Origin of the sequence: Mycobacterium sp. NPDC006124 (genome assembly GCF_040614235.1) — a bacterium.
Taxonomy (GTDB): Bacteria; Actinomycetota; Actinomycetes; order Mycobacteriales; family Mycobacteriaceae; genus Mycobacterium.
This window is the reverse complement of record NZ_JBEXUA010000020.1, coordinates 1-57,671: the sequence shown is the minus strand read 5'-3', so window position 1 is coordinate 57,671 and position 57,671 is coordinate 1. Positions and strand designations below refer to the sequence as shown.

Here is a 57,671-nt window from a genome sequence, read left to right as displayed (position 1 = left end):
GCGAAGCCCTCGCCCATGTCGGCGGCGATGCTGACGTCGTTGCTGCGCAACGGAACCTGCTTGAGCATCAATGCCAGCAGGAAACCGACCACCGCCACCGGCGCGGCATACAGGAACACCTGATCGAGGGCGTCGGCGTAGGCCGACGCGATCGGTGCGGCCATCTCCGGGGACAGTGCGTGCAGCGCGTCCGGTGACTGCGCGGCCGCGGCCGGCGCGCCGCTCTTGGCGACGGCGTCGGCGAGCGGGTCCTTCAGGAAGTTGTTGAACAGCGACCCGAACACCGCCGCGCCGAACGAACTGCCGATGGTCCGGAAGAACGTGACGCCGGAGGTCGCGACACCGAGGTCGGCGAAGTCGACGGTGTTCTGCACGATCAGGACGAGCACCTGCATGCACATGCCGATGCCCGCGCCGAGGATCACCAGATACAGCGACTGCACCAGGGTGGAGGTGTCCGGTCCCATCCGCGACAGGAGCACGAAGCCGACGGCCATCACCGCCGTCCCGGCGACCGGGAAGATCTTGTACTTTCCGGTGCGGCCGACGATCACGCCGCTGCTCATCGACATGGTCAGCAGGCCCAGCACCATCGGCAGGGTGTGCAGCCCGGACGTGGTCGCCGAGACACCGTCGACGAACTGCATGAAGGTGGGCAGGAACGTCAGCGCGCCCAGCATCGCGAAGCCGACCACGAACGACAGCGCGCAACACACCGCGAAGACCGGTTCGCGGAACAGCCGCATCGGCAGGATGGGTTCCTTCGCCCGCAGCTCGACGGCGATGAACGCGGCGATGGCCACCACCGACCCGACGAACAGGCCGATGATCATCATCGACCCCCAGGCGTACTCGCTGCCGCCCCAGCTGGTGGCCAGCGTCAACCCGGTGGCGCCGAGGCCGACCAGCACGATGCCGGCGTAGTCGATGACCGGCCGCGCCTTGCGGCCCAGGTTCGGGATGGCGATGACGGCGACGATCAGCACGACGACGGCGACGGGCACGTTGATCCAGAACGCCCAGCGCCAGCTCAGGTGGTCGGTGAAGAACCCGCCCAGCAGTGGGCCGATGACCGTCGTGACGCCGAACACCGCGCCGAGGGCGCCCTGGTACTTGCCGCGTTCGCGCAGCGGGATGACCTCGCCGATGACCGCGGTGGCGGTGACCATGATGGCGCCGCCGCCGATGCCCTGCAGGGCCCGCGCCGCGACCAGCATCGGCAGCGAGCCGGCCAGGCCACACAGCACCGACCCGGCCATGAAGAACAGCACTGCCGCGATGAAGACGGGCTTGCGGCCGAACAGGTCGCCCAGCTTGCCGACGATCGCCGTCACCACCGTCGAGGCCAGCAGGTAACTGGTCACCACCCAGGCCTGATGGCCGGCGCCGCCAAGGTCGGCCACCACGGTCGGCAGCGCAGTGGCCACGATCGTCTGGTCGAGCGCCGCCAGCAGCATGCCCAGCAGCACGGCCGTGAAGATCAGATTGCGTCGCGACGGGTCGATCTGAACCTCGTTCGACCGCGGCGGTTCGGTCACCGTGTCCGTCATGCATTGCCTCGCTCGGGTGTCTGTGAAGGTCGACGTTAGTTACGCGACCTAACAATGTACCCGCGGAGGCCCCGAAATAATCCCGTCAGCTGGCCGAGCCGTACTCCAGCGCCGACTCCGACGAGTCCACGTGGCCGTTGCTGATGATGGTCAGCCCGTCGGAGCGCACCTGGTAGCGGGCACCGTCGGCGGGGTTCACCGCGTCGAATCCGCCGTCGGTCGGGACCGCGTCGGCGATGCGCACGTTGGCGCCGTCGCGCAGGCGTTCGCCGTGGTAGTAGTAGCTGCCGGGCGACTCCTGGCAGATCACCGCCAGGGACGACGCCGTGCGGATGGCGGAGACCAGCGTGCCCGCGTCGCAGCGGGCGGCCTGACCGACGAAGCCCTTCGCGTCGACGTTGGACACCCCGGAGAGGCGCGCGGCGGTGGACGTCGTGGTGGTGGTCGTCGGCGTACCGGTCTCCGTCGTTGCGCCCGGCGCGGCGGCCAGCGGGCTCTGAGCCTGCGATCCGGTGTCACCCCCGGTGAAGACGATCGCCGCGGCCAGGCCCGCCGCCAGGCACAGCGTGGCCACCGCACCCGCCAGCAACAGTTTCTGGGTGCGTCCGAACCGCGACCGCGCCACCGGCGCCTGCACGGCCGCGGCCGGGTGCGGAACGTAGGCCGGAGGTCGCTCGGCGGTGAACTGCCGGGTGCTCGGGGGCGGGGAGAATCGGGGCACCGCAGCGTGCACCGCGGCGGCCGCCGCCCGGGCCAACTCGCCCGCGGTGGCGAACCGCTCACCGGGACTCTTGGCCATGCCCTTGGCGATGACGGCGTCGAATGCCGGGTTGACGCCCGGTCGCACCTCGCTGGGTCGCGGCGGCGGGGCGAACATGTGGGCGCTCATCACCTGCCGGATGTCGGCGGCGTCGAACGGTGCCCGACCCGTCAGGCACTCGAACAGCAGGCACGTCAGCGAGTACACGTCCGACGGGGGCCCGCCGGGCTTGCCGCTGAGCCGCTCGCTGGCCATGTAGGCACACGACCCGATGATGAGGCCCGTCCTGGTGACGGTGGCCTCGCCGCCGCCGTTGGCGATCCCGAAGTCGACCAGATAGGCGAAGTCGTCGGGCGTCAGCAGGACGTTCTCCGGCTTGATGTCGCGGTGCACCAGGCCGTTGGCGTGGGCGGCGTCCAAGGCGGCGGCCACCTGCGTGACGATCGCGACCGCACGCGCCGGCGGCAGCACTCCGTTGACCCGCAACTCGTCCTTGACGCTGCCGCCCTCTACCAGGCGCATGTCGATGTAGAGCACCCCGTCGATCTCACCGAAGTCGTGCACGGGGATGACGTGGGGTTCCTGCAGTCGGGCCGCGATGCGCGACTCCCGGCGAAACCGGTCCCGGTAGCTCGAATCCGCGGCGACGTCGGCCCGCAGGATCTTCAGGGCCACCATCCGCTCACGCACGGTGTCATAGGCGCGGTAGACCTCGCCCATGCCGCCCATGCCGATGAGCTCCCGCAGCTCGTAGGGGCCGAACCGCGTGCTCGGACGTGGTCCAGCACCCGGGGACACCATGACGATCCTTCCCTCACTGCACCTCGGGGCCTGCCTCGCACCCGCTCGTGGCGGTTGACCTGGCACGATGCCGAAGCGCAAGCAGCACAAGCCAATTGATTCGTGCCCAGGGTACAGGGTTCAACGGGCCGTCGGGATGGGGCGAGTGATGTGACGTACGCCCCCCTGCGCTGCTCGCCACCGGGCGGGAACCCCTCGACGTCGCCGGCCGGGACGCGCCGCTAATCGAGTGCTGCCCAGGCACTTCGAACATCAGCCCGACGGGGGGCCGCGGCACGGGTTACGCTGACGCGCACGGTTGAGCCCCGCAGCCAGACACCATGGTCCGTCCCCTGTCGATCGGCTCTTCTACGTGTTCACCAACGACGTCGTCACACCACTCGCTGCCCGTAGCCCCGTCACGGAGTGCCACGGCGTCCAGCTGCGCGCACAGCTGCGCAGCGTCGCCATCCTCGTCGAGGTGACGGGTCAGCTCAGCCCCGCCAATCGCCACCAGGTGTCGACCCACCTGCGCCGGTTCGCCCTGGTCGGCGATCCGCTGGTGGTGGACCTGCTGAACACCGGCGGCGTGGACGACGAGCTGGTCGGCGATCTGCGCGGCGTCGCCGACGTGACCCTCGTCGTCGACCCGGCGCGACGACACCGCCTCGCACGCCACGACTCCGTGCCGATCGTCGGCTCGGTCGGCGACGCGATGCGCATCATCGCCGGGCGACTCGCCGCCCGCCGCACACTCCCGGTGCGGTCGACGGCACCGTCGGCCCGCCCGTGCTAGAGGTGGCGGGGACGCGAACTGCGGGTTGACTCCTCATGACCGCCCCGTCGGGTGCTCACGCCAGCCGTACGATGGCGTGGGTCACGACAACGGAATGGACGTCTCGATGAGCACGGTGACCACAGCCTGGAACTCCGCCGACGTAAAACCGTTGAGCGACAGCGCGTTATCCCAACTCGACGGCTGGTGGCGGGCGGCGAACTACCTGTCGGTCGGCCAGATCTACCTCCTGGACAACCCCCTGCTGCGGACGGCCCTGACCCGCGACGACGTCAAACCCCGGTTGCTCGGCCACTGGGGCACCACGCCGGGTCTGAACTTCCTCTACGCCCACCTGAACCGGGCCATCAAGGAGCGTTCCCAGTCCACGATCTACGTCACCGGCCCCGGCCACGGCGGCCCCGGCCTGGTGGCCAACGCCTACCTCGACGGCACCTATTCGGAGACCTACTCCGACATCACCGCCGACGCGGAGGGTTTGCGGAGACTGTTCCGCCAGTTCTCCTTCCCCGGCGGCATCCCGTCCCACGTCGCCCCCGAGACGCCCGGCTCCATTCACGAGGGCGGCGAGCTTGGCTACGCGCTCTCGCACGCCTACGGCGCCGCGTTCGACAATCCCGACCTGCTGGTGGCCGCGGTGGTCGGTGACGGTGAGGCGGAGACCGGCCCGCTGGCGACGAGTTGGCACTCCAACAAGTTCGTCAACCGCACCCAGGACGGCGTGGTGCTGCCCATCTTGCACCTCAACGGCTACAAGATCGCCAATCCGACTGTGCTGGATCGTATTCCGCACGACGAGCTGCGCAGTCTGATGATCGGGTACGGCCACGAGCCGTACTTCTTCGAGGCGACCGAGGACACCGACCTGGCCCAGGCCCACCGGGACTTCGCCGAGCTGCTCGACACGGTGCTCAACCGGATCGCCGAACTCAAGGCACTCCCCGACGACGACGTCGAGCGGGTCCGCTGGCCGATGATCGTCTTCCGCACCCCCAAGGGCTGGACCGGGCCGGCCTACATCGACGGCAAGAAGACCACCGGATCGTGGCGGGCACACCAGGTTCCGCTGGCCAACGCCCGCGACACCCCCGAGCATCTCAAGGTGCTCGCCGACTGGCTGGCGTCCTACCGGGCCGACGAACTGTTCGACGCCGACGGCACACTCGATCCGACGATCGCCGAACTCGCCCCGACGGGTGAGTTGCGGATGAGCGCCAACCCGCACACCAACGGCGGTCTGCTGATGAGGGATCTGCGCCTGCCCGACTTTCGGGACTACGCCGTGGACGTGCCCGCCCCGGGGGCGACGATCGCCGAATCCACCCGGGTGCTGGGCGGCTGGCTGACCGACGTGGTGCGGCTCAACCCCGACAACTTCCGTATCTTCGGCCCCGACGAGACGGCGTCGAATCGCCTGCAGGGCGTCTACGACGCGACCGCCAAGCAGTGGAACGCCGAGTACGTCGGCCCCGAGGTCGACGAACACCTCGCCCGCGCCGGGCGGGTCATGGAGATGCTCTCGGAGCACCAGTGCCAGGGCTGGCTGGAGGGGTATCTGCTGACCGGGCGCCACGGCCTGTTCAACTGCTACGAGGCGTTCATCCACATCGTCGACTCGATGTTCAACCAGCACGCCAAGTGGCTCAAGGTGACCAACCACATTGCGTGGCGCCGGCCGATCGCCAGCCTGAACTACCTACTGTCCAGCCATGTGTGGCGCCAGGACCACAACGGCTTCAGTCACCAGGACCCCGGGTTCATCGACCACGTGGTCAACAAGCGCGCCGAGGTGGTCCGGGTGTACCTGCCGCCGGACGCCAACACGCTGCTGTCGACCTACGACCACTGCCTGCGGTCGCGCCAGTACGTCAACGTCGTCGTCGCCGGCAAGCAGCCGAGCCCGAACTTCCTCACCATGGAGGAGGCGGTCGCGCACTGCACCCGCGGCCTGGGCATCTGGGACTGGGCGGGCAACGAAACCCCCGGGGAGGAGCCGGACGTCGTCGTGGCCACCTGCGGTGACGTCCCGACACTCGAAGGACTGGCGGCCGTCGACCTGCTGCGAAAGAACATCCCCGACTTGACGATCCGCTTCGTCAACGTGGTGGACCTGATGCGGCTGCAGGACGAGAAGGAGCATCCGCACGGGTTGTCCAACCACGAATTTGACATGCTGTTCACCCGCGACAAGCCGGTGATCTTCGCCTATCACGGCTACCCGTGGCTGATCCACCGCCTGACCTACCGTCGCGCCAACAACGAGAACCTGCACGTGCGCGGTTACAAGGAGGAGGGCACCACCACCACGCCGTTCGACATGGTGATGCTCAACGACCTCGACCGCTACCACCTGGTGATCGACGTCATCGACCGCGTTCCGTCGCTGCAGTCCTCATACGCCACGCTGCGCCAGCAGATGGTGGACAAACGGCTCGCCGCCCGGGAGTACACCCGCACCCACGGCGACGACATCCCGGAGGTGCGGGACTGGGTGTGGCCGGCCGCGCACGGCGCGACGTTCGGCGCCGTGGGCGCCACCGAGTCGACCGGTGGCGACAACGAGTAGCCGGTCCTAGCGCATCGCGCGGCTGGCCGATCCCAACGTCTGGGCGGCCTCGACCACCCGTGCGGCCATGGCATTCTCGGCCGGCTTGCCCCACGACCTCGGGTCGTAGGCCTTCTTGTCGCCGTAGGCCCCGTCGACCTTGAGCACCTGGTCGTACTTGCCGATCATGTGGCCGGCGATGGATCGGGTGAACGCGTACTGGGTGTCGGTGTCGACGTTCATCTTGACCACGCCGCTGGCGACGGCGGACCTCACGTCCTCGGCGCTCGAGCCGGATCCGCCGTGGAAGACGAGGTCGAAGGGCTTGTCCCGCCCGGTCTCCCGACCGATCACGGCCTGGATCTCGGCCAGGATCTCCGGACGCAGGTGAACCGAGTCGGGGTGGTAGACGCCGTGGACGTTGCCGAAGGTCAACGCGGTCAGATAGCGGCCGCGCTCCCCCACGCCCAGCGCCGCCACGGTGGCGCGCGCGTCGTCCACCGTGGTGTAGAGCTTCTCGTTGATCTCGTGGGAGATGCCGTCCTCCTCACCGCCGATCACCCCGACCTCGATCTCGAGGATGGTATTGGCGGCCACCGACGCCTCCAGCAATTCGGTGGCGATGCGCAGATTATCGGCCAGCGGAACCGCCGATCCGTCCCACATGTGCGACTGGTAGAGCGGGTCGAGCCCGCGGCCCCGGCGCTCGGTCGAATCGGCGATCAGCGGCCGGACCCAGTCGTCGAGGTTCTCGGCCGGGCAGTGGTCGGTGTGCAGCGCCACCGTGACCGGATAGTGCCGCGCGACCTCGTGGGCGTAGAGGGCCAGTGCCTTCGACCCGGTGAACCGGTTCTGAACGGCGTTGCCGGACAGGTAGAGAGCCGTTCCCAGGGACACCTGAATGATGCCGTCGCTCTCGGCGTCGGCGAAACCCTGCAGTGCCGCGTTGAGCGTCTGGGAGCTGGTGACGTTGATCGCCGGATAGGCGAACCCGCCCTCCTTGGCCCGGTCGAGCATGGCGACGTACTGGTCGGGGCTGGCTATCGGCATGTCGTGACGTCCTGTCGACTGGGGGCTGGGTGCCTAGGTGTCTAGCTGTCTAGGTGCAACCGCACGAGTTGCGGTGGTGGAAGGTGGTCGGCACCCGAATGCGTTGCGGCGCATCGTCGCTGCCCCGAATGCGACGCAACAGCAGTTCGACCGCGGTGGCCCCGATCGCGTCGACGTCCTGGGCCGCCGCGGTGAGCCTGGGTTCGAAGAGGTCCGACCACTCGAAGTCGTCGAAGCAGACGAACGCCACGTCGGCCGGGATCGACAGACCCAGACTGCGGATCGCCTTCAGGGCGCCGATGGTCATCGAGTTGTTCAGCGACACCAGGGCGGTGGGCCGGTGGGCATCGGCGAGGAGTGCGTGCACCCTGGTCTCGGCGACGTCGGTGCTGGACTCGCCGTCGAGCACCAGATCGGGGTCGAGGTTGACGTCGTGGTCGGCCAACGCGGCGCGGTATCCGTCGAATCTCTCGACGGTGGAGGATATTCCGGTCAGCCCCCGGATCACGCCGATCCGCCGGTGCCCCAGGTCGAGCAGATGCCGGGTCAGGGACCGGGCCGATTCGAAGTTCTCCGGACCCACCTGGTCGCTGCCGACGTCGACCCCGCGGTCGATCAACACCATCGGCGTTCGCGTGCGGGCGATCATGGGAAGGGTCACGCGCTCCGACCCGGCCGCGGGCGCCACGATCATCCCGTCGACCTTGCGGTCCAACAACGAGTCGGTCAACCGCTTCTCGGAGTCGACGTCGTCGTGGGAGTCCCCGACGATCAGGACGTAGCCGGCATCGGAGAGCGCGCGCTCCACGGCGTGCACCAGGCTGCCGAAGTACGGGTTGGTCAACGCCGAGATGGACAGCCCGACGGTGTGCGTGCGACCGGCGGCCAAGGACCGTGCGACCACGTTGCGGCGGTACCCCGTCTTCTCGATGGCGGCCTCGACCCGCAACCGGGTGGCGCGGTCGACGTTGCGCGTTCCGTTGAGCACGTGGGAGACCGTCGACGCCGAGACGCCTGCGAGTCGGGCGACGTCGCCCATCGTGGTCACCGGAGACGCACGATCCGGTCGGCGCGACCAGCGGTCGACTCGATCAGCTGGGCGTTGCGCTCGTCGGGCCCCAACGCCCAGAACTCCGCGTCCTCGGGGGACTTTCCGTACGCTTCGTGCCTGCGGAGCAGCCGGGTGTGGCGAATCTCGGTGTCGGGGGCCAGGAACCAGACCTCGTCGATGTGCGCGCGCGCCTGCGGCCAGGCGTCGGCCTCCAACAGCAGGTAGTTGCCCTCGGTGACCACCAGGGGCACCGCGGCGGGAACCGGAATCGACGATCCGATCGACTCCTCGATCTCGCGCCGGAAGCGCGGCGCGTACACGACGGGGTCGCCGGCCCCCTGGGCGCGCAACGCGGTGATCAGCCGTGCGTAACCCCCGTCGTCGAACGTGTCGTGGGCGCCCTTGCGATCGCGCCGGCCGAGGTCGAGCAGCACCTCGTTGGCGAGGTGGAAACCGTCCATGGGGACCAGCACGGCCACCTCGGGACCCAGCGCGGTGACGAGTTGCTCGGCGACGGTCGACTTTCCGGCGCCGGGCGCCCCGGTGAGACCGAGGATGCGGCGCTCGCCGCCGACGACGAGCGCCTTGGCCCACGCGACCAGTTGGTCGAGGGTGGTGTCGTGGACGTCGTGCTCGATGGTCACCGTTCCGGCCTTCCAGGTCGTTCGCCGTCAATGTGGCCGGGGAGTTCGGACAGCCAGGCCCGCGGCCCGACCACCGAGCACCGCAGCGCCGCCACGCGGGCGGAGAGCGCGATGCGTTCGGCGAGTTCGTCTGCCGGCCGTGCCGAGAAGTAGGCGTACGCACCGTGAAACGCGTCTCCGGCCCCCGCCGTGTCGACGACCACGACCGGTTCCACCGGCACGGTCCCCGAATCGCCGTTCGACCACCACCGCACCGGGTCGCCGCCGTGAGTGGTGACCACCGCACGGCAACCGCACTCGACCAACGCGGCCGCGGTGGCCTCGGTGGTGTCCGTACCCGGCACTCGGAAGTCGTTGGAGCACACCATGTCCGTGGCGGGGGTGACGAGGTCGGCCATGACGGGCTTCCACCGGCCGGCGTCGACGACGACGGTAGTCGACCGCGCCTGGGCGTGCCGAACCGCGGCGCGGGCGATGAGCGGGTGATGGCCGTCGACGAGCACCACGTCGGCACCGGCCACCAGGCCGTCCAGCCCAGCCGGCGGCGGCGCCTCGGAGTCCACAGCGTCGAGCGAGACGATCGACCGGTCTCCGGTCGCCTCGACGACCGACACCGCGGACACGGGGACCGCCGGGGAGTCGCCCCGCGCCGAGTCGACGACCTCGACACCGTGGGCCGCGAGGTCGGCGCGAATGAGGTCGGCGACCGGATCGTCACCCAGAGCGGTGACCAACACGGCGTCGCCGCCGAGCCCGGCGAACGTGACGGCGGCATTGGCCGCGGGGCCACCGGCCGCAACGAACTGCGCTGCCGCGGTGACCTTCTCGTTCACCGCGGGAGGCGCAGCGATGCGGTGGATGACGTCGAGGGTCGCCAGACCCACGAAGATTCCCCGCGGGGCCGCCTCAGAGGCCGGCGCGTTCCTCATCGCTCGGCTCCTCTGCACCCGTCATGAGCGCGACCACCTCGGACATCGAGCGGCTCTTCGGGTCGACGACCCCGGCACGCTGCCCGAGGCGGTGGATGTGGATGCGGTCGGCGACCTCGAACACGTGCGGCATGTCGTGGCTGATCAGCACCACCGGAATCCCGCGATCGCGGATCGACCGGATCAGATCGATGACCTGCCCCGACTCCCGCACGCCGAGCGCCGCGGTCGGCTCGTCCATGATGATCACGCCACGGCCGAAGGCCGCGGCCCGCGCCACGGCGACACCTTGGCGTTGGCCACCGGACAACGTCTCCACGGCCTGGTTGACCGACTTGATGCCGATCTTCAAGTCGGCGAGGTGCTGGGAGGCGTCCTCGCGCATCTTGGGCATGTCGAGCCGTCGAAAGACGCTGCCGAACAGCCCCTTTCGCCGCACCTCGCGGCCAAGGTAGAGATTGGAGGCGATATCCAGGGCCGGCACCACCGCGAGATCCTGGTACACCGTCTCGATGCCGGCCGCCCTGGCGTCGCGCGTGCTCTTGAACGACACCGGCGTGCCGTTCATCAGGATCTCACCGGAGTCCGGCACCACGGCACCGGCGAGTGCCTTGATGAGGCTGGTCTTTCCGGCGCCGTTGTCGCCGATGACGGCGAGGACTTCGCCGGCGCGCAGCTCGAAGTCGGCACCGTTGATGGCCGTCACGTTGCCGTACTTCTTGACCAGGCCGCGGGCTTCCAGGGCCGGTGCGCCAGTCACTGAGATCTCCGGCGTGCGAATTGATCCACTGCCACTGCCACGATCACGAGGACTCCCGTCGCGATGTTCTGGTACAGGTTGTCGACGCCGGCCTGCGTGAGGCCGTTGCGGAGCACGCCGACGATCAGCGTGCCGACCAGGGTGCCGCCCACCCCGCCGCGCCCGCCGAAGAGGCTGGTGCCGCCGATGACCACCGCGGTGATCGTCTCGAGGTTGGCGTTCTGGTAGGCGTTCGGGTCGGCGTTGGGGATGCGGCCCAGCGCCGCCCACGCGGCGATGGCCGCGATCACGCCGGTGGTGACGTAGACCGAGAACAGCACCCGGCCGGACTTGATGCCCGAGAGGTTGGAGGCCTGCGAGTTGCCTCCGACGGCGTATACGTGCTTGCCCCAGGCGGTTTGGGACAACGCGTACCACATCACCAGGTAGACCAGCAGCATCGCGACCACGCCGTAGGTGGTCGAGAAGGTCCCGAGGCGAAAGGACGTGCCCAGGAATGTCAGCGGGCCTGGTTCAACCCGATAGGTCTCCGAGCCCGCGAGCAGGCGGGTGGCCGCCTGGATCGCGGTGAACGTGCCCAGCGTGACGATGAACGGAGGCAGTCGCAACGCCGTGACGAGCCCGCCGTTGACCGCTCCGAACACCACGCACACCAGAAGGGTCGACCCCAGCGCGACCACGGGACCGTTGGCGCCGGCGCTTTGGGCCATCACGATGGTGCCGAAGACGGCGACCGCTCCGATGGAGAGGTCGATGCCGGAGGTCAGGATGATGAGCGTCTGGCCGACGGCGAGAATGCCGACGACGACCGACTGTTGCAGGATCAGCGACACGTTCTGCGGGTTGAGGAACGAGTCGGAGACGGCGCTGAAGATGACGATGGCGATGACCAGGGCCACCAGCGGTCCGAGAAGCGGTTCACGCAGGAGGTGTCCGGCGCTGAACCGGCTCGCCACCGATGGCTTGGCCGTCGCGGGAGCGGCGGTGGTCATGAGCCGGCTTTGCCCCAGCAGTTCTGCTCGCCCCAGGCGGTGTCCTTGGATTCCAGACCGGCGACGGGCTTGTCGGTGATGAGCTGCGAGCCGGTGTCGTTGAACCCGCTGGGCTTGGTGCCGTCCTTGGCGAACTTCACCACGGCCTGGACGCCGAGCTCGGCCATCTTGGCCGGGAACTGCATGACGGTGGCGCCGATCTTGCCGGCCTTGACGTCTGCGACGCCGGTGCAGCTGCCGTCGATGGAGCCGATGGTGATCTGGCTGGTTCGGTTCGCAGCCTGAATCGCCTGGTAGGCACCGGCGGCCGCGGGTTCGTTGATGGTGTAGAGCGCGTTGATGCCCGGGGCGCGCTGCAGGATGTTCTCCATGGCGGTCTGCGCCTTGGTCTGATCGCCGTTGGTGTTCTCCTGGCCGACGATCTCCGGCGAGCCGTTCGCGATGCCGAAGCCCTCGAGGAAGCCGTCGTGACGGAAGGTGTCCACGGTGCCGCCGGGGGTGCCGTCGAGCATGACGACCTGAGGCGGCGCATTCCCGATCGCGGCCTTGACCCACTTGCCCTGGCTGACGCCGGCGGCCTTGTTGTCGGTCGCGAACGTCGCGTCGACGGCGTCCTCGGGATCGGTGGCGGTGTCGAGCGCGATCACCACGACGCCGGCGTCGCGGGCCTTCTTGATCGCGTCGAGCACCCCGGTCGAGGAGTTCGGGGTGATGAGGATGCCCTTGACGCCCTGGCCGACCATGTTCTCGATGGCGGCGACCTGACCTTCGTTGTCGCCGTCGAACGCACCCGCCAGCGCGATCAACTTGGCGCCGTCCTTGTCGGCCTGGGCTTGGGCGGCCTCGCGCAGTTTGACGAAGTAGGGGTTGGAGTCGGTCTTGGTGATCAGGCCGACCTTCACGCCGTCGGAGCCAGATCCGCCGCAGCCGCTCAGGCCGAGGATCATCGTGCCGGCGACGAGTGCCGCCCCGACCGTGTTGAGGCTGCGCTTTCCGAACATATGGACTCCCTTGTCCCCGATGCGACGGCCGGTCCCGCCACGCGTTGCCCGGGAGCCTATGCCGTAGGCAAGCGCTTGCGCACGCGCTTTCGCGAAATGGTCGTCGGCTACTGCCCGGGCTGGTGAAAGCGACCGATGATCGGGATGCGGTCGATGATGCGGTCGCGCAGTCGGGGCTGCTGCGGCGGTGGCGGAACGTAGACCGGGGCCGGGGGCACGTACGCGGGCGGCGGCGCGACCGGCGGCGGCACGTACTCCGGGACCGGCGCCGGCGGCAGGGCGACGACCATCGTCCTGGCGACCGAGTTCGCCATCTCGGCCAATCCGACCCGCGCGCGAACCGGCGGTGGCGGTGCGGTGACGGTCTCGGGTCGTTCTGCGGCACTTGACGTTTGGGCTGCCTGAGCCGGATCGTCGCGACTCAGGTTCAGCCCGATCGCCAGCGACGACGACACGACCAAGGTCACCACTGCGGCGGCGAGCACGGCGGCCAGCACGCCCGTTCGCGACCTGAGCCACGACCACGCTCCACCGACCCGGGGTTCCGACATGTCCAGGGTTCGGCCGGCCACCAGGGCCGCGCCCCGGGCCAGGGCGAGGTCGGCTTCGGTGGCGCTGAAGACGGGCGCGTCGGTGACGGCCTCGACGGCGGAGACGATCACCTCCACGTCGTCGGAGCCGATGACGAAGACCGCCTGTAACTCCCGGTCGAGGGCGGCGACGACGCTGCTCGTGAGCTCGATGGCGTCGGCCCGGTCCGCGGGGCGTCGCACGTGCTCGACGGTGATCTCTCCCGCGTCGACCACGGCCACGAAGGCCGAATCCGGTTCGACGATGCACACCGCCACGTCGTCGTAGTCGGCGAGATCTGCCACGCCGGCGGCCAGAGCGGCGACCGCCGCGGCGTCCGAGACGCGGACGACGTCGAGGTGGTCCCGCGCCGCCAAGGCGTCGACGACGGCGACCGCGGCGCCCTCGGCACCGGCGGTGGAGGTGACTCCGACGACCCGGATCCGGTGCCCGGCCACCACGGCGGGGTTCAAGACCGCCCGTGCCATCAACTCCGCGTCGACGTCGTCGACTGCGGCGATGTCGACCTCGCCACGGTCCACCGGGTCGCCCTCGCCCGTCGTCCCCTCGACCAGCACCCAACGCAGCGCCGTCGTGGTGAGCGACAGGCCGAGTACGAGGTCCACGGTGTCACGGTACCGCCGCGGGCACCCATCCCGGCGAAGGCGACACCGTCGTGAGGTCAAGTGTCAGAACTGAACTGGGCTCGGCCCCATCGCGGCCCTATCGCGCCCCGTTGACGACCGGTGCGTCGATCATCCCCTTCTCGACCCCCCACTGCGTCGCGATGGTGCGGTACTCGCCGGTCGTCATCAGCTGCTCCAGCCCCAGCTTCAGCGACTCGGCCAATCCGGAACCCTTGGCCACCGGCCAGCCGTAGGGCGCGGGGTCGGTCACCTCCCCCGTCGTCTCCAGGACCCCGGCACTGAGCTTCACCGCGAATCCCGTCACCGGAGAATCCGCCGACATCGCGTCGACCTCGCCGGCCACCAACGCCTTCGTCAGATCGTCCTGCCGGGTGAACACCACCATGTCGATCGGCGACAACCCCGCCGCCGCGCATTCGTCACTCTTGGCCGGAATTTCCTTCAGCTCCTGTAAACCGCCCTGTGCGACACCGACTTTCAGACCGCACGCCGCCGAGGGTTCCACCGTCGTCCCCGTGCGACGAGCCCACAGGTTGCCCACCCTGAAGTACGTCACGAAGTCGACGTCGCGCTCCCGGTCGGCGGTGTCGGTGAACGACGACGCCCCCACGTCGAAGTTGCCGGCCTGCACCGACGGAATGATGCTGGAGAACGCCGTCTCCCGGTAGTCGGCCTCCAAGCCCAACGTCCGGGCGATCGCATTCATCACGTCGATGTCGAAACCGACGATCTGGCCGTGGGAATCCTTGAACTCGTTGGGCGCGTAGGGCACGTTGATCCCGATCACCAACCGGCCGGACTGCCGGACGTCGGCGGGCACGGTGGCCGCGATCGACGGCACGGCGCCCGCCCGCAGATTCGGGTCCGGGGGCGCGGTGCTGTTCTCGACGGCGGCCTGTCGGGTGTCCTCCTCATCGGGTCCGCTGCGCCACTGCACCACCCCGAAGGTGCCGAACGCCGCAACCAGCACGACCGCCGAGACCACCGTGACGATCGTGCGAGACGGACGCCACGCGCCGTGCGTCGGCACCCGGCGGGCCGAGTGCCGACCCGAACGGTGGCCACCGCGTACGGGCGCATGCAGTGCGCTGCGGGCGGCCGCGGCCAGTTCGGCACCGCTCTGATATCGCTGGGCCGGCTTCTTGGCCATCCCCTTGGCGATCACCCCGTCGAAGGCGGCCAACCGGGGGTCGAACGCCGACGGACGTGGCGGGGCCTGCACCATGTGCCCGGCGATCTGCTGTTCGAGGCTCTCGGCGGGAAAGGGACGCGAACCCGTCAGGCACTCGTAGAGCACGCACGCCAGCGCGTAGACGTCCGAGCGCGGGTCGCTCTGGCCTGCGTCGAATCGCTCCGGCGCCATGTAGGCCAGCGTGCCGAGCGTGTTGCCGGCGGTCGTCATGCCCTTCTCCCCCGCGGTGCGGGCCAGCCCGAAGTCGATGAGGTAGGCGAATTCCTGCTTGGTGAGCAGGATGTTGGACGGCTTGACGTCGCGGTGGATCAGATTCGCCTCGTGCGCGGCGTCCAGGGCCGAGGCCACCTGCTCGACGACCGCGACCGCCAACGAGGAGTCGACCGGCCCCTGCCCCTCGGCGAGGATGTCGCCGAGGGTCTTGCCGTCGATCAGCCGCATGTCCAGGTACAGCCGGCCGTCGATCTCGCCGTAACCGTGGATCGGCACGACGTGGGGGTCGCTCAAACTGGCGGCCGCTAGGGATTCCTTGCGGAAGCGTTGCTGAAAGACCGCGTCCTCGGCGAGGTGGGGAGGGAGCACCTTGAGCGCGACGACACGGTCGGTCCTGGTGTCGTAGGCGCGGTAGACCTCGCCCATTCCACCCCGGCCCAACAGCTCCTGCAGCTGGTAGTGCCCGAATGGCGTAACGCTCACCCTGTGCTCCTCGGCGACGGCCACCCCCGTGGCCGTCGATAGAAGCTACCGCACGTGCGGATACTCCGGCGAACGGTCCTGAAATGCGAGGATGTCGGGATTGACGATGGTGCCGTCGCGGATCTCGATGGCGCGGCGCACCGTCTCGTCGTCATCCCACTCCGTGGGCCCGGCCAGAACCGTTGGCAGGTAGGGAATCAATGCCTCGCTGATTTCCCAGGTGGCGGCGTTCCACAGGTAGGACGGGCTGTGGTCGACCGCGTAGTAGGTGATGTTGTTGCCGACGATGAACGTCGGATCGTCGAACGAGGTCGGAAGAGCCCAGCTGAAACCCATTCCAGCGTCGCAGGATACGTCGATGAACAGGCTCCCGGACCGGAAGGCCTCGAGGTCGGCCTCGTGCAGGAAGACCAGCGGCGCGTTGGGATCCTGCAACACGCAGTTCACGACGACGTCGTGCTCGGCCAGGTATTGGGCCAGCCGCACCCGGCCCTCGTCGACGAGCGCGAAACTCGAGCCCTCCTCGTCGGACTCGAACTGCACGATCTCCGCCGAGTGGATCGGCGACGCCACTTCGGAGACGTTGCGGTTGGTGAGGATGTCGATGTCGTGCACGCCGATGGCGTTCAGCGCCGTCACCGCCCCGCGGGCCGTCGCACCGAAGCCGATCACCGCGGCACGCAACCGCCGCCCGTAGGTACCGGTCGAGCCGATGATCTCCAGTGCGTGCAGGACCGAGCAGTACCCGGCCATCTCGTTGTTCTTGTGGAACACGTGCAGCTTGAAGGAGCCGTCCTTGCGCCAGAGGTTCATGGCCTCGAAGGCGATCAACGTCAGTTGGCGGTCGATCGCCTGCTGCGTCAACTCCGCGTCCTGCACGCAGTGCGGCCAGCCCCAGAGGATCTGACCGTCGCGAAGTTCGGCGAGGTCGTCGGCGTCGGGCTTGGCCAACAGGATCACGTCGCATTCGGCGATCAGTTCCTCGCGCGACCGCAGACCGGCCACCGAACGCGACAGCGTCTCGTCGGAGATCCCGAAGTGCTCGCCGTAGCCGCGCTCGAGATAGATCTGCCCGATGACGCCGTCGTCGATGCGGTCGAGGTGCTCGGGATGGATCGGCAGCCGGTGCTCGTTCTCCTTGTGCGTCCGTGCGATGACGCCGAGCTTGAGTCCGCTCACTGGCCCTCCCGAAGCATGATCACCGCCGACGCCGGGGTACCGGCTCGGTAGCTAGACCGTACTCGACCGGCCGTCGTCGATTCGATTTCGCCCGAGTGTCAACGAAATTGACACCTCGACGAAATCCGGATGTACTGGCAGTCCCCGCGAGAATCAGAGGCGCCGTCGTGACCACCAACTCGATCGTCCTGATCGTCGTCGCCGTCTTGGTCGCGCTCGCCCTGGCGGGCATGGTCGCGATCTTCTCCCGCAAGTTCCGCGGTGACCGACGACTTCTCGGCCGGGCCAGCGTCGTGGACGAGTTGGCCGCAGACGCCCGGGCAGTCCAGCAGCGCGACGAGGGTCGCTTCGACACCGAGGGCTGACCGCCCGTCAGCGGATCGACACCAGCTGGTCGATCGAGTCCCGCGGCAACTGCCCGTCGACGATCGCGGTGACGTACATCGAGTTCAGCGTGATCGCACCCTTGTGGTTGACCAGGAAGGCCGTATCGGCGGCGTCGCCGCCGGTGGCGATCCGCACCAAACTCTGCCGCGGCGCGAGCAACGTGGCGTCGACGACGCGCCACACACCCTCGACGAAGGCCTCGGCCACCGCGTGGAAGTCCATCGGGTAGAGCCCTGGTGCGTACACGGCGACGACGCGCGCCGGCACGTTGACGGCCCGCAGCAGCGCCACCACGAGGTGGGCGAAGTCGCGGCACACACCGGCACCGGCGAGCAGCGTGTCCACCGCCCCGTCGATCGGATCACTGGAACCCGGCACGTAGTTCAGCCGGCTGCCCACCCACGACGACACCTTCTCGAGCAAGGTGGTCGAATCGAGGTAGCCCCCGAATTCGGTTGCGGCGAAACCGTAGAACTTGTCGGCCTCGGCGTACCGCGTCGGACGGAGGTACCGCGACAGGTCGTAGTCGGTCACCGGTGCGGGATCGGTCTGGCCGATGACGGTGGCCGAGTAGGTCGCCTGCAGATTTCCCCCGGACACCGCAAGCTGGTGGATCCGGTTGCCGTGCTCGCCGCTGATCTCCTTGGCCGCCACGTCGACGCCGTCGAGGGTGAACGTCAGGGCCTCCCACACCTCGGCGTCGGGATGCGGGGCGACGGCGATCTGAAACTCCAGCGTGGTCGGCGCCGTGACGTCCACGTCGAGCCCGCATGCGACCTGTCGCCGCAGTGCGGGAGTCGTCATTCGGCGTCGGCCGAGAAGCGCTGGGCGTTCTGCATCGTCGACGCCACGGCCAGAGTGGACATCGCACCCTGGTTGCGGTCCACGCCGTCGGCGTCGAGACCGTCGAAGCCGCCACCGGTCTGCGGATCCCACATCGGTTGCCCGGATTCGTTGGCCCCCTCGAACCATGCGACGGCCGCGCGGACGGCGTCCGGCCACCGCGGGCTGGCGTCGACGCCCGCCGCGCGAGCGCAGGCGTCGGACATCTCGGCGACCGCCGCGGGCTGGCGGTGCCCTGCCACGTCGTCGAGCAAGCGGTTCAACAGGTCCAATCCCCGTTGGCACAGCTCCGGCCGGTCCAGCGTCGTCCCGGCCGCGATCATCGCCTCGGCGGCGACCGCCGCACCGAAGGTCGGCGACGACGACTCCGCGTCGGCGTAGGCCTCGAGGAGGGCACGGGCGATTGCGTGGTCGGGTTGCACCGAGAGGATCTCGGAGGCGCCAAGCGCGGCGTAGGCCATCGCCAACGGATGGGGCGACCGCACCTTGGCAGCGCGCTCGAACTGGATGACGGCGATCCGACGGACCAGTCCCACACTGCTGTGCGCGGCGGCGGTGCCGAGCGCCCACAGGCAGCGACCCCACCAGACGTCCAGCGACGGTTGGTCGACCCAGTTGCCCTTGACGTCCATGTGGTTGTGGCACGGGCCCGCAAAGGATTGCGCCTCGTTGAGATACCGCACGGCGAGACCGGCGAGTCCGTTGACCGGGCCGGCCGGGTCTGGCTGACGGGTGGCGACGACGAGCAACCGGGCCATGTCGTCGGTGCGGTAGCCGCCGCTGCGCTCGGGTTCGGCCAGCACGGCGTGTTCGAAGATGCCTCGGCGGTCCGAGAGGTGCAGCAGGTGGTCGAAGACGGGTGACGGGGTGCTCATACCATCGCCGCACGATCGGCGACGACGCGCCGGGCGAGGGCGAGATATTCGGCCGACGCCACCGGCCAGCCCATCGTCGGGGCCAAACGCCGTGCCTCAGCGGCCATGTCGCCGGTCATGCGCGGGTCGGTCAGCATGCGGCGCAACGCCAGCGCCAGCGCGTCGGGATCGTCGTGGTCGACGACGACACCGGCTCCGCTGCCGAGCAGTTCGACGGCGTGTGGGAAGGCGGTCGCGACGACGGGCCGACCTGCGGCCAGCGCGTCGACCAACACCCCGGAGTTCGCCTGGTCGGTGGAGTCGTAGGGCAGCACCACCGCGGCGGAGGTCTGAATCAGCGCCGACAACGAGGCCGTGCTGCGGTAGATGGAGTCGAAGCTCACCGCGCTCGCGACGCCGGCGCTCCTGGCCCGCTCGATGCAGGATTCGCGGTAGGCCTCCCCCTCGGCGGCCAGCACCCGTGGGTGCGTGGCGCCGGCGACGAGGTAACGCGGTTGTCCCCGCAGGTCCTTGAGGCCACTCATCGCGTCGATGACCCGCTCGACGCCCTTGCCCGGACCCATCAGTCCCCACGTCAACAGCGTCGGCCGGCCCGAACGCTTCAGCGGGGCCACCGTCGGCAGCGTCGCACCGCGCTGAATCGTGACGACCCGCCCGGCGTCGACGGTGTACTCGGCGCAGAGGCGGTCATTGGCGGCCCGGGACATGACGACGATCCGGTCGGCCTTGGCGGCCATCGTCTCCATCAACGAACGCTGTTGCAGCGTCGGATGTTTGAGGATCTCGTGGGCCACGACGATGGTCGGGACCCGCAGCGCTTCGACGACGTCGAGGATCTCGGAGCCGAAGAGGTCGTAGTCGTGCTGGATGACGGCGACGTCCCGCTGGTTGAGCAGGTCGACGCATTCGACGAGCGAGGCGGACGAGCCGGTGACGAACTCCCCGACGACCGCCGTGCTCGAGGACTGCGCACCGTCGGCTACGCGAATCACGCCCACGTCGGAGCCCTTGCCGGACAGACCGTCGGCCAGCCCCGCGCTGAAGGTGGCGAGCCCGCACGGCGTCGGCGGAAAGCTCGTCAGCATGCCGATCGCCGGGTTCGCGCGGCGTTCCTGTGCCATGTGGCCCATGAAGGAGGGAAAACGGATTGGGACGTTCAAGGTGCTCCCGGCAGGCGGATGTCACCGAAGTGCCCGGCGTGAGCGGTTGCTCGGTGAGGACAGCGGCGGACAGCTGTCTCGATCCCGGACCGGTTGGGTCCCAACGAGCCCGACTTTACCACCCCAGACGTGCTCCGACCGGCCTCGCGTGAACCATTCGCACTGCTAGAGGGGCTGCGCAGCGATGTCAGGGCGTCTTGTTCCGCGCCTGCGCACGCCGTACCGCCTCGTCGACGACGAGCGTGGCGACGTCGGCGAGCTTGCGGTGTTCGCTCTGGCTCATCGACTGCAACTGGACGAACGCGTCCTCGGCGGTGCGGCCGGTGCGCGCGCGGATGATGCCGATGGCTTGGTCGATGACCGGGCGGGAGGACAGCGCCCGCTGCAGCTGGGCGTTGAGCACGAGCGCGTCGGCCAGCACCTGGGCGTTGTGGACCGCCGCCGCCGCCGGGAGTGCGAACAGCTCGCCCAGCTCCTCGGCGTGGTCGTCGAAGACGTCCTTGGCGTAGGCGTAGACGGTGATCGCCCCGACCACGCGGTCCGGCAGGAGAAGCGGCAACGCCAGCACGCTGTGCACACCCATCCGGCCGACGCGCGGTCCGAACCGTGGCCACTTCTTCTCCCCACCGAGGGAGCCCGACCGCACCGGTCGCCGCTCGCGCGCCGCGCTGATGCCGGGACCCTCGTCGAGCGTGACGTACTGGATCTCGTCGATCGCGGCGACGAACGGCGCACTCGCCGCCAGCGCGGCCACCGTGGTGTCGGTCGCGTCCACCTGCAGCAGCGTCACCGCGGCCCCCACCGCCCCGGGTATCGCCCGGCACGTGAAGGCCGCCACCTGCGCCAGCAGGTCGGGCAGGGCCAGGCTGCCCGCCAGCAGCCCGGCCAACGCGGCGATCCCGGCCCGAAGGTCGGCATCCGTCGACGCCGCGTCAGCCATGCCTGCAGCCTATGCCCGCGCGGCATCCACCGACCGACGACCGGCGACACCGCTGAAACAGCCTGCTGCGCAACGATTCACGGTGCGGACGTCAGGTGTCGATCAGCTGCGCGCGTATGGTCGTGGAATCGGGACCAACCAGGCCCCCAACGCAAGGGGCCACGAATGTCCGACAAGTCTCCCAGGTCGACGATGTCCAAGAAGGCCGGCAAGTCGTTGAAGGAGAAGCGTGCCGACAAGCGCACCAAGGCCGACACCACCTCCGCGACCGAAGACGCCATTCGCAAGAAGCGGTGACACATGCATCGAATTGGATGTTTAGAACTCGTCGATTGGTGATTGACCTTGTCGTAGCTGGCAGCTAAGTTTGTCCCATATCTGGGACGGTTTTGCTATCGGGGGAGTACGCATGGGGCGCTGGATCGTCGAGATTTTCACAGCACGCCGGAGCGTCGAGACCGACCTGGACGAGGGTTGTCCGGTGTGTGACCATCCGTTCGGAAACCTGACGCACGCGTGCATCAGTTCCATCTCGCCGGTGTTGGTCGAGGTGCCGATCCTGCTGCCCGAGGCCGTCGTCGCCTAGCTCGAGCCGCTCGAAACTCGTTCAGCGGTAATAGATCTCGTCGCCGGTCGGGTATCCCCCGCCGAACGTCGTGAGGTGGACGTGGTCGAAGTGCCCGGCACCGGAATTCTGCGGACCGCTCGGCGTGTAGTAGACACCGCGCCAGATCGCATCCTGCAGCCCGAATCGCGCCGCGTTCTCCAGCGCATAGGCCACGATCTTGTTGCCCAGCGCGATGCCCTCGGGTGAACTCGCGTTCGGGATCATCACGTCGAGGGCCAGGCCGTCCGGATGCCACCGAAGGGCGTCGGCACGCATGCCGCCGATGCTGTGAATCTCGGGGAACACCACGCCGATGCTGCGCGCCAGGAAGATCGTCTTGACCTGCAGACCGGCCTCCGGGGCCACGCTCTTGGGCAGGATCCGATGGAGGTCGAGCACCCGCCAACGCGAGGCCGCCGCGGGAACGGCCACGGTGCGACCGGGCGAGGCCGAGGAGAACAACGCCATGCCGGCGGGAGCCGCCGGACGAACGGCCTCCGAAGCAGCCACGACCTGTAGACAACATGGTGTGGCAGGCAGCGGAGCCGACTGTGCGACCTGCTCGACGGCCAGGGGTCGAGGACTGCCCCCGGCGGTCGCCAGCACGGCGAACGAGGCCACGACCCCGGCGAGCAACAACGGCGGCCTACGCCGCCGCCTCACCAGCTGATGCCTGCCCACGGAGTGCACTTTACGAGGTGTCACACCCCAATCGGTAATCTTTCCGAGATTCAATCGTGATCTACCGGCCACGACGGCCCGGTGACGGCGGGTCCAAGCGCACCGTCGAAAGGTATTCGTTGCGGTGTACGGTCCCGTATCGTACTGTCCACCTAGCTAATCTAACGACCACTCACCGACGTCTCCTACTACCGTCCGCCTGTCCCAGCTCGCCGAAAGGGCCACGCTTGCACGGGATTTCGATTGGGAGGCGCCTTGGTCGACGCTGGATGCCGCTGGTCGCCATCCTGGTCGTCGCCGTCGCCGGCTTCGCCGTGTACCGGCTGCAAGCCATCTTCGCCTCCCAGGACGTGGTCTCGACGCCGAGCGCAGGGGCCAACGAGATCGTGCCCTTCAACCCGAAGCACGTGGTCCTCGAGGTCTTCGGCCCACCCGGCACGGTCGCGACCATCACCTACCTCGACGTCAACGCCCAACCACAGGTCGTCAACGACGCAGCCCTGCCATGGGCCTACGACGCCACCACTACCCAACCGTCGGTGTTCGTCAACGTCGCAGCTCAGGGGGACAGCAGCACACTCGGCTGCCGCATCAAGATCGACGACGTGGTGAAGGACGAGAGAACGGTGAACACACTGAACGCCTACACCTACTGCCTGGACAAGTCCGGATGAGCACCCACCAGGCCGAGAGTCCGACGCGGACCGACCGGGTGGGGCGCGGAATCCGCCGGTACGCCGCGCTGGTCGTGCTGTTCTGGCTGGCGCTCGCCGTGGTGACCAACGTCTTCGTACCGCAGCTGGAGAAGGTCGCCGAGGCGCACAACGTCTCGCTGAGCCCGCAGGATGCGCCGTCACTGCAGGCGAGCAAGGAGATCGGCAAGAAGTTTCAGCAGTACGACTCCGACAGCGCCGCGATGATCGTCCTGGAGGGCCAGCAGCCACTGGGCGCCGATGCGCACCACTACTACGACGACCTGGTGAAGAAGCTGACCCAGGACACCACCCACGTCGAGCACGTCCAGGACTTCTGGGGCGACCCCCTGACCGCTGCCGGCTCGCAGAGCTCCGACGGCAAGGCGGCACTGCTGCAGGTCAACCTCGCAGGCAACCAGGGCGAATCGCTGTCCAACCAGTCCGTGGACTCCATCCGCGACATCGTGAACCGCTCGTCGCCGCCACCCGGGGTGACGGTCTACGTCACCGGCGCCGCACCCCTGGTCACCGATCAGTTCGAGGTCGGCAGGCAAGGCACCCTCAAGACCACGCTGATCACCCTCGGCGTCATCGCGCTGATGCTCTTCTTCATCTACCGCCGCCTCACGACCGTATTCGTCGTGATCTTCACCGTGATGATCGAGCTGACCGCGTCCCGCGGCGTCGTGGCCGTCCTGGCGAACGCGGGCATCATCCAACTGTCCACGTACTCGACGAATCTGCTGACGCTGTTGGTCATCGCCGCCGGCACGGACTACGCGATCTTCATCCTCGGCCGCTACCACGAAGCACGTCTCACCGGCGAGGACCGCGTGAGCGCCTACGCGACGATGTACCGCGGCACCTCCCACATCATCCTGGGATCGGGTCTGACCATCGCCGGCGCGGTGTTCTGTCTGACCTTCACCCGGCTGCCCTACTTCCAGAGCCTCGGCGTTCCCGCCGCCACGGGCGTGCTCGTCGCGGTCATCGCCGCCCTCACGCTCGCGCCGGCCCTGCTGTCGATCGGGCGTCACTTCGGCCTGTTCGAACCCGCCCGGCCACTCAACACCCGGGGCTGGCGGCGCATCGGGACAGCCATCGTGCGTTGGCCGGGACCGATCCTGGTGGCGACGGTCGCCATCGCACTCATCGGCCTCCTCGCGCTGCCCGCCTACAAGACGAGCTACGACGCGCGGCCCTACATCCCCGCCACCGCCCCGGCCAACGTGGGCTACGCGGCGGCCGAGCGGCACTTCTCCCAAGCCCGCCTAAACCCCGAGCTGCTGATGGTCGAGGCCGACCACGACCTGCGCAATCCGACGGACATGATCCTGCTGGAGCGCGTCGCCAAGGCCGTCTTCCACACCGACGGCATCGCGCAGGTGCAGTCGATCACCCGCCCGCTGGGCACGCCGCTGGACCACACGTCGATACCGTTTCAGATCAGCGCGGGCAGTTCGGCCCAGATCCAGAACCTGCCGTTCCAGCAGGCCCGCGCCGCCGACCTGCTCAAGCAGGTCGCCACCATCGACGACGGCGTCAAGGTGCTGCGCGAGCAGTACGCCCTGCAGCAGCAATCCGCCGAGGTCACCGACGAGCAGGCCAAGGCCTTCCAACAGACGGTCGCCACGGCCCAGGACCTGCGCGACAAGATCGCCAACTTCGACGACTTCTTCCGGCCGCTGCGCAGCTACTTCTATTGGGAGCCACACTGTTTCGACATCCCCGTCTGTGCGGCGCTGAGGTCGATCTTCGACGCGCTGGACGGCATCGACGCACTGACCGATCAGCTGGGTGACGTCGCGGGCAGCATCGCCAAGCTCGACGCACTGCAGCCGAAGTTGTTGGCGCTCTTCCCCCCTCAGCTGGCGAACCAGCAGACCAACCGCGACCTGACGATGACCAACTACGCCACCAACTCGGGCATCAACGGCCAGTCCGCGGCGAACCTGCAGAACTCCACGGCCCTCGGTCAGGCTTACGACGCCTCCAAGACCGACGACTCCTTCTACCTGCCGCCGGAGGCCTTCACCAACCCCGAATTCCTGCGCGGGTTGAAGCTGTTCCTCTCACCGGACGGCAAGGCCGCCCAGATGATCATCACCCACGAGGGCGATCCGGCGACGCCGGAGGGCATCTCGCACATCGACGGCATCAGACACGCGGCACAGGAGGCGGTCAAGGGCACGCCGCTGGCGGGATCGAAGCTCTACCTCGCAGGTACCGCGGCCACCTACAAGGACATTCAGGACGGCGCGAAGTACGACCTGATGATCGCCGCGATCGCCGCCATGAGCCTGATCCTGCTCATCATGATGTTCATCACCCGCTCCATCGTGGCGGCGTTCGTCATCGTGGGCACGGTCGCGCTGTCGCTGGGTGCGTCGTTCGGGCTGTCGGTGCTGATCTGGCAGGACCTGCTCGGCATCGACCTGTACTGGATCGTGTTGGCGCTGGCCATCATTCTACTGCTGGCGGTCGGATCGGACTACAACCTGCTGTTGATCTCCCGGTTCAAGGAGGAAATCGGCGCCGGATTGAACACCGGCATCATCCGCGCCATGGCCGGCTCGGGTTCGGTGGTGACCGCCGCCGGTTTGGTGTTCGCGGCGACGATGGCGTCCTTCGTCTTCGCCGACCTGCGAATCCTCGGACAGATCGGTACGACGATCGCGCTGGGCCTGCTCTTCGACACCCTGATCGTGCGATCGTTCATGACGCCGTCGATCGCGGCGCTACTCGGACGGTGGTTCTGGTGGCCGCAGGTGGTACGCCCCCGGCCCGCCCGGCACTGGCCCGGAGCCGACGATTCCGCGAACCGTCAACTGCCCCTGTGGGAGGACGGCGACCCCGCGGTGACCTCGGTCAAGCGCTGACGGGCTCGGGCGCGGACGTGGTCTCGACGTCGGCCAGCTTGCGCTTCAACCGAGCGACCTTGCGCAGCTGGACTGCGATGTTGATCGACGACAGCATGGGAATGCCGCCGACGAAGGTGCGAAACGACGGGTTGCCGCCGTAGACGTGAAGTTCGTAGAGGCAACCCACCACGTAGAAGAACCCGCAGCAGAACAGGGTGGCGGGGATGGCCAAGGCCAGCGGTGAGCGGGCGTCGTCGACGAGTTCGGTCGCGTATTCGAATTCCGTGCGCGACATCGGCTCGCCGTTGCGCAGCTTCGCCAGAATCGCCTTGTGGGCGCCCACCTCTTCACCCAGCGGCGCCGGTGTCCGGCCGTCCAACCTGCGCAAATAGACGAAGACGCACGCGGCGAACGTCAGCCCGGCCACGCCGGCCAGGATCGTCAGAAATCCCCACACGCCCAGATCCATGCCGGCCCCTTCCGTCGTCCGTGACTAGGTAGTACCTCTAATAACGCTACCTCAACCGCGAACCGTCCCGAATTCCTCGCGGCGATCTCGACGCGAGGTGCGCACGCCGCTGACAGATTCTTACGACTTTGGTCTCCGCGTTTGCCACCAATGCCCACGGGTAACTCACGGCCGACTAGCAACTACGCGCACACTCAGGCGCCGGAGGGAAACACATGAAGGCCAAGAACATTCAGCGGATCGCGGGCGTCGTGGTCGGTGCCACAGCACTCTTTGCGACGTGTGCTGTCGCGCCCGCGTCGGCGATCAACAACATCAAGGGATTCGGTGTCCAAGAGACGCTGAAGGACTACTACAGCCTGGGCGACTTCAGCAGTGAGATCGGCTACACCATCAAGAACCTCAAGCCCAGCCGCGACGTCGTGCCGTATCCCGTCGCCGGGCGACTCTACGAGGCGAACGCCACCACCACCGCCGTGGTCGGCACGGTCACCCCGCAGATCGTCAACTTCATCGCGCGCAGCCCGGGTGGCACCGACTACCGGGTGCTGCCGACGGTGTCGACGCTGAGCGGGGCCCCGTTGGGCCAGGGCGCCAGCGCATCCGGCAAGTTGTACTTCGACGTGGTGGGCGAGAACCCCGACAGCGTCGTCTACAACGCCGACTTCCAGGACCAACTGGGCTGGGTGGGCCTGCAGCCCATCGAACCCGCCGAGGTCGTGCCCGGCACCGACAGCAGTGGCGGCACGTCGTCGGGCGGTGGTTCGTCCGACTCGACGACCGGCGGTGGCAGCACCGGCGTGCAGGGATCGACCGGCCCGATGCAGGCAACACCGCCGCAGATCAGTGACGGCGCCCAGAACGGACCCTACGGACCCGCGGGCGACACCCCACCGGTGGGCAACAACTAAGTCGGATCACGCTGGGTCGAGGAGCGGCGGGATGCGGGTTCCGCATCCCGTCGCCTCCTCGAAGGCAGCCGCGATACTCAGCAGTCGGGTTTCACTGCCGGCCCTGGTGATCACCTGCAAACCCACCGGCAGGCCTCCGGGAGTGAAGCCCGCCGGCACCGACATCGCCGGAACACCCAGCGGGGTGATGAGGTAGCAGGCCGCCATCCAGTCCAGATAGTTGGTCATCGTGGTGCCGGCGACCTCGGTGGGCCAATCCAGCGTCGCGTCGAACGGCGGGACCTGGGCAGCCGGCGCCAACAGGACGTCGTAGTCGTCGAAGAAGGCGTGCGCCGCACGTTGGAGCCGCGTCAGTTCGGCCACGGCTCGGGTGACCTCGCGCCCGCTCAGCGCTCGGCCACGCTCGACGTTCCAGGCGATGTCCGCCTTCACCGCATCGGGTTGCCGTTCGACCACGTCGCCCCAGGCGAAGTCGAACTCGGCCGCACGCAACGTCCGGAAGACGAAGTCGGAGCCGTCCAGATCGGGACAAGCCTGCTCGACGTGGGCGCCCCGCGCCTCGAACACCGACACGGCATCGTCCAGCACCGCCCGGACCTCGGGTTCGACCGGAATCCGACCGCCGAGGGTGGGCGCCCAGGCCACCCGAAGGCCCCGCAGATCGGCGGGTTCGACGTTGGCGAAGTCACGCGGATCCTCGTTCAGCGCAAGGGGATCCGCGGCGTGTGGGCCCGCGATCACCGACAACATCAGGCCCACGTCGCCGACGGTGCGCGCCATCGGGCCCGACACCGACAACGGAAAGTGCGGCAACGCATCGGTGGGGTCGGGCACCCGGCCCGGCGTCGGCCGCAACCCGACGACGTTGCAGAACGACGCCGGATTGCGCAGCGAGCCACCCATGTCGCTGCCGTCGGCCAGCGGCTGGAATCCGACGGCCAGCGCGGCGGCGGCACCCCCGCTGCTTCCGCCCGCCGAGCGCCCGAGGTCATAGGGGTTCAGGGTCGTGCCGAAGACGGGGTTGTGGGTGTGCGACCCTGCCGCGAACTCGGGCACGTTCGTCTTCCCCACGATGACGACTCCGGCCGCGCGCAACCGCCGGACGATCTCGTCGTCGGCGGGAGGAACGTTGTCGGCGAACAGCTTCGAGCCGTAGGTCGTCAGCAACCCGGCAGTGGCATGAGTGTCCTTGATCGACATGGGCAGGCCCGCCAGGGGGCCAAGCGTCGACCCGGCCGCGCGGGCGGCGTCCACTTTCGAGGCCGTCGCGGCGGCCGCGTCCGGATCCATCGAGACGACGGCGTTGACCGTCGCGTTGAACCGCTCGAGTTGCTCTAGGTGAGCGTCGAGCAGCTCGCGGGCGGAGAACTCCCCCGTCTGGAGGCCTCGCAACTGCTCACGGGCACTGCGCATCACCAACGCGCCGGTCATCGGCAGGTCACCTCCTTCGTCACGACGCGCACGGCACCCGGGTTCCCGCCACGTAGGTCGAGATGACGTTGGTCCTCAACAGCTCGGCCTCTTCGCCGGTGAACGGATCTCGGTCGAGCACGATGAAGTCGGCCGCCTTCCCGGCCACCAGTTGACCGGTCAACTCGTCCCAGCGACAGGCGAAGGCGGCGTCCTTGGTGCCGTGGGCGAGCGCTTCGGCCATCGGCAGCGCGAACTCCCCGATGTTGGGCCCGAGTCCGGGTACGAGTGCCGAGTACCGGGTGGTGGCCACGTACATGTTCGGCAGCGGAGCGTGGGGAGCCGTCGGCGCGTCCGTGCCGAACGCGAGAACCCCACCCGCGGAGGTGATCTCGGGCCACGGCATGCCGCGGTCGGCACGGTCGTCGCCGAGCATGTCGCGCCAGTTGTCGATGATCGCCGGATCGGCGTGCACGGGTTGCATGGACGCCACGACGCCGAGGCTCGCCAGGCGCCGAACGTTCTCCGGCGTCACGGTTTCCAGGTGCTCGATGCGGTGACGGCGATCGATGGGACCGTTGGCCGACTGCGCGTACTCGATCGCCGACAGGGCGATGTCCGACGCGTCGTCGCCGATGGCGTGCATGGCGACCTGCAGGCCGGCGGCGTCGGCCGCGGCGACGACGGGCCCGAGCGCCTCCAGACTCCAGATCGGTCCGCAATGGCTTCCGTCGGCGTAGGGCAATTTCATTGCCGCGGTGCAACTGTCGATGACGCCGTCGACCATGATCTTGATTCCCGCGACCCGGAACCATGGCCCGTCGTGACGTTTGGCGAGATCCGCGGCGTGCCGCACCTGGGCGACGTTCTCGGCCTCGGTGGCGCACAGGTCGACGAGCCAGTGCGCCGCGACGCGGATCGGCAGGGTGCCGTTGCCTTGATCCAGCTGCCGCTCAAGGCATTCCAGATCAGCCTGCCGCAGGCCCATGTCGACCGCGGCGGTCACCCCGGCCGCCAGGTACCGCGAGAAGGCCAGTCGTAGCGCACGATCGCGATCGTCGTCGGTGACCGTCGAGGTCAAGAAGTGCGTCGCGAGGTTCAGGGACGCGGTTTCGTAGAGCATGCCGGTGGCGGCACCGGTCTCGGGAGCGCGGGCGATCCGCCCACCGATGGGGTCGGGGGTGTCGTCGTCGACCCCCAGCTCGCGCAGCGCCGCGGTGTTGACCCACATCGAGTGAGAGTCGAACGCGTCCAGGTACACCGGCCGGTCCGCTTCCATCTCGTCGATCATGTGACGGTCGGGGATGCGCCCCGGTATCGACGTCGCCAGCCAGTTGCGCCCCACGATGCGCGAAGCACCGGGATCCGCGGCGACCGCCGCCCGGACGCGCGCACCGATCTCGTCGAGGTTCTGGGTGCCCATGAGGTCGACGTGACCAAGGGATTCGCCGAACGGCACCAGATGGGTGTGCGCGTCGATGAATCCCGGCAACACGAAGGCGCCGCCGAGGTCGACCACGTCGGCCTCGGGAGCGTACGCGGCGGCCGTGGCGTCGTCCCCGACGAACTGCAAGCGGCCGTCGTCGACCACCATCGACTCGGCCCAGCCGGGTTCGGCTGCGGTAAAGATGCGTGCGTTGCGGTAGTGGATCATCCGATTCGCTCCAAGTGGTCCCGAGGGTGATGCGTCACGGTACCCCTGCCGCTGGCGGCAATGCCCCGTTTGCGCGTTCGATTCCGTCGAAATCGTTCACGGCGAGAATCGTCAACGGCGCAATTCACTGCTTTCGGTGACGGTGACACCGCTGCGCTTGTAGGTGGCCAGCACGGGTGAGGACCGGATGGCCGCCACCCTTGACGTCCACGGCTGCGTGGTGATGAATCCGCGAAAGTCCTCGAGCGTCTCGACGGCGACGTCGACCAACAGCTGGTGTTCGCCCATCGTCATCGCCGCGTACCGCACGTAGTCGGACGCGACGATCTCCGCCGCGACGGACGGCACCTCCGCCGGCGCCATGCGGATCGACAGGAACACCGAGACGTCCAAACCCAGAAGCGCCGGCGCCACGACGGCGCGCACGTCGATCCTCGTGCCGATCAGGGCCGACAGTCGTCGGCGAATGCTCGTCTCGGACTGCCCCACGGCCGTCGCGATGTCGGTGGCGGCCGCGCGGCCGTCGGCTTCGAGGATGTCCTGGATCTGTTGATCCGCCCCACCGAGCTGGGGCATCGCGGCCGGCGGCAACCGCCCGAACGCGTCGTTGAGCGCGGCGGTCTCCGACTCGGAGAGTTGCCCGGGCATCCAGGAGCTCAGGGTCCGGTAGTAGTCGAGGATGGGGCTGGCCGACACCGAGGTGACGCCGTCGAGAGCGGGAATCTCGTCGATCACCCTGCGGGCCAACGCATCACCCGTCGAATGGTGTTCCTCGACGAGGATGCGCGTGGGCGCACCGACCACGTACACGAAGATGGTGTCGCCACGCTCGGCCAGTGCACGGGCGACGGCGTCGACCCGCTGCGCCGTGGCGGTCACCTCGAGGATCGCGGTGCTGGTCGTCGTCGGCAACGCCACGACGCGGACGGCGCCGGAGTTCAGCAGCGCCATCCCGCGGCGCGTGACCGTGCTGACCGACACGTCGAGCACTTCGGCGATGCGCCGCCACGACGCGCGGCCGTCCACCTGCAGGGCACCCACGATCCTGCGGTCGAGTTGGTCGAGGTGCACTGCGACAGTATGCCGATCGGGTGTGCCGGCAGGCCTACCGCTCAGGAATCGGTCAGCGCTGCGTCGAATCGCTTGAGTGTCTCGTCGACGTCGGCTCCGGTGTGTGCCGCCGAGACGTACCAGATTCCGCGGTAGGCAACCCAGATGCCGGCGTCGATCAGCTTGGTCGCAAACCGTCCGTAGCGCTCGCCATCCAAGGCCTGTACCTGAGCGAAGCTGGTAAGCGGTTCGGTGCCCGTGTCGAAACGGGCGTGGAAGGCCATCGGCAAGCCTTGGAGTTTGACGGGTACGTCGTGATGGGCGAGCAGCGCGGTGAGGCCGTTGATCAGGGCGGTGCCCACCGATTCGACATGGCGGTAGACGCTGCGGTCCTCGAGTTCGTCGAGCGAGGCCAACACGGCGGCGGTCGCGATGGTGTTGCCGTTGAAGGTGCCGGCGTGGGTGAGCGCGCCGGTGGCGACGTCGGAGAAGAGCTCACCCCGGCCTACCAACGCCGCACACGGCCACCCGGCGGCCATGGCCTTGCCGTAGACCGCCAGATCCGGCGCCACGTCGAAGCGCTCGGCCGCACCACCGAGGGCCACCCGGAAGCCGGAGATCGTCTCGTCGAAGATCAGGACGATGCCCAATCGGGTGCACGCCTCGCGCACGTGCTGCAAGTAACCGTCGACCGGCACGATGGCCCCGGCGTTGAGCATCATGGGTTCCATCACCACGGCGGCGATCGTGTCGCCGTGGTCCCTCAACGCCGCGGTGAACGCCTCGGCATCGTTCCACTCGACGGTCAGCATGGGATCGAGGGCATCGGGGAGTTGCCCGAGGCTGCCCGGCACGACCCGGTCGCCCTCCGAGCGGATCTGGATGTTGTCGAACCAACCGTGATAGTGCCCGTGAAAGCGAAGGACGTTGCGCCGACCCGTGGCGTTGCGAGCGATGCGCACGGCGGCCTGAACCATCTCGCTGCTCGAGCTGCCAAAGCGCAGCTGATCGGCCCATGGCAGGACACCCAGAACCCGCTCGGCGGCCTCGATTTCGCGTCGATGAGTGGCCGCGTAGATGATGCCGTCGCGCTGGGCGGCGACGATCTTCTCCACCACGCGGGGCGGCCCGTATCCCAGAAAGTTGGGCCCCTGCCCCAGCAGATAGTCGAGGTATTCGGTGCCGTCGACGTCCCACAGCCGACAGCCGCTGGCCCGTTCGACGATGAGGTGCGGGTTCAGCAGCCGGGTGTTGCTGCTGACGCCGCCCGGCAACACGCGCTTCGCGCGTTCCCGAAGGTCGTGCTGAATCGTGGTGACGCCGTTCATGAGCGTTCCTCTCCCGGGTCGATGGCTGATGTCGAATAGACGTTCAAGGCGTTGTCGCGCATGACTTTTCGCAAGTCGTCGGCGTCAAGATCCGCAAGAGTGGCCATGGCGGCCGCCAGTACCTCGTCGTAGCGAGCGGCCAGTTCGCACACGGGCCAGTCGGACCCGAACATCAGCCGCGACACCCCGAACGTGTCGAGCAGATGGTCGACGTAGGGTTGCAGATCGTCGACCCGCCATTGGTTCCATGACGCCTCGGTGACCAGGCCCGAGAGCTTGCACCACACGTTCGGGTTCTCGGCCAGGGCCGAGACGCCGTCGGCCCAGCGCTGGGACCAGCCCAGGGCAATGGGCGGTTTGGCGCCGTGGTCGAGCACGAAGCGAAGATCCGGGTGACGGCGCACCAACGTCCCGGCGGCGGGCAGTTCGCGAGTGGTGATCTCGAGGTCGTACGTCAAACCCCGTTCGGCGAGCACCCGCATCGCGGCATGGACGCCGGCGCGGAGCAGCCAGCCGGGATCGGCTTCGTCGGCCACGGCGTGCCGGACGCCGACGAGGTACTCCCCGCCGACACCCCCACGAAGATCGTCGAGCCGACCGGGCACGTCCCCCGACTCGAGGTCGACCCAGCCGACCACACCAACCACTTCGTCAGTGCACGAGGCTAATTCGAGGAGATTGACGGTCTCTGTCAGGTCGGCACGGACCTGCACCACGATGGTCGCCACGACGCCGTTGGCGTTCAGGTGGGGTCGGAGGTCATCGACGTCATAGCGCCGCCGCAGCGGTTCGTACGGTCCGGTAATCCACGGATACTCCCCTACGTCGGGATCCCACAGATGGTGGTGGGCGTCGACCGTCTTCAAAATCGTGCACCCACGGGTGCGCGCTCGTCGAGCAGTCCCTCCGACACCAGGTCACTCCACAGTTCGTCGGGGACGTGCCGGTCGAACAGGTCGACGTTTTCGAGGATCTCGGCACGGCTGCGGGCTCCGGTCAGGACCGCCACGACCGCGGGATGTGCGATGGGGAATTGGAGGGCAGCCGCCTTGAGGGGCACGTCGTGTCGCCGGCACACCTCGGCAAGACGGTGGGCCCGGGCGACCACGTCGGCCGGGGCCGGGTCGTAGTCATACCGGGCGCCCGGTCCGGCATCGGCCAACAGGCCGCTGTTGAACACGCCGCCCGCCACGACCGCAATCCCGCGTTCGACGCACAGCGGCAGGAACGACTGCAGCGCAGTCTGTTCCAACAGTGTGTAGCGGCCAGCCAGGAGGAACATGTCCGGATCGCTCTCCCGGGCGAAGCGCTCCAGTGCCGCAGTCTGGTTCATGCCGGCCCCGATCGCCGAGACCACCTTCTGCTCACGCAGCTCGATCAAGGTGGGGAACGCCGTCGCGAGTGCCTCGTCGACGTAGTCGTCAGGGTCGTGGACCAGGGCAACGTCGAGGCGGTCGGCGCCCAGCCGGGTGAGGCTCTCCTCGATCGAGCGTAGAACGCCGTCGCGCGAGTAGTCGTACACCGTGGCGACATTCGGCGCCCCGGCGTCATAGGGCTGGCCCGTCGAGTCGAAGTCGTCGGGGTGCGGATCGGCGTCGGCCCGCAGCAGGCGACCGACCTTGCTGGACAGCACGTAGTCGTCACGCCGATAGGGCGCCAGCCCGCGGCCAAGCCGAGTCTCCCCGTTGCCGCGCCCGTACTGTGGGGCGACGTCGAAGTAGCGCAACCCGGCCGCCCAAGCGGCGGCCACGGTGTCGGTCGCGTCGTCGGCGTCGACTTCGGTGTACATGCCGGCGATGGCCGTGGCACCGAAGCCAAGGGCCGTCACCGTGAGCGGGGTACGGCCGAGTCTCACCGCCGTGTCGTGGAATACGCGGGAGCTGCTGTCCGCGTCCTTCGCCACCATCAGCGCGCCGTCCCGTCCGGCTGCAGGTCGACGACCTCGTCGACGCCGTCGTAGACGACGGCGACCACCTCGGTCGACTCGCTCTCCTCAGGGCCCAGCAGGCGGGCGCGTCCGGCGGCGACGGCCTCGTCGAGGGGGCTCGGGTACCCGGTCCACGGTTCGACGAGGGCCTGCTGATAGCCGCGCCAGCCACCGTAGACCAGGCAGAACCACACCACGGGGAACAATTCGTGGTCGAAGCACAGTCCGAAACCACGCCGGTCGGCGACGTCGGTGGCGGCCACCCACCCCGCACTCAAGCCGGTCAGGTAGTGCAGGGCGAAGGCACCGACGTCGACGTCGTCGGCGCGGCGCAGGTCGTGCCCGCGGAGCATCGGCCAGTCGTACTCGTCGCCCGGCAGGCCGAGCACCTCGCCGCCGGCCTCGTCGACCAGTCCCCTGGTCGCCGGGATGTCGAATCGCATACCCGATCTCAACGACAGACTCGGATGCACGCCCCAGTTGTAGTCGAACGGCATCGTACCGATGTTGCGCAACGTGTACCCGAGGGTGAAGCGTTGCTCGTCAGCGCGCAGGGTGATGGTGCGCGTCAGTTCGGCTGGCGTTATCGGCGTGCGCACCGTGGTGGTGAGCACGACTTCGTCTGCGCTGGAATGGATCTGATGGCTTGACCGCGCCGTCCACACCTCACCCATGTAGGGCAGCAGGTCGCCGTATCGGTTGCGGCACGCCCGGCCGCCCGGGAAGGCGTCGTCCCAGCCGCCGGCCCAATGGTCGTCGAAGTCGGCGTGTACCGCCGCCACGTGGGGAGCCACGCGCGGGGACTTCCACAGCAGGTCGAGGTCACGCCTCTTGTCCACCACCCGAAAGATGTTGGCCCCGCGTTCGGGCAGGACGTCGATGGCAAGGTGCTGGTTCTGCATCCGGACGACGCGCAGGCCGTGGTAGGTCCAGTCGTCGTCGATGCTCAGGTGCGTCGTACCGCGGCTCACGACTTGGCGGCTTCTGGGCTCTCGCCGTGGAAGCCGCCGGTGACCCGGGGTGCCGCCGCGGACGCCGAGCGGTGCAGCTGCTCGTCGACCTCCTCCACCGCGACGGCCAGGTATCCCGCCTCCGCGGTGAGACCTTCGTCGCGGCTGAGCGATTCGGCAATCCGCCGGGTGGTCTTGGGGGCGGCGAAGATGACCACGACGATCGCGATCACCCACGCCGCTGCGATGACGATGTTGGCGCGTCCAGCGCCCGTCGCAGGCCATGGCGAGACGTTGCGGAACATGGTGTAGCCGATAACGGCGATCGCCAGCAGCGGCACTACGTAGTCCAGGGGTGCCGCCCGGTGACCCAGCCGCGGCGCCCGGATGCAGAGGTAGTACCACGCGCCGACGGAGAACAATGCATACGCCACGAGGAGCACCAGCGTGCCAACGGTTCCCGACCATGCGAACAGGTCGAAGGCGGCGTCGGTGACCAACAACCGCATCAGCACGATGATCGCCGCGGCGAGCCCGCAGACGAACAACGTCGCGCTGATCGGGGTGCCGGACTTGGCCGAGACCTTGGTGAAGCCACGGCGTTCGAAAGCCCCTCGGTTGAGCGCGAACAGCAGCCGTGACGCGGCGACCGCGGTGGCCAATGCGCAACCCATCGCGGAGATCGCGGTGCCCAAGGTCACCAGATCGCCGACGACGGGACTGACGTACTGCTCACCCAACGTGCCGAACAGCGACGCCGACTTCGAAAATGCCTCCACGCCAGCGGCATCGGTGCCGAAGCCAAGCATCTCGACGGTGGTTCCCACGATGTAGAACAGACCGCCGAACAAGGCCACGCCGAAGATGGCAATCGGGATGGCCCGCTTGGGATTGGTCGTCTCCTCGCCCAGGCTGGCAGCCGCTTCGAAGCCGGCGAACGACAGGAAGCCGAACACGATGCCCAGGAACAGCGTGCTGGTCGAGATGCCGGGCGGCACGCTGAACATGTCGAGGGTGAATCGCTGCCCACCGGGAGCGCTGCCACCGACCACACGGGCGACGACCACGACGGCGATGACCACGATGACCGCGGTCGTACAGATCTCCACCCAGAGCAGGGTGGCCATCGACTTCTTGACCGGCGAGATGGCCAGCAGCGTGGCGATACCCACTGCGACCAGGGCGATGATCCAGGGCACGATGTCGGGGGTGGTCTCGTAAAGGCCAAGGCCACGGAGGAATTCGGCGCCGAAGATGCCCGCCGTCATCGACGTGGTCAGCATGAAGCTCAGGTAGGCGCCCAGGAGCGACCAGCCGGCGACCACGCCGGCTCGCGGGCCGAGGGTCACGCCAGTCAATCCGAAGACCGAGCCGGCGTGGCTGAGTCGGCTGCAAATCCTGGCGAATCCGTAGGCGACCAACAGCACTCCGACGGTGGCGAGGATGAAGGTCAGTGGGACCGCTCGGCCCACGGTCGCTCCTGCGCCCTGGGGGTTGATGTTGACCGCCAGGCTGGCGCCCATGGCCGCCACGGACAGCGAGATCGCCGCCCACGTCGCCAAGGATCGCCGCAGCTTGGGTTGTGTTCCCGGTGAACTTACTGGTGAGGTCATGCTTCCCATTTCTCGTGCGGCGGCCCTCGGGCCGGAGTGCCGCTGCATTTAGCAGCGGCTGGGGATCTGCTGACGCCTACTCGGTGACCGTCGCGTCAGCGAAGCGCTGCAACGACACCACCGATCGGAGTGGATCGACCGTATGACCGCGGTCGTCCCAACACAATGACGAAGCTGACGGCCCATTGTTCGGCTTCTCCGAATGATGGTCACGGGATCTCAAGGCGGTTGGCCGCTCTGAGCTGTTCTGCGACGGCACTGAACCCGGTCGCGATGGCGACGAGATCGGCGACCTTGGCGGTGTGTTCCGGCCACCACGCCAGCGCGACCACGCATGGGGGAATGTCACGAATGCGGCGGAAGGCCACACCCGGTCGTGAGTAGAAACGTTGCGCACCAGCCGAAGTCACGCTGATGCCGACGCCACGGGCGACGAGGTGCAATTCGGCGTCGCGAGTACTGGCCTCGTCGACGACCATGGCGGGGGTGGTGCGGTACTCGCTGAGGAGCCAGTAGTCCCGCCACGGACCGGGCGCCTTCGGCGCGGCGATGATGGGTTCCTTGAGCAGATCGGCCACGCTCACGCTGTCCTGGCTCGCCAGGGGGTGCCCGTCAGGGAGGCACACCACCCGGTCCTCGCTGACCAATTCCAAGGTGGTGAGTCCGGCCAGCCCGGTCGGCGGCCGGATGATCGCGGCGTGGACCGAGGAGTCCCGCAGTCCGGCGGTGGGATCGGCGAAGTCGTACTCCACCGACCGCAGCAGGCGCTGCGGATACTCGGCGGCGAAGGTCCTAAGCAACCACGGGATGACCTCGAGGCCCGCCCCGATGGTGTAGCCCAGAGTCAACGCCGAACCATCCCGGTCGGCGGTCCGCTGAGCGGACTTGATGGCGGCATCGAGGTCGTCGAGGATCTGGGCGACCAAATGGGAGAACACAGCCCCGGCGTCGGTCAGCTCGACCGACCGGGTGGTGCGGACGAAGAGCTGCACCTTGAGCTGGCGTTCCAGGTCCTTGATGGTCTCGCTCAACCAGGGGTTGGACACCAACAGCTGCTCAGCCGCGCGGGAGAAGCTGCGGTGCTCGGCGACCGTCAGAAACGCGCGCAACTGGCGAAGGCTGACATTGGGCTGCGTCATGCGGCGCAAGCCTACTCGGCCGGCGGCCCGACTGTTCGGCATCGACGAATAATCGCGGCGGGTGTTCGTCATTGTCCCGGGGTGGTCTGAAACCTAGTGTCAGTGACGCTGCACGACCCTGCAGCCCAACGGTTTTGGAAAGAGGACGTGGTGACTTCCGCAATGTGGGCACGGTCGCAGGCGAACATCTCCCTGCTGTTCGCCGAGGTGCCCTTCGAACGTCGGGCCGCGGCCGCGGCAGCGGCCGGCTTCGAGGCGATCGAGTGTTGGTGGCCCTTCGCCAGCGCGTCGCCGTCATCCACCGAGGTCGACGCCTTCGTCGCATCCGTCGCCGACGCCGGGGTGGTGCTGCGCGGGCTGAACTTCTTCGCCGGCGACATGCCCGGTGGTGATAGAGGCGTCGTCTCGAACCCCTCCCGCAGAGGCGAATTCGACGACAGCGTGGCCGTCGCGGTGGACATCGGCGCCCGCCTGGGCGTCACGGCCTTCAACGCGCTCTACGGCAACCGGATCCCCGGCTTGAGCACCGACGAACAGGACGAGGCGGCCCTCGACGCCCTCACCGCCGCCACGGAGCACAGCGACTCCATTGGCGCAACCGTCCTCGTCGAACCAGTCAGCGGGGTGCAGGCCTACCCCCTCAAGCTGGCCGGGGACGCGTTCGCCGTGATCACCCGGGTCCGCGAGCGGACGCAGGTCGGCAGGATCGCGCTGTTGGCCGACCTGTATCACCTGACCGTCAACGGCGACGACGTGCGCCGCGTGGTGACCGACCACGTCGACCGCATCGGGCACGTGCAGATCGCGGATGCACCCGGTCGCCACGAACCCGGCACCGGGGCCGCCGACATCATCGGATTGGTCGACCTCCTCGAGCAGTCCGGTTACGCCGGAGGCCTCGGGCTGGAGTACGTGCCCACCGGTGACACGGTGGCCGGGCTCGCCTGGCTGTACCAGTTGGCGCCAGGCTTGAAAGCCGATTCGACTGCCGCCGAGGTGGTTCGATGAGCGCGCCCACGGGAAATCCGACCGTCGCCTTCATCGGGCTCGGCATCATGGGCTCGCCGATGGCGGCGAACCTGTGCGCCGCCGGCCTGAACGTCGTCGGCTTCAGCCGCACCAGGGCGAAGGTCGACGCGCTGGTCGCGAAGGGCATGCGGCCCGCCGACGACGTCGCGGGCGCCGTCCGTGACGCGGACGTGGTCGTCACGATGCTCCCCGACTCCCCCGACGTCGAGGCCGTGGCGCTCGGCACCGACGGCATCCTCGAATCGGCCGCACCCGGAGCATTGTTCGTCGACATGAGCACCATCCGCCCCGACACCGCCCGCGCCGTCGGCGACGCAGCGGCGAAGCGCGGGCTGCGCTTCCTCGACGCACCGGTCAGCGGTGGCGAACAGGCCGCCATCGATGGCACGCTGTCCATCATGGTCGGCGGCTCCGCGGCGTCGGTCACCGATGCCACCCCGGTGCTTCGACACCTCGGCAAGACCATCGTCCACGTCGGCCCCATCGGCGCGGGCCAAACCGTCAAGGCCGCCAACCAGCTGATCGTGGCGGGCAATATCGAACTCCTGGCCGAGGCCCTGGTGTTCCTCGAAGCGCAGCAGGTCGACACCGAGAAGGCGATCTCGGTCCTCGAGGCCGGGCTGGCGGGCAGCACCGTGATGGCCCGCAAGGCGCGGTCCATGGTCGCCCGCGAGTTCGCCCCTGGATTTCGAATCACGCTGCACGACAAGGACTTGGGTATCTTCACCGCTGCGGCCAGGACGTCACGGACTGCCGCCCCGCTCGGTGCCGTCGTCGCCCAGCTGATGTCGAGCGCTGACGCCCAGGGTGATGGCGATCTCGACCACTCCGCCCTGTTTCGGCTCGTTGAGCGGCTCTCCGGCCGCCCGACACCGTAACGACCGTCGTCGCCGCCCCGGCCGCCGGAATACGGCGGCGACGCGACGACGTCTCCTGACTACCAGAGGAATCGACATGACAGAGCTCGCCACCACCGTCGACACCGTCGATGCCGACGCCGACACCGTCGCCGTCAACACGATCAGAACGCTGGTGATCGACGCCATCGCGCGGGCCAAGTCGGGGCATCCCGGGGCCGCCATGGCGATGGCGCCGGTCGGGTACACCCTGTGGAATCAGACGCTGAGCTACGACGTGAACGATCCGCGCTGGATCAACCGCGACCGATTCGTCCTGTCGGCGGGACACGCCTCCATGCTGCTCTACGCCCTGCTGCACCTGGCCGGCGTCCGCAGCGCCGAACAGGACCGCCTGGCAATCGAATTGGACGACATCCGTCGATTCCGTCAACTCGGGAGCCCCTGCGCCGGACACCCGGAGTACGAACTCGCCGACGGGATCGAGTGCACGACGGGCCCGTTGGGCACGGGGGTCGCCACCAGCGTTGGCATGGCCATGGCCGGTAAGTGGCAGGCCGCACGATTCAACCGGCCGGGGTTCGACGTGTTCGACTACCGGGTCTACGCCCTCGCCGGCGACGGCGACATGATGGAGGGCATCGGCCAGGAGGCCGCGTCGCTGGCCGGTCACCTCGAACTGGACAACCTCTGCTGGATCTACGACAGCAACGCGATCACCATCGAGGGCGAGACGTCCCTGGCGTTCACCGAAGACGTGGCGACGCGATTCCGCGCGTACGGATGGACCGTCACCTACGTCGCAGACGCCAACGACCTCACCGCGTTACAACGGGCCTTCACCCAGTTCACCTCGCACACCGGGTCGCCGATGCTCGTCATCGTCCGCAGCATCATCGGCTACGGCGCTCCGACCAAGCAGGGCACCGCCTCCGCCCACAGCGAGCCACTTGGCGAGGACGAGGCGCGCGCGGCGAAACGCTTCTACCGGTGGCCGGAAGAGGCAAGGTTCCACGTGCCCGACGTGGCCTACGAGCGGTTCGCCCTCGGCGTCGGAGCCAGGGGCACCCGGCGACACAAGGACTGGGACGGCGTAATGGCCCGGTACGAGAGCGCACATCCTGAACTGGCCGAGGAGCTTTCGTCGATGGTCACCCGGACGCCGCCCGACGGATGGGACGCCGACCTACCCGAATTCAGCCCCGCCGACGGGCCGGTGGCGGGACGGATTGCCAACCACCGGGTCCTCAACGCGGTCGCGGCGGCGGTGCCGTGGCTGATGGGCGGCGCATCCGACCTGGCGCCGTCGACCAAGACGGCTCTCGGCGGTGCCAGCGGGCACTTCGGGCCCGCGGACTACGGCGGTCGGAATCTGCACTTCGGCGTCCGAGAGGCCGCGGCCGCCGCGGTCGCCAACGGCCTTGCACTGTGCGGACTTCGGCCGTTTCAGGCCGGTTTCCTGGTGTTCTCGGACTTCCAGCGAGGACCGTTGCGCCTCGGTGCGCTGATGGGCCAACCGGTGATACACGTCTTCACCCACGACTCCATCGGCATGGGTGAGGACGGTCCCACCCATCAGCCCGTCGAGCAGCTCGCCTCGCTGAGGGCGATGCCGAACCTGGTCGACCTTCGTCCCGCCGACGCCAACGAGGTCCGCGAAGCCTGGCGGGTGATCATGTCCGTCGACGACCGACCCGTCGCCTTGGTGCTGTCCAAGCAGGACGTGCCCGTCTTCGACAGGGTGACGCTGGCACCGGCAACCGGGGTGGCGCGGGGGGCCTACGTCCTGGCCGATCCGACCGACGGTACCGACCCGGTCGCGCTGATCATCGCCACGGGCAGTGAGGTCGCGCTGGCGTTGCAGGCACGCGAGCGCCTGGCCGAGTCCGGCGTTCCGGTCCGGGTAGTCAGCATGCCGTCGTGGGCCCTGTTCGAGGACCAGGACGAGGACTACCGCGACTCGGTCCTCCCGCCAGCCCTGACCGCGCGGGTGTCCGTCGAAGCCGCGTCCGGGTTCGGTTGGGAACGCCACGTCGGTCCCCTCGGGCGAATCATCGCGGTCACCCGATTCGGCGCCTCCGGCCCAGCCGCAGACCTCCACCGCCATTTCGGATTCACCGTCGACGACGTCACTCGAACGGTCCTGGAAGTCGTCGGTCGAACCAATGGCCAGCACGGCCTGGACGGTGACTAGGGTCTCGGCCCGCCCCGGTCGGCATAGCGACCGCCGGCCACCATGTCGCTGAGGGGTTGCAATTTGGCCAGCGCGGCGTCGTCGAGTTCGACGTCGACAGCCGCGACGTTCTGGTCGAGCCGGTCCGCGTGGCGGGTGCCGGGGATCGGGACCACCGAGACTCCCAGCCGTTGCGCCTGGGCGTACACCCACGCCAGCGCGACCTGGGCGGGCTGGACGCCAAGCCGGTCGCCGATCGCGCGGACGGTCTCGGCGATGACCTGGTTGCGCTGACCCGCCTCGCCGGTGAACCGAGGATTGCGTGCGCGAAAGTCGTTGGTCTCCAACGTCGATGCCTGCACCGACCCGGTGAGGAAACCCCGGCCCAGCGGCGCGTAGGGCACCAGGCCGATGCCGAGTTCGGCCATCACCGGCGCGATTTGCTCGACATCCCGTGTCCACAGCGAGTATTCGCTCTGCACGGCAGCGATCGGGTGCACCGCGTGGGCGCGGCGCAGCAGGTCGGCGTCGACTTCACTGAGACCCAGGTACCGAACCTTGCCGGCCTCGACCAACTCGGCCATCGCGCCGACCGTGTCCTCGATCTCGGCGTTGTCCGGGGGCCGGTGCAGGTAGTAGAGGTCCACGTGGTCGACGCCCAAACGCAGCAGCGAGGCCTCGCAGGACCGCTTGACGTACGGCGGGTCGCCACGGTGCACCCGCTTGTCGTCGCCGCTGCTGCGGTCGATGCCGAACTTCGTGGCGATCTGCACCTCGTCGCGCCGCCCGGCGATTCCGCGGCCCAGCAGCACCTCGTTGTGCCCGGCGCCGTACTGGTCGGCGGTGTCGAACAAGGTGACGCCGACGTCGACGGCGTGGCCGATCGTGGCGATGCTGGTGTCCCAGTCGGAGGACCCGTAGTACTCGCTCATCCCCATGCAGCCCAGCCCCTGAACCGACACGTCGAGACCGCCGAGACTCGTTCGCTTCATTGCACTCCCTTCACGTGGTCGCCCTCGAGCATCGCTCGGCCGTGGTGCGGACACAATGGGTGCGTTGCTCCTAGGATTCGTGCGCTCCGGGTGCCTCCGCGCGGCCCTCAGCGTTGGTCGAAGCCCTCCTCCAATCGGCGGGCTGCCGCCGCACTGACGGCGATCGCCTCGTGGGCGGCGGGGCTGAGACGTCGCTCGGCGAGGTGGGCGATGAGGATGCGGCGCTGCGGTGGCCGAGTCGCCAGCTTGATCGACCGCACGTCTGGTCGCGGGTTCATCACCGCCAGCCGCGGTGCGATCGCGACGCCGAGTTCGACTGCGACCATTGCCTGCACTTCGCCGTAGTCGTGGGCGAACACACTGGTGCGTGGGGTGAAGCCGCCTTGTTGGCAGAGCTTTTCGAGTGTTTGTGCCACCGGGTGGTCGTCGGCCCGCACCACCCACGCCTCGTCTCGCAGCTCGCCGATGCTGATGGAGTCCCGATCGGCGAGCCGGTGGTGCTCGGACACCAGCAGCATCGTCGGGTCGTTCATCAGGTGGTGGTAGGTCAACGTCGGATCGTCGATCCTGTTCCATTCGTAGTCCCACAGCAGGGATAGTTCGGTCTCACGCCGGCGCAACGAGTCGACCAGCCGAGAGAACCGGCCGCTGAGCACCGTCAGGTCCACCCCGGGGTGGCGGGTCTTGAACTCCTTGATCACCAGCGGCAAAAGCGACGAGCCGGCCGTCGGGAAGGTGCCGATCGCCAGGACTCCTGCACGCAACCCGCGAATCTCGGCCAGTTCGGCGTCCGCGGCCTGTAATTCGACCAGGATTCGCTCGGTGTGGCGGACCACCGCGCGTCCCGCCTCGGTGAGTACTACGCCCCGGGCATGGCGCTCGAGGAGCGGCTGCGCAGCCTCCTTCTCCAGCTTGGCAATCTGCTGCGATATCGCCGAGGTGGTGTAGCCGAGGGCGTCGGCGGCTGCGGTGATGGATCCATGGGCGGCGACCTCGCGGAGCGTGAACATGCGGTTGGTGTCCATAACGACCGTCCTCGCAGGGGTTAAGCAAGATTTAAGTGCACTGTACCAATTCGACATTTTCGTTAAGTCATGCCGTTTCTACTGTGATCTAGGAAATCATCAATGCAGCGTGTGACACCGAGCACCATGCCGTTTGCGCCCTCGCGGGATGGCAGCTCGCCTGTATGCGCCTCCGTCTTAGAACTGAGAGCACCGCATGACCTCTGTTGAAGTACTACCCCTGATCGCGTTGGTGGCGATGTTCGTCATCGCCACCTTCTTTCCAATCAACGTCGGGATCCTCGGCTTCATCGGCGCGTTCGCCGTCGGCGCCTTCATGCTTGGATACGACGACAAGGAGATCCTTTCCGCATTTCCCAGCTCGATCGTGCTGACCATCATCGGCGTCACGTACTTCTTCGGCATGGCCAAGAAGAACGGCACGATCGACCTGCTGGTCAACGCGTGCATCCGGGCGGTCCGCGGTCGCGTCACCCTGGTTCCGTGGGTGTTCTTCTTCTGCGGCTCGGCACTGACTGCGCTCGGAACCTTCAGCCCCGCCGCGGTGGCCCTGATCTCCCCGGCGGCCATGTCGTTCGCCGCACGAACCAAGATGAGCCCATTGGTCATGGGCATCATGACGATCAACGGCGCGCACGCCGGCGCGTTCTCCCCCATCTCGGTATCCGGCGTGCTGGTGTGCGACATCGTCGAATCCAATGGACTCGGCATCAGCCCGTGGACGCTCTTCTTCGCCAGCTACGGCGTCAACCTGCTGCTGTCGGTGCTCACCGTCATCGGGTACGCCGCCCTGGCGCGCACCCGCAACCTCGAGTTCAGCGCCACCGGTTCGGCCGTCACCGAGGAGCCGAACGCGACCGGCGGCGCGGGTTCCCAGGACCACGCGCCCACCGGCGGCGGCAGTGGCGCGGGCGGGACCGGGCTGCTGACCCGGCCCGTGCAGACCGAGGTCCTCCTCGACGCAGCGCCGACCCCGGTGACCCGCGTGCAAAAGCTGACCCTGGCCCTCATCGGAATCGTGCTGGTGCTGGTGCTGGTCTTCCACCTGCCGATCAGCTTCATCGCGATCGCCGCCGGTGCGGTCCTGGCCTTCACCGACCTGTCCAAGCAGAACGAGGCCATCGCCGGCATCAGTTGGTCCACGGTGCTGCTCGTCTCCGGCATGATCACCTACATCTCCGTGCTGCAGGAAGTCGGCACGATCGACCACCTCGCCGGTATGGCCATCACGCTCGGCGCGCCGCTGCTGGTCGCCGTGGTGCTCTGCTACGTCATCGGCGTCACCTCCGCGTTCGCCTCCTCCACCGCACTGATGGCCGCCGTGATCCCGATGGCCCTGCCCCTCTTGCACACCGGTGCCCTGCCGATCGTCGGAGTCGTTGCCGCACTTGCCATCTCGGCCACCGTGGTCGACGTCTCGCCGTTCTCGACCAACGGTGCACTGGTGCTGGCCAACGCCCAGGGCATCGCCCGGCCGCGGTTCTACCGACAGCTGCTGCTGAACTCCGGCATCGTCGTCGCGGTCGCGCCGGCCCTGTGCTGGGCGCTGCTGGTCGTCGTTCCCACGGTGCTCTGACCTTCCCGACTTAAGCAGCACTTAACCCCGGTCGCAGAATCTGCGATTGTCCTTCATCCCCTCCGCGGCCAAAGTGGACACACGCCACCATCCGCCGTGCAGAAAGGTCTCCCCTGACATGCTCACACTTCGCGCAACGTGGATGCGGGGCGGCACCAGCAAGTGCTGGCTGTTCAACGCCGTCGACGTCGACCCGCTCGTCGAACAGGCCGGCGGCATGGACCCGCTGCTCATCTCCGCCTTCGGCTCCGGGGATCCCCGGCAGCTCGACGGGGTCGGCGGTGGCAGTTCGACCACCTCCAAGGCCGCCGTCGTACGGCGCGCTTCCGCACCCGACGTCGACGTCGACTACTTGTTCGCCCAGGTCGCGATCGGTGACCGCCGCGTGGAGTGGGGCAGCAACTGCGGCAACTGCGCCACGGCGATCGGCCTCTACGCCCTGCAAACGGGACTCGTCGCCGTCGACGACGCGGTCACCACGGTGCGGATGCGAAACCAGAACACCGGCGCCGTCCTCACCGCCGAGATCGCCACACCCGGCGGCGCCATCCCCACCGAGGGCAACGCGCCCGTGCCGGGCACCACGGCCCTTGGGGTGCCCGTGGGACTCACCTTCACCGAGCTGTCCAGCGGTGTCGTGCTGCCGACCGGCAATCACGTCGACCGAGTGCGCGCCGCGGGTCGGTCGCACGCCGCCACGATGGTGACCACCGGCGCCCCCGCCGCGCTGTTCGACGCCGCCGATCTCGGCCTGACCGGAGCGGAGGACAACTCCGTCATCGCCGAGCAGGTCCCGCTCCTGATGTCCCTGCGGCGAGAGGCCTCGCTGCGGATGGGCTTGTCGAAGCCGGGCGACCCCATCAGCCATGCCATCCCCAAGGTCGGCATCGTCGGTGCGCCGCGCGACTACCTCACCACCGCCGGGGAGACCGTGCGTGCCGACGACTACGACGTGTCCGTGCGGATGCTGTCCATGCTGGCGCCGCATCCGGCCATCGGGCTGACCTCGGCGGTCGCCGTGGCGGCGGCGTCGACGGTCGCCGAGGGGACGGTCGCCCGGGCGCTACGCGGGGTGACGCCGGCGCTGTTGCGGCTGGGCACGCCGGCCGGGGTCCTCCAGGTCGACGTGAAGCGTGCGGCCGACGGCACGCTCGAATCAGCGACCTTGCACCGGGCCGCCCGACGGATCGCCATCGCCGAATTGTTCGTCGCCACCACGGCAGTGGCCGCCGCGCGTTCCTGACGCCGCGCCCTCCCCGCTACTACACGCGGTCCAGCGCACTCGCCTGCAATTGATGCCGCCGGCCGGGGGACCAGGCGTCGAAACACGAAGGGCCAGTGGCCTGTCGCCGAAGCGGGTGGGCGGTCTAGAAGAGGTCGACTTCCTCGGCGACGGTCGTCACCTGCTTGATGGGTCCGGTGAACCACTTCTTCACCGACACGTGCCAGCAGATGAACAGCAGGATCAGCACACCGCCGACGAGCAGCGGGGTGTAGTTGACGAACTTCCACTCGGTCGGAGGCCGCCGGGTCCGCGGTGCACCACCGTCGTGCCGCGGCGGTTTCCAGCACCAGACGCGTGTTGTAGAGGTCGCGGATGTCGGCGACGGCGAAATCGGCCACCTGGGTGCCCTTGTGCCGCTGATGTCGGACCAGTCCGAATCCCTCCAGGATTCGCAGGGCATCCCGCACGGTCCGGCGGGATACTTCGAACTGCGCCGCGATCGCCTCTTCGCGCAGGGGGGGCGCTACGTCCGATCGCACCCGTGATGATGGCCTGCCGAATCAGTTCGGCAACCTGCTCTCCGGTGGTCGACCTGCTGGGCAACCCATTCCGAACAGGTGGGTAGTCGGCTGCGACCCGGTCCTGAGCTGACCTCCTTCGCGGTGCGGTGCTCCTGTGGCAGCAACGCGATTCGCGCAGTACTGTAACCCAGATCAACGTCGTTGGTTAATTGGTCACCAATCTCTGACCTCGGCCGCACCGCAGGCGAATTCGCCTTGCTGCCACAGATCACCCTTCGCCTCCTGGCGTCGAATAGCTCGACGAAAATGGATGTAGAGGTCGTTCCGTCACCACTACCGCACCTCGTGAACCTGTGCCAGTGCAGCTTCTTGGGGTATCGACGCTTGTGGCGTAAGCATGAAATTGACTGTGGGACAGTTCTATTGGCGGCACCGACGCCGAGCGTCGGCCGCTCGTCGAGTTCGACGCACCCATGTTCTCTCTGGAAAACAACAGCTCGAGATCACCGACACCCGATCGAGCGGCGCTGCATGCTTCACCGTCTCCCACAGCGGGATACGTCGAACCAGGCCGTGAGCACCTTGGTCGAACCAACACCGCACGGAGCTCTCCCGGCACCCATCCTCGATGGCTACGCCCTTGCCTCGTAGACCTCGTTGCACCGGACGCTTCGGCTGACCTACGACGACGTGCGCCCGACTCGTGACGATTCCTGGCAGCTCCAGGCCGTTCGAACAAATCAGCCCCCCTCGAAAGGGGGGCTGAGCTGTGTGGCAGGTACAGGATTCGAACCTGTGTAGGCGTTAGCCGACGGATTTACAGTCCGTAGAACGCCTGGTCCGCGGGTGTCCCGCAGTCTCCTGGGTGTCGCCGACCTGCTGCAACGATGTCAGAACATGCCCTCCCATAGCGGTGCGTTTCGTGCGTGCTGTGACAACCTCGTGACAACTGAGCCGAGCGTCCAAGCGCCCTCTGGAACGCTTTCCAGGCTCGGAGCCGACCCACCCGCTACGAACCGCGGACCGTAGATTCCCCAAGTCTCGTTTCGCAGCGCTCAGTTTCGGACATGACACGGGCCAAAGCAACGCAAGGTCGTAGCCCTTGGCAGTGGTCCCCGGAGGACAAGGTCTTCGAGAGCCGTCCCCGTTCGACCTCCCAGCACCCTGGCAACACGATGACATTGGCCCCGGCGATCATCGGGATGATCACGAACAGTCCCGAGGCGATGTCATGGACGACCTTTGACACTCAGGTAGGCACGCACGGCGTAACCGGCGGCCGCCGCGCGCGGCGCGACCAGGAACAGCACGCCGAGGAAAATGATGGCGGCGATGAGGCCGGCGAGCATGTGTCCGACGGTGGTGGCGATGGACACATTTAAGAATCCTTATCTGATTGCTGCAGTGATGAATACGGGGTGGGGTCCAGTAGCAGCGACTGCACGTCGACGACGTCGCCGAGATCGAAGCCGTCCACGCGAGATCGCCCGTGAGCGCGTTCCGCAGGGCGTAGCACTCCAGTAACGCCCGGAGACTGAAGACCTCGCTGACTCGTTGTTGTCCGTTGCTCTGCACGACGGCGCCCCGATGCGGGTGAATCTCGACTAAGCCACGGTCACATGATGCTCGAAGCGCTCCTCGGGCTGTACCTCGTGAGATGTCGAACTCGGCGGCGAGCGTCTGCTCGGGCAAGGGTGTCCTCGGCGGGTGTTCGCCCCGTATCACTGCTACCGAAATGTGTTCGACTACGGGACTGGTCAATGATTGCGGTCTAGCCAGGCGCCGCCCGCGCGGCCGCGGACCCTCAACTGCAGCGGCGTCACGGCCAACGGAATCCGAGCTCCACCCGACGCAAGCTCCAGACTGGGCATGAATCCCAGCGACCTTCACTGGCACTCCATCCGCAGTGGTGAACGCCCGCGACGATTGAAGTGAATCTCCCAAAGCTACGCGTGATGACCCCGCGTTCCCGCCCACCAAGCGGAAGCGCGGCGACTCCAGTGAGCATTTTGTGCGCGTCGTAGACAATCGTTCGTCAACCGATTGTCCATCAATCTGTTGCGGGAACCATCCACATCGGTTACTTTCACTGAGTGACTGTGGTCGCCGACACAGAAGGGCCACTGTTCATCGGGCAATTGACCGTACGTCCCCGAAACCACCCGGCCCGGGAACGCGCGGTCGGATGCGGCACGTGCCGAACCGGGTCTAGGAGTACTCCCCTGGCGAGAGGAAGGGGACGTTGAGGTCACCCAGGCAGAACTGGCACAGGGATTTGCGCGCTCCTCGCCAACGCTGATCGCTCCCAACGCCGCGCGCACGACGGTCAAAGCACTCGCTACAAGTGCAGTTGAGTCAGACGGCAGCCGGAGTTCTGCTGTCTGACTTGGGGATCCGCTTCGAAGCCGAAGCGAGACAGAGAATTTCGTACCCGCATACGGGGATGAGACCGCTACTCGATGTTCAACTATTTTCTGCACAGATTGGGGCTACGCACATGTCACGTCAACACGCCTTCAGCCGCAAGGACTTTCTTCGGGGAAGTGTACTAACAGCTGGATTGTTGGCCGTCGGGGGCCCAATCCTGGCTGCCTGTGGTTCGAGCACATCAAACTCCACGCCGTCTCCGATGGGTTCTGCGGCCGACGAGCCAGGTGACCTCGGCGTCTACACCTATCGTGGCTTCGAGGCACCGGAGCTATGGGGTGAATATGCCGCGGCGTACCCGGGCAAGACGCCGACGTTCCAGTTCCTCGACTCCGATGCACAGGCATTTGCGAAGGTCCAGTCAGGCCTCAGGACCGATATCGTGCAGGCCTCGGTGGGTTATGCACTCGATTTCGAAAACGCAAAGTTGGTGCAGCCGTGGGACACTTCCGCGATCGCGAACTTCTCGCAACTCGATCCGGAGCTTCTGAAGTACGGCCAGATTGACGGCGCACAGGTCTCTATCCCTACCGACTTCGGCTTCAACGCACCGCTTTATCGCAACGACCGGGTCGAACCCACAGAGAATTCGTGGAGCCTGATCTTCGACGATCGATACAAGGGCCAGATAACTTGGTACGACGGTCCCGTTGACATGATGACGATTACCGGCATTTACCAGCGTGTGTCGGACCCGCTAAACATGAGCGCGGCTGAACTCGATGCAGCAAAGAAATTCTTGATCGAAAAGAAGAAGCTTGTCCGCAACATCACCTCGTCGCCGACAGACGTTCAGACCGATCTACAGCAGGGCAACATCGCCGTCGCTGCGGGAAATTCGTATGTGTACACCGCGCTCGCGGCCGCTGGTGCCAACGTCACATACATGCAGCCCAAGGAAGGCAGGCTCGCGTGGAGCGACGGATTCATGCTGACCTCGGGCTCGAGCAATCCGCGCCACGCCCACGACTTTGCAAGCGCATGGCTTAGCGCCCCTTCCGGCCAATACGAGCTTGATGTTCTCGGAATGGTCTCCCCAAATCGCAAGGTGAACTACGGCACGATGAGGCCTGACGTGCGGTCGCAGCTCGGGTTGGACAAGCCGGGTCCCTTCAGCCCGCCGGCGGCCTTCTTCATGGGGCACTGCCCCAAGCGCACGGAATACGGCCGGGCCTGGGATGAAGTCAAGGCGTCGTGATCAACCACCGGAAAGACGCCGCGGTCCGCGCCGGTCTCCTAATTACCCCCGCGAGTTGGCTAATCCTGCTCTTTGTCACTCCAATCATCCTTCTGGCCCTCTACAGCGTCGGTCTGATCCGCGTCTTCCCGGACGACCCCACCTTCAACGTCGAAGGATGGAGCGCCTTCTTCAACAGCTCCATCTACTTCCCGTTGCTGTGGAAGTCGATACGCACGGCGTTGATCGTCGGGGTAGTTGCCGTTTTGCTTGCCTACCCAGTCGCGTATGCACTTGCGATGCTGGCGGGGCGGCGGCGCTTCACGCTACTGCTGGTGGTGATGGTGCCCTTTTGGACCAGCTTCCTCCTTCGAGTGCTGGCATGGAAGGTCGTCCTGAGCGAAAACGGAGTCTTCAACTCATTTCTGGCCTATACCGGGATAAACGCGGACGGTCGGCCCATCCAGTTCATCTACAGTACGACGGCGGTCACAGTCGTATTGATCTATGTTTGGCTGCCATTCGTAGTCCTACCGATCTTCGTTTCGCTTACCTCGCTCGACCAACGCCTATTCGAGGCTGCAGCCGATCTGGGGGCGCGGCGACTGGTCACGTTTCGGACGATCACGCTGCCGCTGACGCTCCCCGGCGTAGTGGCAGGGTTCGCCTTCGCCTTCATCCCCGTCATCGGCGAGTACGTCACCCCCACGCTGGTGGGCGGGACGGGCGGATTCCTGTACGGCAACTCGGTTGCCGATGCGTTCGGCGCCGGGTTCGACTGGCAGACAGGGTCTGTTCTCGCAATAGCCCTCTTTGTCGCGGTCGCCTTGACGACCATGTTGTTCGTCCGTTCGCTCCGCTCAGGCGGCGCTTCGGTTGGGATGGTGCGATGAGTGACGTCACCTGCAGCCGCGGCGGCCGCAGAACCTTGTGGTCCTGGTTCTGGGTCGTGGTGTTCCTCTTGTACGCCCCGATCGCGGTTTTGGTGGTGTTCAGCTTCAACGACAATGCTGTGCCTGCCCTTCCGCTGACAGACGCCACGACCCGGTGGTACGCGGACGCGTTTTCCAATGGGCCGCTTCTGGACTCAATCTGGGCCAGCGTCATCACCGCCACGTGGACCGCAGTATTGAGTGTCGTCATCGGACTTAGCGCGGTGCTCGGTCTCCAACGGTGGGGCGGAAGTCGCGGAAAGGGCGCTTTGGCAACGCTATTCATGAGTCCTCTGGTCATGCCGTATGTGGTGCTGGGCGTCTCGCTGCTGATGCTGCTACGACTTCTCGGAGTGGAACGCTCTCTGGCCACGGTGATCCTCGGGCACGTTGTCCTGACGTTGCCATTCGTCGTGCTCATCCTGCAACCGCGTTTGGCACAGATCCCGGCCGCACTGCACGAGGCCTCGCGTGATTTGGGGGCCAGCGAGTTCATCACCTTCTGGAAAGTCACCGCGCCTCTCATGGCACCCGCGACGTTCTCCGCGCTGCTGGTTGCCTTCACTGTTTCGTTCGACGAATACGCCGTAGCGTCCTTCGTCGTTGGGGAACGGCCAACCTTTCCCGTCTACCTTTTCAGTCAGCTCAGGTTTCCTCAGCAGTTGCCGGAAGTGATGGCTGTCGCCGTGGCAGCCCTGGGCGCATCACTAGTAATCCTCGTCGTGGCCGAAACCGGCCGACGAATCGCCGAAAATAAAATTAGCCCGGAGTTGTCAGAGAAATGATCGAGTCGCAACCACACGCTAGCCAGGTGCAACTTCGCGGCGTTCAGATGCGCTACGGAGATGACGTCGTCGTGCAGAATCTCGACCTCACCATCGACGGCGGCGAGTTCTTCACCTTGCTTGGCCCTTCGGGATGTGGCAAAACCACGACACTGCGGATGGTGGCCGGCTTCGAATCCCCCTCTGCAGGAGAGATTCTCATTGGCGGGAACAACGTCGTTGGTGTGCCTCCCGAGCGTCGTCCCACGAACACGGTGTTCCAGCACTACGCGTTGTTCCCCCACCTCAGTGTGCTCGACAACGTTGCCTATGGTCTCCGTCGGAAGGGTATTAAGCCTCGCGAAGCTCGCAAGCAGGCGGGTACCGAGCTCGAGAGGGTGGGCTTGACATCACACATGTCGCGCAAACCTGGCCAACTGTCCGGCGGCCAGCAGCAGCGCGTGGCACTGGCACGAGCGCTGGTCAATTTGCCCAAGGTGTTGTTGCTCGACGAACCGCTCGGCGCACTCGATCTAAAGATGCGAAAGGCACTGCAATGGGAGCTGCGGAGCATTCAGCGCGACGTGGGGATCACGTTCGTCTACGTGACGCATGACCAAGAAGAGGCATTGACGATGTCTGACCGAATCGCAGTTATGCGCGACGGTCACTTCGAGCAGATCGGGACGCCACAGGATGTGTACGCGCGGCCTGAATCCTCCTTCGTCGCAAGTTTCGTCGGGGTCGCGAACCAACTGGACGCCGCCGTTGTGAAGCAGACCGGCAGCATCACCACGGTGCGCCTCGACATCGGAGCCGAGTTCGAGGTCGACACCAGGTTGCAGGTTCCCAGTAGCCGCTGCCGGGCTGTGCTCCGGCCAGAGGCCTTACACGTGCGGCCAGTCGGCACGCCAGTACCGAATGGATGGCTCGCGGTCGACGGAATCGCCAAGCAGGCTGCGTATTTGGGGACCGGTTCGAGCTTGGCGTTCGACGTGGACAACGGGCGCACCCAAATGACCGCACTGGTGGCCGGTGACACGGCACTGGTTCCCGCACCTGGAGATGCGCTCCAAGTTCAGTGGTGCGCCAAGGACGTCCACTTGGTTCCCAGCGTGGAGCCCACGCAGTGAGGGATGGGATCACCTGCATCTCCACGGCAGTCGTCGTGAATGCAACCGGTGCCATCGGCGACCGGACGCGAGTGGTCTCCCGCGGTTGCGTCATCACGCCGGAATCCTTGCCAAATGTCCGTGTATCGACAGACGCTTCATTGCCAATGGTTGCCTGAATAGTGCGTAATCACGCACTGCCTTCGATGATCGGTCGCACAGGCGACTGAACGAGCGTGTCTGACAGGACGTTTCGTCCATGGCGCACCCTCTACCAGAAGGCCACCGAAAGTCTCGCCGCCAACCACATGTGCACGTAAATCGGTCTGAACCGCCCACGACAAGACAGAAAGGCTCACATGAGTCGAACATCGACGGACAGACTCGCTGAGATTCGGCGGGTCTTCGAACGGCGCTACGAACAGCGTATTTTCGCCGAGCTCACTGACCAGGTCGTCCAGCACCACGACGAGAGACCCTCCGACATCATCGACGACGTCACCAATCGAGTGCTGCGCTTCCTGCGCAATGATGCGGTCGTCGGCAAGCACCTAATCTTCTCGTACGGTCCCGATGGCCCCTGGGCGATCGGCCGAGTGACGCTTGGCGCGCCCGGGAACTTCGCAATCGAGGACGCCAGATACGACTCCGTGGACGACGCGGCGAGAGCAGTGTTCCACGCACGCCGTCGGGACTTTCTCGAACGTGTCCACACGCGCAAGACGTCTTCATCCAAGACCGAAAATGAGGGACGATGAACGGTAAGAGCAGCCTTCAGCAGAAGATCTACGGCTACACGGATCGCTTCTCGGCACGCGTGGGAGAGTCCCTGTCCCTGCACGTCAGCTGCCGTGACAGCGATGTCTACGATGTCGCCGTGGTTCGCCTGCACCACGGGTGGGAAGGCTCGAAGGGCCCAGGCTTCATCGAGACGTTGGTGCCGAGCGACATCGACGGGCAGTACCCCGGCACCCACTACCGATGCGTTCCGGGTTCCTTCGTCGAGATCCCTGACCGTGGTGAACTTCTGGCCAGTCCACTGGGCCTGGAGATCTCTGTTGCCGTCTACCCCACGTTGCGAGGAGGTGACCAAGAGAGCTCGGTGGGTGCCTACAACATCAGCAATGCGTCGAATACGCTGACTGAAGCTTCGCAGGCGATCATGGGCAACCTAGATACCGAGAATTTGCGAGGATGGGCACTTAGCCTGGACGACGGTCGGCCAACCTTTACCTACGCCGCAGGCGGGGCTCTTCAGACCGTCGCGATGAACCGACAGCTCCAGAATCACCACTGGTATCAGCTGGTCTTGAAAGTGCCCACGCAGGCCGGGGAGATATCCTTCGAGTGCACTCCCCTCAAAAGCCCTACAGATCTGCACGTCGCCGCGGCCTCCGGCGCCGAACCGGAGTCCGTACGCGCACATACGGATGCAAGCTTCTCACCAAGCAGCTCGGCGTTCCGGATCGGCGCTCTGGCGGCGCCTGCCGAAGGTCGATGGGTCGCGACGGCGAGTTTCAACGGCAAGATCGGAGCGCTCTCGGTAGATCGCGCTACCTCCGAAGGCCACGAGCAGGTTGCGCGTTGGCACTTTGGCCGCAGTGACAGGCCCGATGGTCTACTGCTGACCCACGTTGTTGACGAATCCGTCAACGAGCTTCACGGCACATGTGTGAACAGCCCCGTGCGTGCTGTCACCGGTCCTGGGCACAACGGCATCGTTCGCGATTTCAGGCAGTCGCCGGACGAGTACGACGCCATCATGTTTCATGACGACGACATCACCGACGCCGACTGGCCAGCTGCGCTGATCTTCAGTGTGCCCGAGACGATGGACAGTGGCGTCTACGCATTCCGACTCACCGTCGATGGCGTGGACCACCACGTCCCCTTCTTCGTGGGCCCGAACCCGTCTCGTCGGCGCGACGTGGCGGTATTGTTCCCGACCGGAACCTACCTCGCCTACGCGAACGACAGTGTCTCCTTCCAAGCGGACGCGATGGAGAACCTGCTCGGCCACACTCCGGTTGTGCACATTGAAGACCTTTCGCTGCAAGAAACCCCGGAGTTTGGCCGCTCCTTGTACGAGGCCCACAACGACGGATACGGCGTTGTGCTGTCCAGCAGTCGCCGGCCGATCGTCACGATGCAGCCGCGCTACTGCTACCCGTTTTCCATCGACGCACCGTGGACGCTCGCGTCAGACCTCTTCCTCGTCCACTGGTTGGAAACGATCGGTTGCGAGTTCGATGCCATCACTGACGAAGTGCTCGACCGCGAAGGCTCCGAGTTGCTCGACCAGTACAGCGTGGTAATCACCGGCAGCCATCCCGAATACGTCAGTCGCAAGGAGCTGGACGCGCTGGAGGCCTTCACGGCCGGCGGCGGTCGTCTGATGTACCTGGGAGGCAACGGATTCTTCGCCACCGCATCCTTCGACCCCGAGAGCTCGCACGTCGTTGAGGTGCGTCGTGCGTCCGGCGGCACCCGACCGCACCAGACACCCTTCGCCGAACAACATCACGCGAATTCCGGAGAAGCAGCGGGGCTATGGCGGGATAAGGGCAAGGCTCCCGACCGATTGGTCGGCGTAGGCATGTCTTCGCAAGGTTTCGACCATTCGACCTACTACGAGCGGTTGGAGGACAGCTTCGATCCGCGCGCTGAGTTCATCTTCGAGGGCATCGGCGAATCTGAGCGGATCGGCGATTTCGGCATTGCCGGCGGCGGCGCCGCCGGATGCGAAGTCGACTTCTACAACCCGGCTTTGGGATCTCCCCCTGACACGCTCCTGCTGGCCACCTCGGGAGGATTCACCGATGCCTATCAATTGGTCGTCGAGGAGATCTTCGAAATGGTTGCGGGGATCGGCGGCAGCGAGCATCCGTCCGTGCGGTCAGACATCGTCTACGGCGCTCTCCGAGGAGGGGGTGGCTTCTTCGCCGTGGGGTCGATTGCTTGGTCTGCGGCCCTTTCGCACAACAAGTACGAAAACAATGTCGCCAGATTGACGGAGAACGTGCTGCGACGGTTCCGGGACTCCGAGCCACTGAAGTAGTCAAGGTTGTCGATCAACACACCAAGCAGGTGACGGGGAGGGCTATGACAATCGGTCATAGCCCTCGGTTGCGTCCAGCAGAGTGGTGTACGAGCCGGGCCGAATCTCGAGCCCCGGCGTGTCGTAGCCGATCGAATGAAGGTCATCGCGTGATTCTTCGA

At 67.1% G+C, this 57,671-nt stretch carries 49 protein-coding genes, 1 tRNA gene and 1 pseudogene (1 of these 51 running past the window's edge); 19 read left to right on the top strand and 32 right to left on the bottom strand.

What is annotated here, in order from left to right; translation table 11 throughout:
• Positions 1 to 1,550: the 5' portion of an MDR family MFS transporter gene (locus tag ABZ195_RS26530; RefSeq protein WP_355222880.1), read on the bottom strand. Its footprint begins 667 nt before the window's first position; 1,550 of the gene's 2,217 nt are visible here — the first part of the coding sequence; its start codon is at positions 1,548 to 1,550; its stop codon lies beyond the left edge, outside the window.
• Between the two features lie 85 nt (positions 1,551 to 1,635).
• Entirely contained in the window at positions 1,636 to 3,108 is a 1,473-nt protein-coding gene (locus tag ABZ195_RS26525; RefSeq protein ID WP_355222879.1) for a serine/threonine-protein kinase, read from the bottom strand.
• A 355-nt stretch (positions 3,109 to 3,463) separates the two neighbouring features.
• Between ABZ195_RS26525 and ABZ195_RS26520 the strand changes: the two genes are divergently transcribed.
• Both ABZ195_RS26520 and ABZ195_RS26515 read left to right on the top strand, forming a co-directional pair.
• Complete coding sequence (locus ABZ195_RS26520; protein ID WP_355222878.1) at positions 3,464 to 3,886, top strand: hypothetical protein; 423 nt, start codon at positions 3,464 to 3,466, stop codon at positions 3,884 to 3,886.
• A 106-nt stretch (positions 3,887 to 3,992) separates the two neighbouring features.
• Positions 3,993 to 6,452, top strand: coding sequence for a phosphoketolase family protein (locus ABZ195_RS26515; protein ID WP_355222877.1), 2,460 nt, complete (start codon positions 3,993 to 3,995; stop codon positions 6,450 to 6,452).
• Positions 6,453 to 6,458: 6 nt separating this feature from the next.
• Here the strand turns inward: ABZ195_RS26515 and fbaA are convergent, their stop codons facing one another.
• From fbaA to ABZ195_RS26465, 10 genes are all read right to left on the bottom strand, one after another.
• Positions 6,459 to 7,481, bottom strand: a complete 1,023-nt coding sequence (gene fbaA, locus ABZ195_RS26510) for a class II fructose-bisphosphate aldolase (protein ID WP_355222876.1) — start codon at positions 7,479 to 7,481, stop codon at positions 6,459 to 6,461.
• Between the two features lie 49 nt (positions 7,482 to 7,530).
• Positions 7,531 to 8,520, bottom strand: coding sequence for a LacI family DNA-binding transcriptional regulator (locus tag ABZ195_RS26505; protein ID WP_355222875.1), 990 nt, complete (start codon positions 8,518 to 8,520; stop codon positions 7,531 to 7,533).
• Between the two features lie 5 nt (positions 8,521 to 8,525).
• Positions 8,526 to 9,176, bottom strand: coding sequence for a nucleoside/nucleotide kinase family protein (locus tag ABZ195_RS26500; protein WP_355222874.1), 651 nt, complete (start codon positions 9,174 to 9,176; stop codon positions 8,526 to 8,528).
• Entirely contained in the window at positions 9,173 to 10,105 is a 933-nt protein-coding gene (locus ABZ195_RS26495; RefSeq protein WP_355222873.1) for a PfkB family carbohydrate kinase, read from the bottom strand. The genes ABZ195_RS26500 and ABZ195_RS26495 overlap by 4 nt, the downstream gene beginning before the upstream one ends.
• Positions 10,083 to 10,865, bottom strand: coding sequence for an ATP-binding cassette domain-containing protein (locus ABZ195_RS26490; RefSeq protein WP_355222872.1), 783 nt, complete (start codon positions 10,863 to 10,865; stop codon positions 10,083 to 10,085). The genes ABZ195_RS26495 and ABZ195_RS26490 overlap by 23 nt, the downstream gene beginning before the upstream one ends.
• Positions 10,862 to 11,857: an ABC transporter permease gene (locus ABZ195_RS26485; protein WP_355222871.1), complete on the bottom strand. Its 996-nt coding sequence runs from the start codon at positions 11,855 to 11,857 to the stop codon at positions 10,862 to 10,864. The genes ABZ195_RS26490 and ABZ195_RS26485 overlap by 4 nt, the downstream gene beginning before the upstream one ends.
• Positions 11,854 to 12,858, bottom strand: a complete 1,005-nt coding sequence (locus ABZ195_RS26480; RefSeq protein ID WP_355222870.1) for a substrate-binding domain-containing protein — start codon at positions 12,856 to 12,858, stop codon at positions 11,854 to 11,856. Before ABZ195_RS26480 ends, ABZ195_RS26485 begins: the two co-directional genes overlap by 4 nt.
• 107 nt (positions 12,859 to 12,965) lie before the next feature.
• Complete coding sequence (locus tag ABZ195_RS26475; RefSeq protein ID WP_355222869.1) at positions 12,966 to 14,054, bottom strand: hypothetical protein; 1,089 nt, start codon at positions 14,052 to 14,054, stop codon at positions 12,966 to 12,968.
• A 97-nt stretch (positions 14,055 to 14,151) separates the two neighbouring features.
• The gene (locus ABZ195_RS26470) at positions 14,152 to 15,963 is read right to left on the bottom strand and encodes a bifunctional serine/threonine-protein kinase/transporter substrate-binding domain-containing protein (protein WP_355222868.1); all 1,812 of its coding nucleotides are present in this window, start codon (positions 15,961 to 15,963) and stop codon (positions 14,152 to 14,154) included.
• A gap of 45 nt (positions 15,964 to 16,008) precedes the next feature.
• Entirely contained in the window at positions 16,009 to 17,142 is a 1,134-nt protein-coding gene (locus tag ABZ195_RS26465; protein ID WP_355222867.1) for a N(5)-(carboxyethyl)ornithine synthase, read from the bottom strand.
• A 167-nt stretch (positions 17,143 to 17,309) separates the two neighbouring features.
• Between ABZ195_RS26465 and ABZ195_RS26460 the strand changes: the two genes are divergently transcribed.
• Positions 17,310 to 17,507 carry a hypothetical protein gene (locus tag ABZ195_RS26460; protein WP_355222866.1) on the top strand — a complete coding sequence of 66 codons (198 nt, stop codon included), beginning with the start codon at positions 17,310 to 17,312 and terminating at the stop codon, positions 17,505 to 17,507.
• Positions 17,508 to 17,514: 7 nt separating this feature from the next.
• On the opposite strand, the gene ABZ195_RS26455 is transcribed toward ABZ195_RS26460, so the two are convergent.
• The 4 genes from ABZ195_RS26455 to ABZ195_RS26440 all read right to left on the bottom strand — a co-directional run bounded on the left by ABZ195_RS26455 (position 17,515) and on the right by ABZ195_RS26440 (position 21,347).
• Positions 17,515 to 18,333 (bottom strand): transglutaminase family protein, encoded by an 819-nt coding sequence (locus tag ABZ195_RS26455; protein ID WP_355222865.1) that lies wholly within the window; start codon positions 18,331 to 18,333, stop codon positions 17,515 to 17,517.
• On the bottom strand, positions 18,330 to 19,247 hold the full coding sequence (locus ABZ195_RS26450; protein ID WP_355222864.1) for a glycosyltransferase: 918 nt from the start codon (positions 19,245 to 19,247) through the stop codon (positions 18,330 to 18,332). Before ABZ195_RS26450 ends, ABZ195_RS26455 begins: the two co-directional genes overlap by 4 nt.
• On the bottom strand, positions 19,244 to 20,368 hold the full coding sequence (locus ABZ195_RS26445; RefSeq protein WP_355222863.1) for a glycosyltransferase: 1,125 nt from the start codon (positions 20,366 to 20,368) through the stop codon (positions 19,244 to 19,246). Before ABZ195_RS26445 ends, ABZ195_RS26450 begins: the two co-directional genes overlap by 4 nt.
• Positions 20,369 to 20,594: 226 nt before the next feature.
• Positions 20,595 to 21,347, bottom strand: a complete 753-nt coding sequence (locus ABZ195_RS26440) for a GAF and ANTAR domain-containing protein (protein WP_355222862.1) — start codon at positions 21,345 to 21,347, stop codon at positions 20,595 to 20,597.
• A gap of 165 nt (positions 21,348 to 21,512) precedes the next feature.
• Here ABZ195_RS26440 and ABZ195_RS26435 point away from each other — a divergent pair, with 165 nt between their 5' ends.
• Positions 21,513 to 21,644: a hypothetical protein gene (locus ABZ195_RS26435; protein ID WP_355222861.1), complete on the top strand. Its 132-nt coding sequence runs from the start codon at positions 21,513 to 21,515 to the stop codon at positions 21,642 to 21,644.
• Positions 21,645 to 21,756: 112 nt separating this feature from the next.
• On the top strand, positions 21,757 to 21,933 hold the full coding sequence (locus ABZ195_RS26430) for a hypothetical protein (protein ID WP_355222860.1): 177 nt from the start codon (positions 21,757 to 21,759) through the stop codon (positions 21,931 to 21,933).
• Between the two features lie 21 nt (positions 21,934 to 21,954).
• Here ABZ195_RS26430 and ABZ195_RS26425 read toward each other — a convergent pair whose 3' ends face one another.
• Positions 21,955 to 22,635 (bottom strand): hypothetical protein, encoded by a 681-nt coding sequence (locus tag ABZ195_RS26425; protein ID WP_355222859.1) that lies wholly within the window; start codon positions 22,633 to 22,635, stop codon positions 21,955 to 21,957.
• 227 nt (positions 22,636 to 22,862) lie between these two features.
• On the opposite strand from ABZ195_RS26425, the gene ABZ195_RS26420 reads away from it, so the two are divergent.
• Positions 22,863 to 23,309 (top strand): MmpS family transport accessory protein, encoded by a 447-nt coding sequence (locus ABZ195_RS26420; protein ID WP_355222858.1) that lies wholly within the window; start codon positions 22,863 to 22,865, stop codon positions 23,307 to 23,309.
• A complete protein-coding gene (locus tag ABZ195_RS26415) occupies positions 23,306 to 26,209 on the top strand; it encodes an MMPL family transporter (protein ID WP_355222857.1) in 2,904 nt (967 codons plus the stop codon). Before ABZ195_RS26420 ends, ABZ195_RS26415 begins: the two co-directional genes overlap by 4 nt.
• Here the strand turns inward: ABZ195_RS26415 and ABZ195_RS26410 are convergent.
• Positions 26,199 to 26,660: a hypothetical protein gene (locus ABZ195_RS26410; RefSeq protein WP_355222856.1), complete on the bottom strand. Its 462-nt coding sequence runs from the start codon at positions 26,658 to 26,660 to the stop codon at positions 26,199 to 26,201. The genes ABZ195_RS26415 and ABZ195_RS26410 overlap by 11 nt on opposite strands.
• A 215-nt stretch (positions 26,661 to 26,875) precedes the next feature.
• On the opposite strand from ABZ195_RS26410, the gene ABZ195_RS26405 reads away from it, so the two are divergent.
• Positions 26,876 to 27,571, top strand: coding sequence for a DUF1942 domain-containing protein (locus ABZ195_RS26405; protein ID WP_355222855.1), 696 nt, complete (start codon positions 26,876 to 26,878; stop codon positions 27,569 to 27,571).
• 6 nt (positions 27,572 to 27,577) lie between these two features.
• Here ABZ195_RS26405 and ABZ195_RS26400 read toward each other — a convergent pair whose 3' ends face one another.
• The 9 genes from ABZ195_RS26400 to ABZ195_RS26360 form a co-directional block, all read right to left on the bottom strand.
• Positions 27,578 to 29,002, bottom strand: coding sequence for an amidase (locus ABZ195_RS26400; protein WP_355222854.1), 1,425 nt, complete (start codon positions 29,000 to 29,002; stop codon positions 27,578 to 27,580).
• 19 nt (positions 29,003 to 29,021) lie between these two features.
• Positions 29,022 to 30,635, bottom strand: a complete 1,614-nt coding sequence (locus tag ABZ195_RS26395; RefSeq protein ID WP_355222853.1) for an amidohydrolase — start codon at positions 30,633 to 30,635, stop codon at positions 29,022 to 29,024.
• A 111-nt stretch (positions 30,636 to 30,746) separates the two neighbouring features.
• Complete coding sequence (locus tag ABZ195_RS26390) at positions 30,747 to 31,706, bottom strand: AsnC family transcriptional regulator (RefSeq protein WP_355222852.1); 960 nt, start codon at positions 31,704 to 31,706, stop codon at positions 30,747 to 30,749.
• 41 nt (positions 31,707 to 31,747) lie between these two features.
• Positions 31,748 to 33,013 (bottom strand): aminotransferase class III-fold pyridoxal phosphate-dependent enzyme, encoded by a 1,266-nt coding sequence (locus tag ABZ195_RS26385; RefSeq protein WP_355222851.1) that lies wholly within the window; start codon positions 33,011 to 33,013, stop codon positions 31,748 to 31,750.
• Positions 33,010 to 33,879, bottom strand: coding sequence for an amidohydrolase family protein (locus ABZ195_RS26380; RefSeq protein WP_355222850.1), 870 nt, complete (start codon positions 33,877 to 33,879; stop codon positions 33,010 to 33,012). The genes ABZ195_RS26385 and ABZ195_RS26380 overlap by 4 nt, the downstream gene beginning before the upstream one ends.
• Entirely contained in the window at positions 33,876 to 34,919 is a 1,044-nt protein-coding gene (locus ABZ195_RS26375; RefSeq protein ID WP_355222849.1) for an aldo/keto reductase, read from the bottom strand. Before ABZ195_RS26375 ends, ABZ195_RS26380 begins: the two co-directional genes overlap by 4 nt.
• A complete protein-coding gene (locus tag ABZ195_RS26370) occupies positions 34,919 to 35,911 on the bottom strand; it encodes a hypothetical protein (RefSeq protein WP_355222848.1) in 993 nt (330 codons plus the stop codon). Before ABZ195_RS26370 ends, ABZ195_RS26375 begins: the two co-directional genes overlap by 1 nt.
• The gene (locus tag ABZ195_RS26365; RefSeq protein ID WP_355222847.1) at positions 35,908 to 37,503 is read right to left on the bottom strand and encodes an APC family permease; all 1,596 of its coding nucleotides are present in this window, start codon (positions 37,501 to 37,503) and stop codon (positions 35,908 to 35,910) included. The genes ABZ195_RS26370 and ABZ195_RS26365 overlap by 4 nt, the downstream gene beginning before the upstream one ends.
• 209 nt (positions 37,504 to 37,712) lie before the next feature.
• The gene (locus tag ABZ195_RS26360; protein ID WP_355222846.1) at positions 37,713 to 38,642 is read right to left on the bottom strand and encodes a LysR family transcriptional regulator; all 930 of its coding nucleotides are present in this window, start codon (positions 38,640 to 38,642) and stop codon (positions 37,713 to 37,715) included.
• A 150-nt stretch (positions 38,643 to 38,792) separates the two neighbouring features.
• Between ABZ195_RS26360 and ABZ195_RS26355 the strand changes: the two genes are divergently transcribed.
• From ABZ195_RS26355 to tkt, 3 genes are all read left to right on the top strand, one after another.
• Positions 38,793 to 39,650 (top strand): TIM barrel protein, encoded by an 858-nt coding sequence (locus ABZ195_RS26355; RefSeq protein ID WP_355222845.1) that lies wholly within the window; start codon positions 38,793 to 38,795, stop codon positions 39,648 to 39,650.
• A complete protein-coding gene (locus ABZ195_RS26350; protein WP_355222844.1) occupies positions 39,647 to 40,549 on the top strand; it encodes a 2-hydroxy-3-oxopropionate reductase in 903 nt (300 codons plus the stop codon). Before ABZ195_RS26355 ends, ABZ195_RS26350 begins: the two co-directional genes overlap by 4 nt.
• A 76-nt stretch (positions 40,550 to 40,625) precedes the next feature.
• Entirely contained in the window at positions 40,626 to 42,722 is a 2,097-nt protein-coding gene (gene tkt, locus ABZ195_RS26345) for a transketolase (protein WP_355222843.1), read from the top strand.
• Here the strand turns inward: tkt and ABZ195_RS26340 are convergent.
• Positions 42,719 to 43,693 (bottom strand): aldo/keto reductase, encoded by a 975-nt coding sequence (locus ABZ195_RS26340; RefSeq protein WP_355222842.1) that lies wholly within the window; start codon positions 43,691 to 43,693, stop codon positions 42,719 to 42,721. The genes tkt and ABZ195_RS26340 overlap by 4 nt on opposite strands.
• 107 nt (positions 43,694 to 43,800) lie before the next feature.
• The gene (locus ABZ195_RS26335) at positions 43,801 to 44,718 is read right to left on the bottom strand and encodes a LysR substrate-binding domain-containing protein (RefSeq protein ID WP_355222841.1); all 918 of its coding nucleotides are present in this window, start codon (positions 44,716 to 44,718) and stop codon (positions 43,801 to 43,803) included.
• Between the two features lie 196 nt (positions 44,719 to 44,914).
• Between ABZ195_RS26335 and ABZ195_RS26330 the strand changes: the two genes are divergently transcribed.
• Together ABZ195_RS26330 and ABZ195_RS26325 are read left to right on the top strand one after the other, a co-directional pair.
• Positions 44,915 to 46,294: an SLC13 family permease gene (locus ABZ195_RS26330; protein WP_355222840.1), complete on the top strand. Its 1,380-nt coding sequence runs from the start codon at positions 44,915 to 44,917 to the stop codon at positions 46,292 to 46,294.
• 118 nt (positions 46,295 to 46,412) lie between these two features.
• The gene (locus ABZ195_RS26325; protein WP_355222839.1) at positions 46,413 to 47,537 is read left to right on the top strand and encodes a PrpF domain-containing protein; all 1,125 of its coding nucleotides are present in this window, start codon (positions 46,413 to 46,415) and stop codon (positions 47,535 to 47,537) included.
• Positions 47,538 to 48,812: 1,275 nt separating this feature from the next.
• Here the strand turns inward: ABZ195_RS26325 and ABZ195_RS26320 are convergent.
• The 3 genes and pseudogenes from ABZ195_RS26320 to ABZ195_RS26310 form a co-directional block, all read right to left on the bottom strand.
• Positions 48,813 to 48,893, bottom strand: a tRNA-Tyr gene (locus ABZ195_RS26320).
• A 376-nt stretch (positions 48,894 to 49,269) separates the two neighbouring features.
• Positions 49,270 to 49,416 (bottom strand): hypothetical protein, encoded by a 147-nt coding sequence (locus ABZ195_RS26315; protein ID WP_355222888.1) that lies wholly within the window; start codon positions 49,414 to 49,416, stop codon positions 49,270 to 49,272.
• A 208-nt stretch (positions 49,417 to 49,624) separates the two neighbouring features.
• Positions 49,625 to 49,930, bottom strand: a pseudogene (locus tag ABZ195_RS26310) (GntR family transcriptional regulator); the annotation flags it as partial.
• 739 nt (positions 49,931 to 50,669) lie between these two features.
• Between ABZ195_RS26310 and ABZ195_RS26305 the strand changes: the two are divergent.
• The 6 genes from ABZ195_RS26305 to ABZ195_RS26280 all read left to right on the top strand — a co-directional run bounded on the left by ABZ195_RS26305 (position 50,670) and on the right by ABZ195_RS26280 (position 57,510).
• The gene (locus tag ABZ195_RS26305; RefSeq protein ID WP_355222838.1) at positions 50,670 to 51,665 is read left to right on the top strand and encodes an extracellular solute-binding protein; all 996 of its coding nucleotides are present in this window, start codon (positions 50,670 to 50,672) and stop codon (positions 51,663 to 51,665) included.
• Entirely contained in the window at positions 51,662 to 52,537 is an 876-nt protein-coding gene (locus tag ABZ195_RS26300; RefSeq protein WP_355222837.1) for an ABC transporter permease, read from the top strand. The genes ABZ195_RS26305 and ABZ195_RS26300 overlap by 4 nt, the downstream gene beginning before the upstream one ends.
• Positions 52,534 to 53,361: an ABC transporter permease gene (locus ABZ195_RS26295; RefSeq protein WP_355222836.1), complete on the top strand. Its 828-nt coding sequence runs from the start codon at positions 52,534 to 52,536 to the stop codon at positions 53,359 to 53,361. The genes ABZ195_RS26300 and ABZ195_RS26295 overlap by 4 nt, the downstream gene beginning before the upstream one ends.
• Positions 53,358 to 54,473, top strand: coding sequence for an ABC transporter ATP-binding protein (locus ABZ195_RS26290; RefSeq protein WP_355222835.1), 1,116 nt, complete (start codon positions 53,358 to 53,360; stop codon positions 54,471 to 54,473). The genes ABZ195_RS26295 and ABZ195_RS26290 overlap by 4 nt, the downstream gene beginning before the upstream one ends.
• A 338-nt stretch (positions 54,474 to 54,811) precedes the next feature.
• Entirely contained in the window at positions 54,812 to 55,210 is a 399-nt protein-coding gene (locus tag ABZ195_RS26285) for a hypothetical protein (RefSeq protein WP_355222834.1), read from the top strand.
• Positions 55,207 to 57,510: a N,N-dimethylformamidase beta subunit family domain-containing protein gene (locus ABZ195_RS26280; RefSeq protein WP_355222833.1), complete on the top strand. Its 2,304-nt coding sequence runs from the start codon at positions 55,207 to 55,209 to the stop codon at positions 57,508 to 57,510. Before ABZ195_RS26285 ends, ABZ195_RS26280 begins: the two co-directional genes overlap by 4 nt.
• Positions 57,511 to 57,671: the final 161 nt, after the last annotated feature.

Excerpts from the sequence above, each read along its gene's own strand:
- ABZ195_RS26515 (WP_355222877.1), top strand. The coding sequence starts at position 3,993 with ATGAGCACGGTGACCACAGCCTGGAACTCCGCCGACGTAAAACCGTTG.
- fbaA (WP_355222876.1), bottom strand. The coding sequence starts at position 7,481 with ATGCCGATAGCCAGCCCCGACCAGTACGTCGCCATGCTCGACCGGGCC.
- ABZ195_RS26505 (WP_355222875.1), bottom strand. The coding sequence starts at position 8,520 with ATGGGCGACGTCGCCCGACTCGCAGGCGTCTCGGCGTCGACGGTCTCC.
- ABZ195_RS26495 (WP_355222873.1), bottom strand. The coding sequence starts at position 10,105 with ATGAGGAACGCGCCGGCCTCTGAGGCGGCCCCGCGGGGAATCTTCGTG.
- ABZ195_RS26485 (WP_355222871.1), bottom strand. The coding sequence starts at position 11,857 with ATGACCACCGCCGCTCCCGCGACGGCCAAGCCATCGGTGGCGAGCCGG.
- ABZ195_RS26480 (WP_355222870.1), bottom strand. The coding sequence starts at position 12,858 with ATGTTCGGAAAGCGCAGCCTCAACACGGTCGGGGCGGCACTCGTCGCC.
- ABZ195_RS26455 (WP_355222865.1), bottom strand. The coding sequence starts at position 18,333 with ATGACGACTCCCGCACTGCGGCGACAGGTCGCATGCGGGCTCGACGTG.
- ABZ195_RS26450 (WP_355222864.1), bottom strand. The coding sequence starts at position 19,247 with ATGAGCACCCCGTCACCCGTCTTCGACCACCTGCTGCACCTCTCGGAC.
- ABZ195_RS26445 (WP_355222863.1), bottom strand. The coding sequence starts at position 20,368 with ATGGCACAGGAACGCCGCGCGAACCCGGCGATCGGCATGCTGACGAGC.
- ABZ195_RS26440 (WP_355222862.1), bottom strand. The coding sequence starts at position 21,347 with ATGGCTGACGCGGCGTCGACGGATGCCGACCTTCGGGCCGGGATCGCC.
- ABZ195_RS26435 (WP_355222861.1), top strand. The coding sequence starts at position 21,513 with ATGTCCGACAAGTCTCCCAGGTCGACGATGTCCAAGAAGGCCGGCAAG.
- ABZ195_RS26430 (WP_355222860.1), top strand. The coding sequence starts at position 21,757 with ATGGGGCGCTGGATCGTCGAGATTTTCACAGCACGCCGGAGCGTCGAG.
- ABZ195_RS26415 (WP_355222857.1), top strand. The coding sequence starts at position 23,306 with ATGAGCACCCACCAGGCCGAGAGTCCGACGCGGACCGACCGGGTGGGG.
- ABZ195_RS26410 (WP_355222856.1), bottom strand. The coding sequence starts at position 26,660 with ATGGATCTGGGCGTGTGGGGATTTCTGACGATCCTGGCCGGCGTGGCC.
- ABZ195_RS26405 (WP_355222855.1), top strand. The coding sequence starts at position 26,876 with ATGAAGGCCAAGAACATTCAGCGGATCGCGGGCGTCGTGGTCGGTGCC.
- ABZ195_RS26400 (WP_355222854.1), bottom strand. The coding sequence starts at position 29,002 with ATGACCGGCGCGTTGGTGATGCGCAGTGCCCGTGAGCAGTTGCGAGGC.
- ABZ195_RS26395 (WP_355222853.1), bottom strand. The coding sequence starts at position 30,635 with ATGATCCACTACCGCAACGCACGCATCTTTACCGCAGCCGAACCCGGC.
- ABZ195_RS26385 (WP_355222851.1), bottom strand. The coding sequence starts at position 33,013 with ATGAACGGCGTCACCACGATTCAGCACGACCTTCGGGAACGCGCGAAG.
- ABZ195_RS26375 (WP_355222849.1), bottom strand. The coding sequence starts at position 34,919 with ATGGTGGCGAAGGACGCGGACAGCAGCTCCCGCGTATTCCACGACACG.
- ABZ195_RS26365 (WP_355222847.1), bottom strand. The coding sequence starts at position 37,503 with ATGACCTCACCAGTAAGTTCACCGGGAACACAACCCAAGCTGCGGCGA.
- ABZ195_RS26360 (WP_355222846.1), bottom strand. The coding sequence starts at position 38,642 with ATGACGCAGCCCAATGTCAGCCTTCGCCAGTTGCGCGCGTTTCTGACG.
- ABZ195_RS26350 (WP_355222844.1), top strand. The coding sequence starts at position 39,647 with ATGAGCGCGCCCACGGGAAATCCGACCGTCGCCTTCATCGGGCTCGGC.
- tkt (WP_355222843.1), top strand. The coding sequence starts at position 40,626 with ATGACAGAGCTCGCCACCACCGTCGACACCGTCGATGCCGACGCCGAC.
- ABZ195_RS26340 (WP_355222842.1), bottom strand. The coding sequence starts at position 43,693 with ATGAAGCGAACGAGTCTCGGCGGTCTCGACGTGTCGGTTCAGGGGCTG.
- ABZ195_RS26335 (WP_355222841.1), bottom strand. The coding sequence starts at position 44,718 with ATGGACACCAACCGCATGTTCACGCTCCGCGAGGTCGCCGCCCATGGA.
- ABZ195_RS26330 (WP_355222840.1), top strand. The coding sequence starts at position 44,915 with ATGACCTCTGTTGAAGTACTACCCCTGATCGCGTTGGTGGCGATGTTC.
- ABZ195_RS26325 (WP_355222839.1), top strand. The coding sequence starts at position 46,413 with ATGCTCACACTTCGCGCAACGTGGATGCGGGGCGGCACCAGCAAGTGC.
- ABZ195_RS26305 (WP_355222838.1), top strand. The coding sequence starts at position 50,670 with ATGGGTTCTGCGGCCGACGAGCCAGGTGACCTCGGCGTCTACACCTAT.
- ABZ195_RS26295 (WP_355222836.1), top strand. The coding sequence starts at position 52,534 with ATGAGTGACGTCACCTGCAGCCGCGGCGGCCGCAGAACCTTGTGGTCC.
- ABZ195_RS26290 (WP_355222835.1), top strand. The coding sequence starts at position 53,358 with ATGATCGAGTCGCAACCACACGCTAGCCAGGTGCAACTTCGCGGCGTT.
- ABZ195_RS26285 (WP_355222834.1), top strand. The coding sequence starts at position 54,812 with ATGAGTCGAACATCGACGGACAGACTCGCTGAGATTCGGCGGGTCTTC.
- ABZ195_RS26280 (WP_355222833.1), top strand. The coding sequence starts at position 55,207 with ATGAACGGTAAGAGCAGCCTTCAGCAGAAGATCTACGGCTACACGGAT.